Raw genomic sequence first — 57,671 nt, 5'->3', positions numbered from 1 at the left:
GCAATGCGGCGGCGCCGAACGGGTTGTCGGCTTCGCCGAAATTCCACGCCTTGGAGATGTCGGTCAAGAACGGCCCGGGCATCAAGGTGTTGACCCGCACCGTGGGGCCGAACGCCTGGGCCAGCGCTTCGGTCATGACGTTGAGGCCGGCCTTGGACGCGGCGTAGGGGATGAACGACGGGTGCGGGCGCAGCGAACCGTGGGTGCTGACATTGATGATCGATCCGCGGCCGGCAGCCATCATCCGTTCGCCGATCAACGCCGACAACCGAAATGGGCCTTTGAGGTTGAGGTTCACCACGGCGTCGAACATCTTCTCGGTGACGTCGGTCTGCTTGCCGTAAACCGGCGACATACCGGCGTTGTTGACCAGGACGTCCACCCGGCCGAACCGCTCGTAGGCCGCATCGACCAAGCCGTCGAGCTGATCCCAGCGCCCGACGTGCACCGCGTAGGGCAGGGCGAAGCGCCCCGTCTCGGCCTCGATCTCGGCGGCGGTGGCCTGGCAGGTCTCGAGTTTGCGGCTGGCGATCACCACGTCGGCGCCGCACCGGGCGGCCGCCAGGGCCATCTCACGCCCCAGGCCGCGGCTGCCGCCGGTGATCAGCACCACCCGGTCGGTCAGGTCGAAGAGTGAATCCGCGTAACCCATCTCAGGATCGCTTGGCGGGTAGGGAGCGGGCGAGTTCGGCTGCGGCGCCGATCAACTGTGGGATCATCGGGCCCATGGCGGCAGCGATCGTCGGGTCGACCCGGTTACCGGTGACCGAGGCGGCGTAGGTCTTCTCCAGCACGATTCCCAACTTCCAGTTGGCCAGTACCAGGTAGTAGTCGATGTTCTCGGTGGACAGGCCGCTGACCTGCTCGTAGCGCTCCAGCAACTCCGATCGGGTCGGCATACCCGCGAGGTCGGCGTAATAGCCTTGGGTACGCGGGTTTTCGCCGTCATAGCCCAGCAGCGCCCAGGCCAGGTCGAGCAGCGGATCGCCGATGGTCGTCATCTCCCAGTCGATGATCGCGACCAGTTTCGCGGGGGCGCCGTGGGCGTACATCACGTTGGCGAATTGGTAGTCGCCGTGCATGATGCCCGGCGAATAGTGCGCCGGCCGGTTGCGGCGCAGCCAGTCCGCGGCCTCGTCCAGGCCCGGCAGATCGCGTACTCGGTAGCTGTCCAAGAAGGCCAGCCAGCGGTCCACCTGACGCTCATGGAAACCGTCCGGGCGGCCGAACCCGTCGAGCCCCTGCGCCCGCCAGTCCACTCGTCCGAGGCGGGCGGCGCCCTCGACCAGTTCGAAGGCTAGGCCGCGGCGCGCACTCAGATCCGCGTCGTACGGCGGCGGCCAGGCGTTGCCGGTCGAATTCCACCCGTCCACCTCGGCCATCACGTAGAACGGTGTGCCGAGCAGCTCGCCGCTGTCGTCGGCGGCGATCAACCGGGCGTGTGGGACGTCGGTTCCCGACAGCGCCCGCACCAGGCGGATCTCGCGCCGTAACCCGTCGATGCGGGCGGCGTCGGCCCGCGCTCCCGGCATTCGCAGCACCATCGTGGCCTCGCCGCGACGAACCCGGTACAAGGTGTTCTGCGAGCCGCCGCTGAGCGGTTCCAGCTGCGGCAGCTCGCCCTGGCCCGGTGAGTCGGGGGCACCATGGGCATCGAGCCATCGCCCCAACGCGCCGCTGTCGTGCCGTGCCGCCTGTCCATCGGCCATCGTATGCACCTCGCAATCTCGTGACAGAGAATAGCGTTCTCCACGGAGAGGTTGGCCGGATTCAGCGGATTCTCTACGGGATCGGCGACAGGAGCCCAGCAATGTAGAGCGCGTGAGCGTGCATGGTTGTACGCGCAACGCGGCGTGTTGGTGTACAAACACGCGCGCCCGCGCGACGGAAAGGAGCTACTAGCCCAGCACGTCGGAGATCGGGGCACCCGCGGCGATCTTGGCGCGCGCACCCATCACCTTGCCGGGCCGCCCCGCTCCCACCACACCGGCGAGCACGCCGTCGCGCTCGTAGTAGGCCAGGAACTTGTGGCCGTCGTCCTCGACCAGGTGCACGGTGTCGGTGGCCTCCGGCTCGCCCAGGCACTGGATCTTCACGTCGTACTGGTCGCTCCAGAAGTACGCCGGCACCGCCACGTCATGCAGCGACTCCCGGCCGAGCATCGTCGGCACCATCGCCCGCACCTGGGTGACGACATTGCTCCAGTGCTCGACGCGCACCTGATGCCCGTCGCGCCCCCGCCAGAACGCCACGTCGCCGACGGCCCACACATTCGGCGCACTGGTGCGCCCGGTCGCGTCGCACACCACGCCGTTGTCGACATCAACCCCGCAGCCGTCCAGCCACTCGGTCGCCGGCCGCGAACCCACACCCAGCACCACCACGTCGGCAGCCAGCTCGGTGCCGTCGGTGAGCACCACGGTCTCGACGCGGCCCGCGCCGCGAACCTCGGCGACGCCGACGCCGCTGCGGACATCGACGCCGTTGGCCCGGTGCAGCCGTGCCACCAGTTCGCCGATCTGCTCACCGAGGACGGCGGCCAGCGGGGTGGGCTGCGGTTCGACCAGCACGACGTCCACACCCAGCTTGCGCAGGCTGGCCGCCGCCTCACAGCCGATGAATCCAGCGCCGATCACCACCGCGCGACTGGCGCCGGCCGCGTCGTCGCGCAGCGCCAGGCTGTCCTCGAAGGACCGGACCACGCGGATGCCGTCCAGGTCACCAAAGCTCGGGATACGCCGCGGCACCAGTCCGGTGGCGATCACGAGTTGGTCGTAGCCCAGCACGCTGCCGTCTGCCAGCGTCACCGATTGCGCCGCGGTGTCGACACTGCGGGCACCGCAACCCAGCCGCAGGCTGATGTCGTGGGAGGCGTAGAACTCCGGGGGCTCGAGCGTGGTGTCGTCGCGTTCGCCGCGCAGCACCTCTTTGGTCAGCGGCGGCCGGTCATAGGGCGGGCGAGTCTCATCAGAGACGATCGTGATCGGCCCCGCGTATTCCTCGCGCCGCAATTCCTCGGCCGTGCGGACAGCCGCCAAGCCGCCGCCGACGATAACGATCCCGTTGTCGGGCACCACGATCCCCCTGTTTCTCCCGGCCAGGGACGATCAGTACTTGAGCGCGCCCTTGTCGACCTGGATCTGGACTCCCGTCAGGATTCCAGAGCCATCACCGGCCAACCAAACCACCACGTCGGAGACCTGGTCAGGGGTCATGAACGACTGCGGGTGCAGCGGCATCGGGGGGAAGGCGTGCAGGTAGTCGGGGCGCTCGGTGAAGATCTGGGCCATCACCTGCGGCTCGATCATCGGGGTGTCCACCGAGTAAGGGTGAATGGAGTTGACCCGGATCCGGTGTGCGCCGACCTCGAGAGCCAGCGTGTTGGTCAGACCCACCAGGGCATGCTTGCTCGCCGCGTAGTGACCGTTGCCCGGCGTGGCCTTCAGTCCGGCCGACGAGCTGACGATCACGATCGAACCGCCGTTGTCGGCCTCGATCATCGCCGGAACCGCAGCCCGGATGGTGCGCCAGGTCCCGGTCAGGTTCACGTCGATGACGGTGTTCCACTGCTCGTCGGTGAGCTCCCACAGCCGGCCCCAGCTCAGCACGCCGGCGTTGGCCACCACCACGTCGAGGCGTCCGAACTGCTCGACACCGTCGTCGACCAGCTTGCGCAGCCCGGCATCATCACGAACGTCGACCGTGCGGGCCAGCACCTTGCGCCCGTGGGCCTCGACCGCGCTGACCATCTCGGCGAATTCCTCGGGCGTGGCTGCGGGATAGGTGATGCAGTCCGACGCCGGGGCGCAGATGTCGGCGGCGATGATGTCGGCGCCGGCGGCCGCCAGCCGGATCGCATGCGAACGGCCCTGGCCGCGCGCCGCACCGGTAACAAAGGCCACCTTGCCCTGCAGATTGTGGTTCTGGCTCTCGCTCACTCGACGAGGCTAGCAGCTGCATATGGAACGTGTTCTAGTTCCGTGCCGTCAGAGGTCGGCGATGATCTGGGCCCGCTTCTGCGCGTACTCTTCGTCGGTCACCGTGCCCGCCGCGTGCAGTGCCGCCAGTGCCTGCAACCGCTCACCGACGGACGGCCGCTCTGCGGCAGGCACGGCTGCCGGCTCGGCTGCCGCCGACTGCTGGGTGACCGCTCGGCGCACCACCGCGCTGATCTGCTGTCGCAGTTTGGGATTCGACCGCACGTCCACCATCTGGTTGAGACCCACGCCGTGGGACTTGAGCAGCTGCAAGATCTCCATCAACGGGCCGGACTGGCCACTCAGGTCGTAGGTCTGGCCGTCTTCGGCAACGTTGAACTGCGCCGGCACCAGCCCGTTGACCACCGCGCTGCGTTCCCAGTCGATCAGGTGCTTACCGCTGACCGGGTCGACCTGAACCACCAGCTTGCGGGCGGTGATGTTGCCCAATCGGCTGACACTGGCGATGACCCGTTCCTCGGTGTCCATCGGCGTCAAACCCGGACCTGCGATGTGCAACTGCAGCTTGACCAGCGGTTGATCGTTGATCCGGGTACCGGTCTCGCTGATGCCGTTGATCTGCGCGAGCGCCAACACCCCGTCGCGTTCGAGCAGCGCGGCATCGCTGGCCGATCGCGCGCCGAAATAGGTCAGTGCCAGGGCCACCAGCACATCGACCACGGTGATCGCGATCCCGCTGTAGTACATCCACTGCGTCATCTCGTATTCGCCGATGGCGTAGTAGGCGATCAGGAAAATAGGGCCGACCATGCCCCCGCACAACAGGACGAGCAACTGCGCCTTGACGTATCGCCACAACATCACGTCACCAGCGTCTAACACTGCGTTGCCGGGCAAACGCAAAATCCCCCTTTTCCTCCGAGGAAAAGGGGGACTTTACGTCTGCTAGCGCAGGTACTACTTGATGATCTTGACGACCCGGCCGGCGCCGACGGTACGACCACCCTCACGGATGGCGAACCGCAGACCCTCGTCCATGGCGACAGGCTGGATCAGCTTGACGGTCATCTCGGTGTTGTCACCGGGCATAACCATCTCGGTGCCCTCCGGCAGGCTCACCACACCGGTCACGTCGGTGGTGCGGAAGTAGAACTGCGGACGGTAGTTGTTGAAGAACGGCGTGTGGCGACCGCCCTCGTCCTTGGACAGGATGTAGGCCTGGCCCTCGAACTCGGTGTGCGGGGTGGTGGTGCCGGGCTTGACCACAACCTGGCCACGCTCGACGTCCTCACGCTTGATACCACGGATCAGCAGACCGACGTTGTCACCGGCCTGACCCTGGTCCAGCAGCTTCCGGAACATCTCGACACCGGTGACGGTGGTCTTGGTGGTCTCCGGACGGATGCCGACGATCTCGACTTCCTCGTTCACGTTGATCACGCCACGCTCGACACGACCGGTGACCACGGTGCCACGACCGGTGATGGTGAAGACGTCCTCAACCGGCATCAGGAACGGCTTGTCGGTCTCGCGGACCGGGTCCGGGATGGACTCGTCGACAGCCTCCATCAGGTCCTGGACGGACTTGACCCACTTCTCGTCGCCCTCGAGCGCCTTCAGAGCCGACACCCGGACCACCGGGGCCTCCTCGTCGAACTCCTGGGCGGCCAGCAGTTCGCGGACCTCCATCTCGACGAGCTCGAGGAGCTCCTCGTCGTCGACCATGTCCGACTTGTTCAGCGCCACCAGGATGTAGGGCACACCGACCTGACGGGCCAGCAGCACGTGCTCGCGGGTCTGCGGCATCGGGCCGTCGGTGGCCGCGACCACCAGGATCGCGCCGTCCATCTGGGCGGCACCGGTGATCATGTTCTTGATGTAGTCGGCGTGGCCCGGCGCGTCGACGTGGGCGTAGTGCCGCTTCTCGGTCTGGTACTCCACGTGGGAGATGTTGATCGTGATACCGCGCTGACGCTCTTCGGGAGCGTTGTCGATCTGGTCGAACGCACGCGACTCGTTCAGGTCCGGGTACTTGTCGTGCAGAACCTTGGTGATAGCCGCGGTCAGCGTGGTCTTGCCGTGGTCAACGTGACCGATGGTCCCGATGTTGACGTGCGGCTTCGTCCGCTCGAACTTCGCCTTCGCCACTTCTTGTCCTCCTGGACTTGTTGGTGCTGGGTTACAGCAGGATTGATCTTTTTTGGTTTGTGCCACCGTAGCGGCACGGGCGGGAAGCTAGTTACTCGCCCGTTGCCTTCGCGATAATCTCCTTCGCCACCTGCGCCGGCACTTCGGCGTAGGAGTCGAACACCATGGAGTAGTTCGCCCGGCCCTGGGTCTTCGACCGCAAGTCTCCGACGTAGCCGAACATCTCCGACAGCGGCACCTGCGCCTTGACGACGCGCGCACCGCTGCGCTCCTCCATGGCCTGAATCTGGCCACGGCGGGAGTTCAGGTCGCCGATCACATCGCCCATGTAGTCCTCGGGCGTGGTGACCTCAACGGCCATGATCGGTTCCAGGATCACCGGCTGCGCGGCAGCGGCAGCCTTCTTCAGCGCCTGCGAGCCGGCCACCTTGAAGGCCATCTCGGAGGAGTCGACGTCGTGGTACTGACCGTCGGTCAGGGTGACCTTGATGTTGACCAGCGGGTAGCCGGCCAGCACGCCGTACTGCATGGCGTCCTGGGCTCCGGCGTCCACCGCGGGGATGTACTCGCGGGGCACGCGGCCGCCGGTGACCTTGTTCTCGAACTCGTAGGTGGCACCGTCTTCGCCGGTGAACGGTTCGATGTCGATGAGGACCTTCGCGAACTGACCCGAGCCACCCGTCTGCTTCTTGTGGGTGTATTCGACCTTCTCCACCTTGCGACGGATGGTCTCCTTGTAGGCCACCTGCGGCTTGCCGACGTTGGCCTCGACCTTGAACTCGCGGCGCATGCGGTCCACCAGGATGTCCAGGTGCAGCTCGCCCATGCCGCCGATCACGGTCTGACCGGTCTCCTGGTCGAGGTGGACCTTGAAGGTCGGGTCCTCTTCGGCCAGCTTCTGGATGGCCAGGCTCAGCTTCTCCTGGTCACTCTTGGTCTTGGGCTCGATGGCCACCTCGATGACCGGAGCCGGGAACGTCATCGACTCCAGCACGATCTGGTTGTTCGGGTCGCACAGGGTGTCGCCGGTGGTGGTGTCCTTCAGACCGATCATCGCGTAGATGTGGCCGGCGAACGCCGAGTCGACCGGGTTCTCCTTGTTGGAGTGCATCTGGAACAGCTTGCCCAGCCGCTCCTTCTTGCCCTTGGTCGAGTTGACCACCTGCGTGCCGGACTCCACCTTGCCCGAGTACACCCGGACGTAGGTGAGCTTGCCGAAGAACGGGTGCACCGCGATCTTGAACGCCAGCGCCGAGAACGGCTCGTCGATGCTGGGCTTGCGGCTGATGACCTCGTCTTCCTTGCCGGGCACGTGGCCCTGCACGGACTCGACGTCCAGCGGCGACGGCAGGTAGTCGATCACCGCGTCCAGCATCGGCTGGACACCCTTGTTCTTGAACGCGCTGCCGCACAGCACCGGGTAGAGCTCGGAGGAGACCGTCAGCTTGCGGATGCCGCCCTTGATCTCCTCGGTCGAGAGCTCCTCGCCGCCGAGGTACTTCTCCAGCAGAGCCTCGTCGGTCTCGGCGACTGCCTCCAGCAGAGCGGTCCGGTACTCGTCGGCCTTGTCGGCCAGGTCGGCCGGGATCTCGATGGTCTCGTAGGTCTCACCGAGCTTGGTCTCGCCGCGCCACACCTTGGCGTTCATCTCGACCAGGTCGACGATGCCCTCGAAGTCGTTCTCCGCGCCGATCGGCAGCTGGATCACCAGCGGGCGAGCACCGAGGCGCTCTTCGATGGTGCGCACGGTGAAGTAGAAGTCCGCACCGAGCTTGTCCATCTTGTTGACGAAGCAGATCCGGGGCACGTCGTACTTGTCGGCCTGCCGCCACACCTGCTCGGACTGCGGCTCCACGCCCTCCTTGCCGTCGAACACGGCGACGGCGCCATCCAGGACACGCAGGGAGCGCTCCACCTCGACGGTGAAGTCGACGTGGCCCGGGGTGTCGATGATGTTGATCTGGTTCTTGTTCCAGAAGCAGGTCACCGCGGCGGAGGTGATGGTGATGCCGCGCTCCTGCTCCTGCTCCATCCAGTCGGTCGTGGAGGCACCGTCGTGCGTCTCACCGATCTTGTAGTTGACGCCGGTGTAGTACAGGATCCGCTCGGTCGTCGTCGTCTTACCAGCATCGATGTGCGCCATGATGCCGATATTGCGGACCTTGTTCAGGTCAGTCAGCACATCCTGTGCCACAGCAGTCTTCCCACTCTTTCGGTTACTTCAATTGCTTGTTGTCGCAAGTGCGTCGGCTCCACTAATCGGGAGCCGACGTGATCACCAGCGGTAGTGCGCGAACGCCCGGTTGGCCTCGGCCATCTTGTGGGTGTCTTCACGACGCTTGACGGCAGCACCAAGGCCATTGCTGGCGTCCAGGATCTCGTTGGCCAGGCGCTCGATCATGGTCTTCTCCCGGCGAGCCCGCGAGAAGCTCACCAGCCAGCGCAGCGCCAGCGTGGTGGAGCGCTCGGCGCGCACCTCGACCGGAACCTGGTAGGTGGCACCACCGACGCGGCGGCTGCGAACCTCGAGGGCGGGCTTCACGTTGTCCATCGCACGCTTGAGCGTCACGACCGGGTCAGTACCGGTCTTGTCCCGAGCCTGCTCGAGAGCGCCGTAGACGATGCGCTCGGCCAGCGACTTCTTGCCGTCCAGCAGCACCTTGTTGACCAACTGGGTGACCAGCTGCGACCCGTAGACGGGGTCGTTGACCAGCGGACGCTTGGGAGCGGGACCCTTGCGCGGCATCAGCTCTTCTCCTTCTTCGCGCCGTAGCGGCTGCGGGCCTGCTTGCGGTTCTTGACTCCCTGGGTGTCCAGCGAGCCGCGGATGATCTTGTAGCGCACACCCGGCAGGTCCTTCACACGACCACCACGCACCAGCACCATCGAGTGCTCCTGCAGGTTGTGACCCTCACCCGGGATGTAGGCGGTCACCTCCACCTGGCTGGTCAGCTTGACGCGCGCCACCTTGCGAAGCGCCGAGTTCGGCTTCTTCGGGGTGGTGGTGTACACGCGGGTGCACACGCCCCGTCGCTGCGGGCTGCCCTTGAGGGCCGCGGTCTTCACCTTGGCGACCTTGTCGCGGCGGCCCTTACGGACCAGCTGCTGAATGGTTGGCATCTACCGGCTTCCTGTATCGCTGTTCAAACTCTGTAAATCCTGCGGTCTGTGCCCCACCGCTACCCCGCGGTCGGGCGTGTCGCATGGGCCGCCGCGGATCACTCCGCTGCATAATGGACATGCGAATTGGGCCAGGCGCGCGCGTTATGTCACCAAACGCGCCTCGGTGGCCAGGCACGAGCTACCACAATACCCGGCAGCACTCCGGCAGGTCAAAGCGCGTGCCCAGCCTCCCCTGCGGCCCCGCCCACAGCTGCGCGACTACTGGGTGCGGCTGTCCATCGCCGAGGCCAACCTGCGCACCATGTCGGAGAAGACGGCGTCGGTGTCCACGTCATCCATCACGCCTGTCATCTCCAACAGGACGAATCCGTGCATGGCCGCCCAGAACTCCAGAGCCGCGTGAAACGCCCGGTCCCCTTCGAGTCCGTAGGACGCCAACACCTCGATGACCGGGGCGGCGGCCCGGGTGGCCGCGGCGGTGTATTCCGGGTCGTCGCCACCCAGCGGCATGCGGGTGAACGCCGAATACCGGCCGGGGTGGTGATGGGCATAGCTGCGATAGGCGCCGGCCATCACCAGCACCGCATCGTCGCGGGCGCGGCCCTGCCCGACCTGGGTCAACATCTCCAGAATGTCGTCGATGACCCGCATCCGCATGGCGCGACGCAGGTCACCCAGGCTGTGCACGTGGTTGTACAGCGACGGGCCCTTGGTACCCAGCTGGGTGGCCAACGCGTTGATGGTCAGCGCGTCCCAGCCCTCGCGGTCCAGAAAATTCAAAGCCGCGTTGACGATGACATCGCGACTCAGCTTGACCGGGCGCGCCCCCGCTTTGCCGTTGGCGCGCGAGCGACCCCCCGCGGCAGGCGGGTCTGGTCGAGCTGACATGGCGTAGGCCCTTCGTAGGGTGCGGCAGGAGGAGATCAGCACAGAACTCTAATCGACCGATTAGTAGGGGAACCCGAGTACGCGCCAGCCGGTGCGACGTAAGCTTTGCCGAGATTGCGTCCGGTGAGAGGGGCTCGGAGATGAAATGGACCGCGCTGGCGAGTGCGTTGCTGGGTCTGGCCGCCGGTTCACTGGGGGCAGCCGCGAGCGCGCACGCCGTGCCCGGCGACATCCACATCTACGGGGTGCATGAGACCCACACCCTGGACTGCAACGGCGGGACGCTGTTCATCAACGGCGTCAACCTCACCATCCACGCGATGGGCACCTGCTGGGCGGTGACCACGCAGGGCTCGCAGAACACGGTGATCGCCGAGACCATCGTCAACGACGTCACCGTCTACGGCAACGACACCACCGTGTACTACCACAATGGTGACCCGCTGCTGTTCGACCGCGGACGAGAGCTGGGGATGACCAACCGGCTCCAACGCGTAGCGGCGTGACCCACGTTCTCCGGGTAAATCTCTGCTCGCTGCTGGCCGGCGGAATGACGCTGCTCGCAGTCGCGCTCACCGGCTGCGAGTCGGAGGCGCCACCCAAGTCCTCACGGATCTCGCAGAACTACGACGGTCGGTTCGCCAACACGATCAGATACGAGTCGTTCGGCGCGACATCGGCATTGGACTGCGCCGACGGCAAATCGCTGAACGTGGCCGGTTCGAACAACAAGCTGACGGTCCGCGGCCGCTGCGAGGCGGTGAACGTAGGCGGTGCCGACAACCGCATCACCATCGAGCGCATCGACAAGACGCTGACGATCACCGGGCTCAACAACTCCATCACCTATCGCGGCGGCGACCCCAAGGTCGACAACCGCGGGTCGGGCAACACCATCGCCGACAAACGCTGACGGAGTATCAAGCCTTAGCGCCGTGGCGGCCGGCCCCGCCTGCGAAGCGGCCCGCCCCGCGCAGCGCCTCGTCGGCCACTCGCTCGATGCTGTCGAATTCGGAGTCCATTGCGTGGGATTCGGTCATGCCCCACTGCCGCAGCGCCGACAACCGATCCGAGCGCAGGCAACCCTGCGGCAGCTCGGCGAGTTCGAGGGCCAGCTGCTCGGCTGCGCGCCGTGCCTCTCCGGTGGGGACAACACGATTGGCCAGTCCGATCGCCAGTGCTTCCTCGGCGTTCACCGCTCGGCCGGTGAGGATCATGTCCATGGCGCGACTGTGGCCGATCAGTCTGGGCAATCGCACGGTGCCACCGTCGATGAGCGGAACGCCCCAGCGCCGGCAGAAGACGCCGAAAGTCGCGTCGGCCTCGACCACCCGCATGTCGCACCACAGCGCCAACTCCAGGCCACCGGCCACCGCGTAACCGCTGACCGCGGCGATCACCGGTTTGGACAACATCATTCGGGTCGGTCCCATTGGCCCCGGCCCGCTGCGATGGGTCTGATTGGTGTTCGGTGTACCCAAGGCTTTGAGATCGGCTCCGGCGCAGAAGGTTCCGTGGTCTCCCCAGAGCACGGCCACCGATGCGCTCGCATCGCGGTCGAATTCATCGAAGGCCTGATAGAGCGCCGCGGCGGTCGGGCCGTCGACGGCGTTGCGGGCATGCGGCCGATCCAAGATCACCGTGGTGACCGGGCCACTGCGCTCCACGCGCACCGCGTTCATCGCAGCACCGCCTCTCGGTCCGCGTCGCGTCGCGCGACCAGTTCATTGGCGAACTCCGCGTAGCGACTGCGGATTTGCGCCCCCGGCCAGTCCGCCGGAAGCAGTTCGGGCGGCAGCACCGGGTCGCGGCGCAAATGGCGGACCATGGCCGCGGCGACGACGAAGCGGCTTGGTATGTCTTCGGCGTCGGCCATCGCGGCGAGCAGTTCGTGGCCCGTCTGCGCCCACCCCGCAAGATCCCACAGCGTGGTGGCCAATTCGGCGGGCTTCTCGTCACGCGCTGTGAGCAGCCGGGTATAGCCCACGAGACTCTCACCCAGCTCGACGTCGATGTTGTCCGGGCGCATCCAGAATCCCTCGCGCAGCTCGGCGAACCGCCGCTCTGCCAGCCCCGAGCGCAAGGCGGCCCGGGTTCGCGCGTCGCTGCCGATGGTGGTGATCACCACGGCCAGCCAGTCGCCGTCCCAGCTCCTGGTCTGCGGATTCAGCGCCGCGTCCTGTAGCCGCTGACGCTCCAGCAGACGCTCAGACAGTCCGTATCCTTCGACCGATCGGACCAGGTCTCCGGCAGCGACCAGCCGCGTCAGGGCCACCCGCAAGGCCGTTTCTTTAATCCCGAAATCTGTTGTCAATCGCAGTAATTCGGCGGCAGTGGCCGACGCGGGGTGGGCGCCCAGGAGCACCGACAGAACTACCGAGCGGGCCGTCATACGCACTGTTTCGGACATCGGGTGACCGCCTAAACCCCGGAGGTCTTTCGGCCGTAATCCCCGAACGGCTCGTCGCGGTGCCGCACCGCGTCACGGAATCCGTGCTGCACCGCGTCGGCGACGAAGGCGTGCCCCTCCGGCGTGTGTCGCGCCACCCCGTCGAACACTGTGCTGACCATGCGGCTGGTGGCCACGCCCTGTTGCAGCAGTGCGGTGTTGAGGGCGAGTTTGGCCATGATCAGTTGGTTGACCGGCATCGCGGCGATACGGGCCACCAGGCGTTCGGTGCGCTCGTCAAGATCAGCGGGATCGGGAGCCTCAATCGCCAGACCCCACTCGGCGGCCTGAGCTCCGGTGATGCAATCTCCGGTCAGCAGTAGGCGTTTGGCGCGCTGGTCGCCGAGCCGGTGCGCCCACAGCCCGGCCGCCGGCACCCCCCACACCCGCATCGGCGGGTAACCGATCTTGGCGTCAGACGCCGCGATCACCTGATCGGCGTGCAGTGCGATGTCGGTGCCGCCGGCCACGCAGTAGCCGTGGATCTTGACCACGGTGGGCTTGTCGGCGTGCATCAGCGAGGCGAAGCCGCGGACGAAACGGCTCATCATCTGATAGTCGATCATCGGATCCCAGGGCTGATCCGGACGGTGGTTGGTGGCCTGCGTCTTACCGTCGAGCACACTGCCGCGGTAGTTCTCCCCGCCCGCCGACGACGAGCCTTCGGCGTAGGCGCCCAGGTCGAAACCGGCGCAGAATCCCTCGCCGCGGCCCGACACCAGGATCACGTGCACGTTGGGATCCAGATCGGCACGTTCCACCAGCGCCGACAATTCCAGCGGGGTGTCAGCGGTGATCGCGTTGCCGTGTTCCGGGCGGTTGAAGGTGATCCGGGCGATGCGGTCGGTGACCTCGTAAGTCATCGTCCGCAGGTTGTCGAACTCGACCGGGGCGATGTGATGGCGCATGCCGGGTCAGCCCTTGACCAATGCGCGCTCGATGATCGGCCCGAGGTCGAGGCCGGCCGGCAAAGTGCCGAACGCACCACCCCATTGGCCGCCGAGCCGCGTCGCCAGGAACGCCTCGGCGACGGCCGGGTGGCCGTGGCGCACCAGCAACCCGCCCTGCAGCGCCAGGCAGATGTCCTCGGCGATCTTGCGCGCCTGGTACTGGGCGGCGACCACGTCAGCGCCCAGGCCCGCCAGTCGGCTCTTCAACGCGTCGACATGCGCGTCGAGCCGGCGATCCTGCCCGGCGGTCTCGGCCAGCTCATCGAAGAGCACCGCCACCGATTGGGGCTGGGTGGCCAGGGCACGCAGCGTGTCCAGGGCGCTGACGTTGCCCGACCCCTCCCAGATGCCCATCAATGGCGCCTCCCGGTACAGCCGCGGCATCAACGAATCCTCGATGTAGCCGTTGCCGCCCAGGCACTCCATCGCCTCGGCGGCGTGCGGGGTGGCGCGCTTGCAGACCCAGTACTTGGTGGCAGCCAGCCCGATGCGACGCAACAGGCCCTCTCGCTCGTCGCCCCGGACCGCCTTGTCGGTGGCACCGGCCATCCGCATCGACACCATCGTGGCGGCCTCGGCCTCCACGGCCAGATCGGCCAGCACGTTGCGCATCAGCGGTTGATCGATCAGGTAGGCGCCGAACGCCTTTCGGTGCTGGGCGTGGTAGATGGCGCGGGCCAGGCCCATCCGCATGCTGGTGGCACTGCCCAGCGCGCAGTCCAGGCGGGTGAGGTTGACCATCTCGATGATGACCGAGACCCCGCGGCCCTCCTCGCCGACCAGCCACGCGGTCGCGCCGTCGTACTCGATCTCGCTGGAGGCGTTGGCGTGATTGCCGAGCTTGTCCTTGAGCCGCTGCAACCGCATCCGGTTGCGGGTGCCGTCGGCCAGGACCCGGGGCAGGAAGAAACAACTCAAGCCGCCGGGCGCCTGCGCCAGCACCAGGAACACGTCGCACATCGGCGCGGACGTGAACCACTTGTGCCCGGTCAGGGTGTAGCTGCCGTCGGAGTTCGGGACCGCCTGGGTGGTTCCGGCGCGCACGTCGGAGCCGCCCTGCTTCTCGGTCATCGACATGCCCGCGGTGATACCGGCCTTGGCGGCGGGCACCTTCAGCTCGGGGTCGTAGACCCGGCTGGTCAGCAGCGGCTCGTAAGCCTTGGCGAGTTCGGCGTTGTTGCGCAGCGCGGGCACGATCGCGTACGTCATCGAGATCGGGCACATGTGGCCCGGCTCAGCGGTCCACACCCCGGTTTGAGCAGCGCGCACGACGTGCGCGCCGGGGCGCGGGTCGGCCCACGGGGCGGCGTGCAGGCCGTGAGCGATCGCGGTCCGCATCAGCTCGTGGTAGGCCGGGTCGTATTCCACTTCGTCGATCCGGTTACCGACGACGTCGTGGGTGTGCAGCACCGGCCGGTTGCGGTCGGCGAGCTCGCCCCAGCGTTGCACCTGCTTGGATCCGGACATTGCCCCGAGGTCGGTGACCTCGTCGACGCCCCATTGGCCGCCCTCGCGGATCAGCGATTCAATGAGGACCGGGGACGACGCCGGGTTATAGCCTTCCAGCGGAAGGACCTGGTTGGTGACGATATGCGTGTCGGCCATAGCCGAATATTACAGTTTTTGCACGCACGCACAATAGGTGTAATCAAATTGGTAGTCGGCAAACAAAAAACGGCGGTCACGGCCCGGAGTCGGGAGGTTCCTGGCTGTGACCGCCGTCGTTTTGGGGCGCCGGACTAGGGACTACACACTCCCCCCACACCATGCTGGTGTCGCTCAGGCATTTGGACCCCCTCCAGACCTGAGTCGTGTGTGCAGTTGCCGCGGTCACGGCGCCTAGCAAAGTTGTAGCACATTACCGACCCAATGTCGCCTGCAACGCGATAAATGAGTCAAAACGGATGTTTTCTAGGGGGGTCGCATGTCAGCTCAGCCGATCCCGCCGCCGGGGTAGAACTCGTGGTCTACCCGGGCGTGCCGGCTTCGCCGGGGGTGCCGTCGGCGCCGCCGGCCCCGCCTGCCTCGCCCGGCGTGCCGGCGGGGCCGGGGCCGGGGCCGGCCGGGCCGGGACCAGTTCCGCCGTCACCGCCGCGGCCGCCGGCGCCGTCGCCGTTGGGACCGACCAGCCCGCCCTGCCCGCCGGCGCCGCCTTGGCCACCCGGGCTGGGTCCGAACGCACTGCCGCCGGTGCCCCCGGCCCCGCCGACGCCGCCGACCGTCCCGGCACCCTCGGCGTCCCCGCCGGCGCCGCCGACGCCGCCCAAGCCGCCACTGGCCCAGCTTTGCCCCCAATCGGCGTATTGCAGGTAATCCGCGCCCCGGCCGCCGCCACCGCCACCACCGCCACCGCGACCGCCATCGGTGCCGACGCCCCCGGTGCCGCCGGCCCCCTGGGGTAGGTTGCTCAGCCGCCCGCCACCGTTGCCGCCGTGGCCGCCCTGGCCGTTGATCCCGCCGGTACCACCGTTCCCGCCGGTACCGCCGCGGCCACCCGGGCCGGTGTTGTGGTCGCCCGGCTGCCCGGCTGCGCCACCCGAGCCGCCTGCCCCGCCGTCGCCGCCGCGGGCACCTTCTCCGCTGCCGCTGCCGCCGTCGCCGCCGAGTCCGCCGTCGCCGCCGGGTCTGCCGTTGCCGCCCGCAGCGCCATTACCGCCGGCCCCACCCGCGCCCCCGGACTGCACACCGTCGGCACTGGCGGGCGCCCCGTCGCCGCCCTTCCCCCCGTTGCCACCGCCGCCCCCGGCCCCGGCGTTGCCGGCCTGACCGTCGGGAGCCCGGGTTCCGTTTTGACCTATGCCGCCGTGGCCGGCGCTGCCGGCGGCCCCACGGACCTGACTGCCGGCTCCGCCGTTGCCGCCGTGACCGGCGGTTGCACCATTGCCGCCGCCGGCCCCATTACCGCCGTCGCCACCGTTGCCGGCATCTCCGCCGTCGCCGGCGTTACCGCCGCGCCCGCCGGAGCCGTGGCTGGCGTTGCCGCCCTGCCCGCCGTTGCCGCCGACGCCGCCGTTGCCGCCGACGCCGCCGTCGGTGCCGTCGCCGCCGGAGCCGGCCTGGGCGTCGGTGCCGTCCATGCCGTTGACGGTTCCACCCGTCCCGCCGGTCCCACCGGCTCCGCCGTTGCCGGCCTGGCTGCCTCCGGCCCCGCCATTTCCGCCGGTGCCTCCGGCCCCGCCGTGCAGGCCGTCCCCGGTGCCGGAGCCGCCGGTACCACCGGCTCCGCCGGTGCCGCCGTTGCCGATCGCCGCGGCGTCGCCGCCGTTGCCCCCGGTCCCGCCGGTCTGAACGATCGTGTTGCCGGCGGAGTCGGTGATGATCTGGCCGTCGCCACCTTTCCCGCCGGTGCCACTTACACCGTCCTGGCCCACCGCGCCGGTACTGCCGGCCGGGGCCTGACCACCGTTGCCGTAGCCGCCGGGCGCCCCGGCACCGCCGTCGCCGCGAATCCCACCGGTCCCGCCGACGCCGCCACTTCCGGCGCTGGCACCGTCACCGCCGCCGGCGCCGGCCCCGCCGTTCCCGCCGACGCCGCCGGCACCGCCTTGGCCACCGGTCCCGCCGATGCCGCCTGCGCCGTCCGCGGCCTGAGTACCGCCGATCTGACCGCCGGCCCCGCCGCTGCCGCCGGCGCTGGCCGCGCCACCGACACCGCCGTTGCCGGCCGTACCGCCGTGGCCGCCGTCGCCGCCGCTGCCAGTTGCGGCATCGGCACCGTTGACGCCTGCGCCGCCGGCACCGCCTTGCCCACCGACGCCGCCACTGCCGCCGACACCGCCCACACCGGCCATCGGAATGCCGAGGATGTATTGGCTGGTGCCGCCGGTCCCGCCGTCACCGGCGGCACCGGCCTGACCGCCCGCGCCGCCGTCACCGCTGACGCCCGCGGTGCCGTTGGTGGCGCCGCCGCCCTGGCCTCCGGTACCGCCCTGGCCTCCGGTACCGCCGGCGCCACCGGCTCCGCCGGCGGCGCCGGGGGCGAGGATGACCGAGTTCACGTTGTTGAAGCCGTCACCGCCGCGGCCACCGCTGCCCCCGGCACCACCGACGCCCCCGGTGCCGCCCGCCCCGCCGTTGCCGGAGATGGAACCGCCTGCGCCGCCGGCACCCCCGGCACCACCGATACCGCCGGTGCCGCCGTGCCCGCCGTCAGCCCCCTCTAGGTTCAGCATGGTTCCGTCGGGACCGCGCTGGCCGGCCGTGCCGGTGCCGCCGCTGCCACCGGTGCCGCCCGCCCCGCCGTTGCCGAACGACCCCGCCGCCCCGCCGGCGCCGCCGGCTCCGCCGTTCTGCGGGCGGCTAGGCAGCAACTGCCCGTCCCCGCCCCGGCCCCCGGCCCCGCCGTCGCCGCCGGTACCGGCATGTCCTGCGGCACCATTCTCGGCTGCGCCGGTGGCACCGGCGCCGCCGCGCCCGGCCAGTCCGGCCTGCCCGAAATCGGCGCCGTTGCCGCCGGTCCCACCGGAACCGGCGGTGGGACCGGTACCGCCGCCGGCCCCGGCACCCCCGGTGCCGGCCACCCCGGCATTGCCCCCGTCACCGGCGTTGCCGCCTCGGCCGCCGACGCCACCAGTCGAGGCGCCGCCGGTACCACCGGAACCACCGGCACCGCCGGAGCCGGCGTCACCCCCGGCACCACCGGCCGCCCCCGACCCCTGCGCCGCGTCCCGGCCGGCACCGCCGTCGCCGCCACGGCCGCCCGACCCGGCGTGACCGCCGGCACCACCATTACCGGCGGTCGCCGCACCGCCGGCACCACCGTCGCCGCCGCGTCCGGCGTCAATACCGGCACCACCGTTGCCGTCGGTACCGGTCACCCCGTTCGCCCCGTCGGCGCCGGCTCCACCAGCACCACCGGCACCACCGTTCGCGCCACCACCGGCGGAACCCCCGGCACCACCGGCACCACCGTTCTGGGCGATCACTGCACCGCCGACGTCGGTGATCACCGCGCCGTCAGCGCCCCGCCCGCCGGCCCCGCCATCGGAATCCGCACCGGCCGACCCCGCGGCACCGCCGTCGCCGGCCGTGCCCGCCGCACCACCGGCGGCACCAGCACCGCCCTTGCCACCGGCCCCGGCGGTGTCACCGGCACCTCCGGCGGCACCGGCACCACCGGAGCCCGCAACACCGGCATCTCCCCCAGCACCGGCGTTACCGCCCTGGCCGCCGACACCCTCAGTCGAAACTCCGCCGGCACCACCATGACCGCCGGTACCACCGGACCCGGCGTCACCGCCAGCACCACCAGCCGCCCCCGAACCCTGCGCCGCATTCCGGCCGAGACCACCGTCGCCACCACGACCACCTGCCCCGGCGTGACCGCCCGCACCGCCGTTACCGGCGACACTGCCGCCGGCCCCGCCGGCACCACCGTCGCCGCCGTGCCCGCCGGCCCGGCCCGCGGTGCCGTTGCCATCGGAACCCGTCGTCCCGTTCAGCCCGTCAACTCCGGCGCCACCGGCACCACCGGCACCACCGTTGCCGTGATCCCCTCCGGCACCGCCGACACCACCGGCCCCGCCGTCGGCCGGAGTGCCGTCGGACAGCAGGCTGGTCCCGGCGATACCGGCGCCACCGGCACCACCGGCACCACCGTGGCCGCTCAGGACGGCGCCCGGCTGCGCGAAGCCGGCGGCGCCGATGTCACCGCCGCGGCCACCGGCCCCGCCATTGCCGCCACCCAACAACCCGTCGCCCCCGGCACCGCCGGCGCCGCCGTCGCCAGCCAGGCCGGAATAGTTGCCACCTTGGGCGAACATCGCCGGGCTGGCGCCTAGGTGCAATCCAAAATGTCCGCTGCGCCCACCCACGCCCGCGTCACCGCCAGCGCCGCCGGCCCCACCGTTGCCGCCCGGACCATCAGGGGGCGACGCGCCCGCACCGCCGGCGCCACCGACACCACCGTTGCCGCCCAGCCCGCCGGTGCCGATGATCCATCCGGCGCGACCACCGTCGCCGCCATTGCCGGCGTCGCCGCCTGCGGCACCGCTGGTCCCGGCCAGGCCCGCGCCTCCGGTGCCGCCGGTGCCTCCGAACCCGAACAACGCCCCGGCGTCGCCGCCAGCACCACCGGCACCACCGGACAGCGCATTGGTGCCGACGCCGCCAGCACCGCCGATACCACCGTCACCGAACAGCCACCCGCCGGCGCCCCCCGCACCGCCAGCCGCTGCAGCGGCCCCGATACCGCCGGCACCGCCGTTGCCGAACATTCCGGCCATCCCGCCGACGCTGCCGGCGGCGCCGTCGACTCCGGCCGCCCCGGTTCCGCCGTCGCCGAACAGGAATCCGCCGTCACCCAGGTCGCCGAACAGCCCCGAACGGCCCAGGATCGACTCGTTGGCTCCGGTGAACCCGTCGATGCCGTCGCCGATCAGGCTGCGCCCGAACAGCTCGATGAACGGCATGTTGATCAGGCTGAGCAGTTGCTCGTTCTGGTCGATGAAGTCGGCGACGAGGTCGTGCAGCGGCAGGTAGAAGACATCGTGGTACCAGTTGGCAACCGCCACGTCGAACGCACCGAGCGGATCCGACCAGTCGATGTCGGCCGCGCCGAATCCGGGCGCCGCGGACGGCTCTGCGGCGGCGACGATTCCGTCGAGAACATCATCGGCGATATCGGCGTGCGCCATCGGCGTCATCCCGAACGCCAGGAACGCGGCAACCGCCGAGCCCGCGCCTACCCCACCACGCAGCCTGCGCAACTGCCCCTGACGACCGCGACCACCCGAGAACCGACCTACCGGACGTGACATTCCGAGCCTCCCGTCAGGGCTGTGAACAGGCGGGGCCTCGACACAGCAAACTGTCAGTATTTTTACCTAGTTACATAACCTCACTTATATAGTTTGCACAACAGATTGCTTGAAATCGTCGTAAAACATGCGATGACCTGGACAATCAGTCGCGTTACACAATGGTTCACCCAAGCTCCCGCCGCGACGACTTGCTGAACGAAAACTGAGTGCATTTACGGGTTTTGAGCCCCGCAGGCCCCATCAGGTTGATTTGCGTCCACCTACGCGGAACCGCCCGCGGCCGGCTCACCGGCGTCCACCACGCGCCCAGGGCGCGGTTAACGCAGTCGGTCTTTGAGGAACGCGATGTCGGCCTTGCGGCCCTCTTCGGCGGTCTCGCAGATCACCGGGGCGTCGGCGGCCTTGACCACCGCGACCAACAGATCCGGGTCGATCTGGCCCTCACCGAAATTGGCGTGCCGGTCCCGTCCGGAGCCGGGCGCGTCCTTGGAGTCGTTGCAGTGCACCAGGTCGATGCGTCCGGTGATGGCCTTAATGCGCTCCGCGGCGTCGGGCAGCGATTCCCCGGCCGCCCAGGTGTGACAGGTGTCCAGGCAGAACCCGACGCCGGTGTCGCCAATGTGGTCCCACAGTTTGGCGATGGTGTCGAAGTGCCGGGCCATCGCATAGTCACCACCGGCGGTGTTCTCCAGGTACACCGGGACGGTCGTCTCCAGGCGGTCCAGCGCCTTGCGCCAGCGCGCGAACCCGGCCTGCGGGTCGTCGTCATCGGCGGTCACGTGACCGCCGTGCACGATCACCGCGGCCGCGCCGATGTCAGCGGCGGCGTCGCAGGTCTGCTGCAAGATGGTGCGCGACGGAATCCGCACGCGGTTGTTCGGGGAGGCGACGTTAATCAGGTACGGCGCGTGCACGTAAATCGGCAGCGCCGCCGCGCGAAGCTGCTCGGCGTCCTCGCGCGGTTTGGGAGGCTTCCAGCTCTGCGGGTTGCCGAGGAAGATCTGCACCACGTCGGCGCCGTCGGCTTCGGCGGCAGCTAGCGGATTCTGCGGGCGCACATGGGATCCGATCAACACGGCGGCCAGCCTAGTCCGGTGACGATGCGGGCGAGGGACGAGCCGGCTGAGGAGCCGGACAGTCAACCCAGTTCGGTCGGCCAGGTGTGCACCGGCTCGTTGGTGTGCATGTGTGCGCAATAGCGGCTCAGCATCTCCGCCAGCGCGGCCGGCCGGCTCAGGCCCTGCGCCTGCAACGCTCGGACCATCGACACCTGCCAGGTGGCGCCGTTGCGTCCCGTTGTCACCCGGTCGGCGATGATGCCGAGGAAGCGGTCGATCACCTCTGCGGCCACGCCCCACTCCTCGAGTCCTTGACGGGCGAGCGGTAACAACTCGCGCCGGGTCAGTTCCGCCACGCTCACCTCGCCCAGCTCCGGCCAGAACAGCCGGGCATCCAGACCGAGGCGCGCGGCCCGGCGAAAGTTGTCGTGTGCCACCGCAAAACTCATCTGGGTCCACAGCGGGCGCTGGTCGCGGGCCAGTCTGCGCAGCAACCCGTAGTAGAACACCGCATTGGCCACCATGTCCGCCACCGTGGGACCCGAAGGCAGCACCCGGTTCTCCACCCGTAGGTGGGGCCTTCCGTCGACGACGTCGTATACCGGGCGATTCCAGCGGTACACGGTGCCGTTGTGCAGCCGTAGCTCGGCAAGTTGTGGGGTGCGTCCCTGGGCGAGCTCGTCCGCTGGGTCTTCCTCGGAGACCTCGGGCAGCAGCGACGGGAAGTAGCGCACGTTCTCCTCGAACAGGTCGAAGATCGAGGTGATCCACCGCTCGCCGAACCACACCCGGGGCCGCACCCCCTGGTTCTTCAGTTCGTCGGGCCGCGTGTCGGTGGATTGCGCGAACAACTCCACCCGGGTCTCGGCCCATAGCCGGTGCCCGAAGAAGTAGGGCGAGTTGGCGCCGATCGCCAGCTGCGGGCCGGCCAGCACCTGGGCGGCATTCCAGTGGTTGGCGAAGTCAGCCGGCGAGACCTGCAGGTGCAACTGCATGCTGGTGCACGCCGATTCCGGTGCGATGTTCTCTGCATGCAGATTCAGCGGCTCGGGGCCGTCGATGTCGATGTCGATGTCTTCGCCCCGGGCGGCGAAGATCGAGTCGTTGAGTGCCGCGTACCGCGCCGAATCACTCATCCAGTCACCGGCCAGATGCTCGGGCATCAGGGTCGGCAAGATACCGATCATCACGATGCCTGCGTCGTTTGCCCGGGCTTTGGCCTGCGCGTCATTGAGGCTGGCACGCACCTCGGCTTCCAGATCCAGCGCCGCACGCGCGGTGAACTGACGGGGCGGCACGTTGAATTCGATGTTGTAGGAACCCAATTCGCGTTGGAACGCCGGATCGTCGATCGCGGACAACACACCGGCGTTCGACATGGCCGGGTGATAGTCGTCGCCGATCAGGTTGCCCTCGATCTCCATACCGGTCAGCGGCGGCTCACACTCGAAGCTGGCCTGCGCCAGCATCGTCTCGAAAACATCCAGGCACTGCTGAATCTTGTGCCGATATTGGCGGCGCTGGGTGCGGGAGTAGGCGGTGCGGTTGACTTCGTCCCCCATCTCAACGATGCAACCCGCTCTGCTGGCGGGCCGCAACCCGGCGGGCCTGCCTCCCCCAACCCGCGAACAGACATGAAAGCCCCCGATTCCAGCGGCCAAAGGGGGCCTATATGTCTGCTCAGCCGAAGAAATCACCCGGCCAGACGCTGGTCCAAGTGCATATTGATGCGCGCCACCAGCCCCCACGGATCGCCGCGAACATCGCCTACCGTCATGGGAACCGATAGCCAACCGCATTCCTGTAATCGCGCGATCTTCAAGCGGTCGTGCAATAGGGCCTTCGGCCCCATATGCCAGTCGATACTGTCGTACTCGGCGGCTAATCGCGCCTCCGGCCAAGCGAAATCGACACGCCAGACGTCACCGCAGCGGTCGGCGATCTCGTACTGCAACTCGGCCTTGGGCAGGCCACCATCAATGAACACCAGCCGGGCCTCGCTTTCCATCGCGGACTCGGACCGTCCGTCGATGTATGCGGACAATTCCCGGACTTGGACGATGCCCCGACGGCCCTTCTGCTCCGCGAGCGCGTACGTCAACTCCGATGGCGTGCATGCCCCGATGCGCACCGCGGTGTCCAAGGTCGCAAGAGCGCGCGGCCGCCTTAACGTCCGCGCCACTTCGATCGCCGTCCACGCCGGAGCGGTGGCGAGCCGCCCCCCAATCCTCCGCAACGGGGCGCCCAGGCGCTGATGGACCATGATGTCGGCCGTGGGTCGTAGACGAATGCCCGGGTCGAGGACGTGCAACCGAGGATCGGCTTCGGTGTCAAAACCGTAAAGCGCCGCTGCGGTGCCCAGACAAGCGACGATCCGCGTCCCGGTGGCCAGGTCCAAGGCGGCGAGCTGACCGAACACGTCGGGTTGGGCAGCCGCGTAGACGCCGCGGCGCGCCCGCACTACCCGGCCCGCCCGCACGTGGCACTCAAGGGTTTTGCGGCTGACCACCTCGAGGAGCTGGCGGGTGGTGGCCAGACCGCCATGGGCTGCGAAGACGTCGTCAATTGCCATCCGCCGAGGTTGGCCCGATCGCGACCAACGAGAAAGTCACCCCTGTGGATAACTGCCGCACCCCGCCGAGCAGACACAAAAGCCCCTCATTCCGGCACGGAATGGGGGCTTTTGTGTCTGCTCGCGCTACAAAAAACTAGCGGTAGTCGCTGTACCCGTAGTCGTCCAGCGGAACCGCGGCACCGGTGGCGGCGCCGAAGTCCGGGCTGTAGTACTGATCCTCGTAGGACGGGATCGTGTACGCGGCGGCCCGGGCCTCTTCGGTGGGCTGCACGGCGATGTTGCGGTACCGGTTGATGCCGGTGCCGGCCGGGATCAGCTTGCCGATGATCACGTTCTCCTTCAGGCCCTGCAGCTTGTCGCTGCGGCAGTTGATCGCCGCATCGGTCAGCACGCGGGTGGTCTCCTGGAAGGAGGCCGCCGACAGCCACGAATCCGTGGCCAGCGACGCCTTGGTGATACCCATCAGCACCGGACGTCCCGCCGCGGGCTCCAGGCCCTCGGCCACCACACGACGGTTCGCGGTCTCGAACTCGGCCCGCTCGGTCAGCGAACCGGGCAGGAACTCCGTGGCGCCCGAGTCGATGATGGTCACCCGGCGCAGCATCTGCCGGACGATCACCTCGATGTGCTTGTCGTGGATCGACACACCCTGGGCCCGGTAGACCTGCTGGACCTCGTTGACCAGGTGGATCTGCACCTCGCGCGGGCCCTGCACACGCAGCACCTCGTGCGGGTCGGCCGAGCCCTCCATGAGCTGCTGGCCGACCTCGACGTGGTCGCCGTCGGACAGCAACCGCTCCGAGCCGTCCTCGTGCTTGAACACACGCAACCGCTGACGCTTGGGCAGCTTGTCGTAGACCACTTCCTCGCCACCGTCATCCGGCACGATCGTGATCTTGTAGAACTTCTCGCCCTCTTCGAGCTGCACCCGTCCAGCGACGTCGGCGATCGGCGCCTTGCCGCGCGGAATCCGGGCCTCGAACAGCTCCTGCACACGCGGCAGACCACCGGTGATGTCGTCACCGACACCACCCTGGTGGAAGGTACGCATGGTCAGCTGAGTACCGGGCTCACCGATGGACTGGGCGGCGACGATGCCGACCGCCTCACCGATGTCGACCAGCTTGCCGGTGGCCATCGATCGGCCGTAGCAGGTGGCACAAACCCCGGTTCCGGTGGCGCAGGTCAGCACCGAACGCACCTTGACGCCTGTGATGCCGGCAGCCAACAGAGCCTCGATCGACGGGTCGCCGAGGTCGTGACCGCGCTCGATGACGACCTTGCCCTTCTCGTCGACCGCGTCAACGGCCAACGTGCGGGCGTAGGCAGACGTCTCGATGAACGCGTTGCGGATCAGCGACCCGTCAGCCTGGGCCTCGGCCAAGTCGACGATGATGCCGCGCTCGGTGCCGCAGTCGTGCTCGCGCACGATCACGTCCTGCGAAACATCGACCAGACGACGCGTCAGGTAACCCGAGTCGGCGGTACGCAACGCGGTGTCCGCCAAGCCCTTTCGGGCGCCGTGGGTGTTGATGAAGTACTCCAACACCGTCAGGCCCTCACGGAAGGAGGACTTGATCGGGCGCGGGATGAACTCACCCTTCGGGTTGGTCACCAGACCCTTCATGCCCGCCAGCGTCCGGGTCTGGGTGAAGTTACCCGTAGCACCGGAGTCGACGATCGTGATGATCGGGTTGTCGGCCGGGTAGTGGTCACGCAGCGCCTGACCCACTTCCTCGGTGGCTTCCTTCCAGATCTCCACCAGCGCCTCGTTGCGCTCCTCACGGTTGAGAGCACCACGCTGGAACTGCTTCTCCAGCTTGTCGGCACGCTCCTCGTAGGAGTCGAGGATCTCCTTCTTGCGCGGCGGCACCAGCACGTCGGCCATCGAGACCGTGACTCCCGAACGGGTGGCCCAGTGGAAGCCGGCGTCCTTGAGCTTGTCGACGGTCTGGGCGACCACGATCATCGGGTAGCGCTCGGCCAGGTCGTTGATGATGACGGCCTGAACCTTCTTGTGCATCTGCTTGTTCACGAACGGGTAGCCGGTCGGCAGCAGCTCGTTGAACAGCACCCGGCCCAGCGTGGTCTCGGCGATCCAAGACCCGCCCGGACGCCAGCCGTTCTCGCCGAACAGCTCGGTCTCCACCTCGGCCGGCGGCCGCAGCTGGTCCAGACGCACCTTGATCTTGGCCCGCACGGACAGCGCACCGCGGTCGACGGCCATGATCGCCTCGGCCGGCGAGGAGTACACGCCGGTCTCCGGGCGGTCCTTGGCAGCCGGGGTGTATTCGCCTGTGTCACCCTCGATCTCGGTGGTCAGGTAGTACAGACCGGTAACCATGTCCAGTCGGGGCATGGCCAGCGGACGACCCGAGGCCGGCGACAGGATGTTGTTGCTCGACAGCATCAGGATGCGGGCCTCGGCCTGCGCCTCGGCGCTCAGCGGCAGGTGCACGGCCATCTGGTCACCGTCGAAGTCGGCGTTGAAGGCCTCACACACCAGCGGGTGCAGCTGAATGGCCTTGCCTTCCACCAGCTGCGGCTCGAAGGCCTGAATACCCAGGCGGTGCAGCGTAGGTGCACGGTTGAGCAGCACCGGGTGCTCGGCGATGACCTCTTCGAGGACGTCCCACACCTGGGGGCGCTGCCGCTCCACCATCCGCTTGGCGCTCTTGATGTTCTGCGCGTGGTTGAGGTCAACCAGTCGCTTCATCACGAACGGCTTGAACAGTTCCAGCGCCATCAGCTTGGGCAGGCCGCACTGGTGCAGCTTGAGCTGCGGACCGACCACGATCACCGAACGGCCCGAGTAGTCGACACGCTTACCGAGCAGGTTCTGACGGAACCGGCCCTGCTTGCCCTTGAGCAGGTCGCTCAACGACTTCAGCGGACGGTTGCCCGGTCCGGTGACCGGCCGGCCGCGACGGCCGTTGTCGAACAGCGCGTCGACGGACTCCTGCAGCATTCGCTTCTCGTTGTTGACGATGATCTCGGGGGCGCCGAGGTCGATCAGTCGCTTGAGGCGGTTGTTGCGGTTGATAACCCGGCGGTACAGGTCGTTGAGGTCGGAGGTCGCGAAGCGACCACCGTCGAGCTGCACCATCGGACGCAGCTCCGGCGGGATCACCGGCACCGCGTCGAGCACCATGCCCATCGGGGAGTTACCCGACTGCTGGAATGCGGCGACCACCTTGAGGCGCTTGAGAGCACGAAGCTTCTTCTGCCCCTTGCCGTTCTTGATGATGTCGCGCAGCAGCTCGGCCTCGGCATCGATGTCGAAGGTCTCGATGAGCTTCTGGATCGACTCGGCACCCATGGCACCGGTGAAGTACTCGCCGTAACGGTCCACCAGCTCGCGGTAGACGGTCTCGTCGACGATCAGCTGCTTGGGAGCCAGCTTGACGAAGGTGTCCCAGATGTTGTCGAGGCGGTCCAGCTCACGCTGGGCACGGTCGCGCAGCTGACGCATCTCGCGCTCGCCGCCGTCGCGAACCTTACGGCGCACATCGGCTTTCGCACCCTCGGCCTCCAGCTCGGCCAGGTCGGCCTCGAGCTTCTGGGCGCGGGCTTCCAGGTCGGCGTCGCGCTGGTCCTCGACAGCCTTCTTCTCGACGACCATCTCGGCTTCCAGCGTGGACAGCTCGTTGTGGCGCATGTCGGTGTCGACGCTGGTGATCACGTAGGCCGCGAAGTAGATGATCTTCTCGAGGTCCTTGGGCGCCAGGTCCAGCAGGTAGCCCAAGCGCGACGGCACGCCCTTGAAGTACCAGATGTGGGTGACCGGAGCGGCCAGTTCGATGTGGCCCATCCGCTCACGACGCACCTTGGCGCGAGTCACCTCGACGCCACAGCGCTCACAGATGATGCCCTTGAAGCGCACGCGCTTGTACTTGCCGCAGTAGCACTCCCAGTCGCGAGTCGGTCCGAAGATCTTCTCGCAGAACAGGCCGTCCTTCTCGGGCTTGAGCGTGCGGTAGTTGATCGTTTCCGGCTTCTTGACCTCACCGTAGGACCATTGCCGGATGTCCTCCGCGGTCGCCAGGCCGATGCGGAGCTCATCGAAGAAGTTGACGTCGAGCACGTAACTCCCTTTCCCCTTGCGGGTTTAGTAGCTAATAACTAAGCGAGGTCTTCCACCGAAGCGGATTCGTTGCGGGACAGGTTGATTCCCAGGTTGGCGGCTGCCCGCTCCAGGTCCTCGTCCTCGCCTTCGCGCAATTCGATCGCCGCACCGTCCTTCGCCAGCACCTCAACGTTGAGGCACAGCGACTGCAGCTCTTTGAGCAGCACCTTGAAGGACTCCGGGATACCCGGCTCGGGGATGTTCTCGCCCTTGACGATCGCCTCGTAGACCTTGACACGGCCGACCGTGTCGTCGGACTTGATCGTCAGCAACTCCTGCAGCGTGTACGCCGCACCGTAGGCCTGCATGGCCCAGCACTCCATCTCACCGAACCGCTGGCCACCGAACTGCGCCTTACCGCCCAGCGGCTGCTGGGTGATCATCGAGTACGGACCGGTGGAACGCGCGTGGATCTTGTCGTCCACCAGGTGGTGCAGCTTCATGATGTACATGTAGCCAACGGTCACCGGGTACGGGAACGGCTCACCGGAGCGACCGTCGAACAGCATCGCCTTGCCGTCACCGTTGACCATGACCTCGCCGTCGCGGTTGGCCAGCGTCGAGGACAGCAGGCCCTGCAGCTCGGCCTCGCGCGCACCGTCGAACACCGGGGTCGCGGTGCGCGTGTCGGGCCCAGCGGAGTACAGCTCCTCGGGGAGCTTGTCCGCCCAGTCCGGCACACCGGCCGCCACATCGATGTTCCAACCGGTCTTGGCGATCCAGCCCAGGTGGGTCTCCAGGATCTGACCGATGTTCATACGACGGGGCACACCGTGGGTGTTCAGGATGATGTCGACCGGGGTGCCGTCCGGCAGGAACGGCATGTCCTCGGCCGGCAGGATCTTGCCGATGACGCCCTTGTTGCCGTGACGACCGGCCAGCTTGTCACCGTCGGAGATCTTGCGCTTCTGCGCGACGTAGACGCGCACCAGCTCGTTGACCCCGGCGGGCAGCTCGTCGTCGTCCTCGCGGGAGAACACCCGGATGCCGATGACCTTGCCGGACTCACCGTGCGGCACCTTCAGCGAGGTGTCGCGGACTTCGCGGGCCTTCTCGCCGAAGATCGCGCGCAGCAGCCGCTCCTCGGGCGTCAGCTCGGTCTCACCCTTGGGGGTGACCTTGCCGACCAGGATGTCGCCGTCGCGGACCTCGGCGCCGATGCGGACGATGCCGCGCTCGTCGAGGTCAGCCAGCACCTCGTCGGAGACGTTCGGGATGTCCCGGGTGATCTCCTCGGCGCCCAGCTTGGTGTCGCGGGCGTCGATCTCGTGCTCCTCGATGTGGATCGAGGTCAGCGTGTCCTCCTCGACCAGCCTGTTGGACAGGATGATCGCGTCCTCGTAGTTGTGCCCTTCCCACGGCATGATCGCCACGAGCAGGTTCTTGCCCAGGGCCATCTCGCCGTTGTCGGTACACGGACCGTCCGCAATCACCTGGCCGGCCTCGACACGCTGGCCGGCGTCGACGATCGGACGCTGGTTGGCGCAGGTGCCGTGGTTGGACCGGTTGAACTTGCGCATCCGGTAGGTCTGCCGGGTGCCGTCATCGGCCATCACCGTGACGTAGTCGGCGGACACCTCCTCGATGACACCGGTCTTGTCGGCGACGATCACATCGCCGGCGTCGATCGCGGCACGCAGCTCCATGCCGGTACCCACCAGCGGTGCCTCGCTGCGCACCAGCGGAACCGCCTGACGCTGCATGTTGGCACCCATCAGGGCACGGTTGGCGTCGTCGTGCTCGAGGAACGGAATCATGGCCGTGGCCACCGACACCATCTGGCGCGGCGAGACGTCCATGTAGTCGACCTCGGACGACGACACGTACTCGACTTCGCCGCCCTTACGACGGACCAGAACGCGGTCCTCGGTGAAGCGGCCGTCGTCCTCCAGCGGCGAGTTGGCCTGCGCCACAACGTGGCGGTCCTCCTCGTCGGCGGTCAGGTACTCGATGTCGTCGCTGACCACACCGTCGTTGACCTTGCGGTACGGGGTCTCGATGAAGCCGAACGGGTTGACCCGTGCGTACACCGACAGCGATCCGATCAGACCGATGTTGGGGCCTTCCGGGGTCTCGATCGGACACATCCGGCCGTAGTGGGACGGGTGCACGTCACGAACTTCCAGGCCGGCCCGCTCACGCGACAGACCACCCGGTCCCAGCGCCGACAGACGGCGCTTGTGGGTCAGACCCGACAGCGGGTTGTTCTGGTCCATGAACTGGGAGAGCTGGCTGGTGCCGAAGAACTCCTTGATCGCGGCGACCACCGGGCGGATGTTGATCAGGGTCTGCGGCGTGATGGCCTCGACGTCCTGAGTGGTCATCCGCTCGCGGACCACGCGCTCCATCCGGGACAGACCAACCCGGATCTGGTTCTGGATCAGCTCACCCACGGTGCGCAGACGCCGGTTGCCGAAGTGGTCGATGTCGTCGACCTCGACGGGAACCTCGACGCCGCCCGGCACGGTCATGGTGGCCGATACGCCATCCTGAGCGGCCTGGTGCAGACGCACCAGGTACTCGATGGTGGCCACGATGTCCTCTTCGGTCAGCGTGGTCGGCTGCGACTCGCCCGGGTTGGCGGTCAGGCCCAGCTTCTTGTTGATCTTGTAGCGACCCACCCGCGCCAGGTCGTAGCGCTTCTCCTTGAAGAACAGGTTCTCCAGCAAAGTCTGCGCGGATTCCTTGGTGGGGGGCTCGCCCGGACGCAGCTTGCGGTAGATGTCCAGCAGCGCCTCGTCGGGGCTGGCGGCGTTGTCCTTCTCCAGCGTCGACATCATGATCTCGGAGAAGCCGAAGCGCTCCCGAATCTGCTCGGAGGTCCAACCCAGCGCCTTGAGCAGGATGGTGACCGGCTGGCGGCGCTTGCGGTCGATACGAACGCCGACCAGGTCGCGCTTGTCGACGTCGAACTCCAGCCAGGCGCCACGGCCCGGGATCACCTTCACCGAGTGCAGCGTCTTCTCGGTGGACTTGTCGATGTTGGCGTCGAAGTACACACCAGGCGAACGCACCAGCTGGGAGACCACCACCCGCTCGGTGCCGTTGATGATGAAGGTGCCCTTCTCGGTCATCATCGGGAAATCACCCATGAACACCGTCTGGCTCTTGATCTCGCCGGTGTTGTTGTTGATGAACTCCGCGGTGACGAACAGCGGGGCCGCGTAGGTCATGTCCTTGTCGCGGCACTCCTCGACCGGGGCCTTGACCTCGTCGAACCGCGGGTCGGAGAACGACAGCGACATCGAGCCGGAGAAGTCCTCAATCGGAGACAGCTCTTCGAGAACCTCTTCGAGGCCACCCTTGGGCGCAGAACCGGTCTGCGCGGTCATCTTCTCGCGCCACTCCGACGCCCCGATCAGCCACTGGAACGAGTCGGTCTGTACATCGAGCAGACCCGGAACCTCGAGAGGTTCACGCAGCTTGGCGAAGGAGACCCGGTTCGGGGCTCCGGGCACAGAACTATTGGGAGAATTCTGGGTGGTAGTACCTGAAGCGTTCTTTTTGCTCTGGCGGGAGACTGCCAAGATGCATCCTTCCAGCACCTAATGCGGCCAGCGGATTCCGGCTCTCACCGGGCCCCGTTCGCTGCGAATATTCGACCGTTGGTTCGGCTGGCGAACGTTCTGTCCGGTCTCACGCACAGCCAAACCACGAGGTGACAAGCCAAAGCGAGCCAATGAACGTGACTCAGGCTGGTACTGCGGTGTTCGGGTGCGGGTAAGGGATGGGCAGGAGGAAGCCAGCGCAACGTCCAACAATAGCGCAGGCTGACGCAATCCTCAACTGCGATATCCCGGGGCCCTATCGGTGCTGGCTGATCTCCGCCGGGCTCTCCGCACGTGTGCTGGTGACCAGATTGGACCGTTTAGGTCCGTCCGTCAAGAGCTGACACGGCGCAGGACCGGCAGGGACGGCAAAGTCTCAGCCAGGCGGGGTCGGGATTGACGCGGTGGGGGCCTCTTCGTCTGCCGGGAACTCGTGGACGGCGTACTTGTGAGTGCCCTCCAGCTCGTCCCGGATGGCGGCCTGGGCGTTCGGCGGCAGGGTGTGCAGGATCTCGCGCACCCGCGCCTTGCGTCGTGCCACGCCCTTGCGCTCCGGCAGGCCGGGGGTCGCGCTGAGCTGGGGCGGCACGCCCTCGATCTCTTCGACGCCGCCGTCGCTCTGGCCGGCGGCCAGCATGGCCTCCTCGGCTGCCGCGGTCGCCTGGTCCTTCTCCTCGGACATACCGATCGGGCCGATACGCCGGCCGTTGAGGAACTGGCGCACCACCGGCTCGTCGGAGGTCAGCAACACCTCGCGCGGCCCGAACATCACCAGCTCCTTGCGGAACAGCATGCCCATGTTGTCCGGCACGGTGCGCGCGATGTTGATGTTGTGCGTAACGATGAGGATGGTGGCGTCGATCTGGGCGTTGATGTCGATCAACAGCTGGCTCAGGTACGCCGTACGGACCGGGTCCAGACCGGAGTCCGGCTCGTCACAGAGGATGATCTGCGGGTCGAGCACCAGGGCGCGGGCCAGGCCGGCACGCTTGCGCATACCGCCGGAGATCTCGCCCGGGAACTTGTAGCCGTCGTTGGGCATACCGACCATCTCGAGCTTCTCCATGACGATGTCACGGATTTCCTTCTCGGACTTCTTGGTGTGCTCACGCAGCGGGAAGGCGGTGTTGTCGTAGATGTTCATCGACCCGAACAGCGCGCCGTCCTGGAACAGCACGCCGAACAGCGTGCGGATCTCGTAGAGCTCCTTGGCCGAGCACTGCAGGATGTCGGTGCCGTCGATGACGATCGAACCGCGCTCGGGGCGCAAGAGGCCGATCAGCGACTTCAAGAACACGGACTTGCCGGTACCGGAGGGCCCGAGCAGAACGCTGACCTCTCCCTCGGGAATCGTCATGGAGACGTCTTCCCAGATCCGGGCCGATCCGAAGGACTTGGTAAGCCCCTGTACCTCGATGGCGACGCCCATTAGTGAGGTCCTTCCGCAACGTCTGTTCGTGCCACGACTGGCTTGTGGCTTGGGCCACTGTAGCGCACAGGTGCGACCCTTATCGGCGGTCCGCCTCAGTCGGTGGGTGTCCAATTGCCATGGAAGCCCATCGGAACCCGTTGCGGCAGGTGCACCGTGGCCAGCGACTCACAGGTCGCGGCGTCGAGGATCACCAGTTGCCCCTCCTCATCACCTCTGTGGTGACCCATTCCCATCAGGATGCCATCGTCCTCGTCGCGACCGCCAGGTCTCGGCACGAACGACATCTCGCCGAGCACCAGCTGCGGGTCGATCGGGGCGGTGATACTCGAGCCGGTCAGGTAATCGTGCTTGTAGAGCGTGGTCGACATCTCCGCCTGGACATCCCCGATGAACCCGCCGTTGATCCCGACGGCGTACCCGAAGCGGTGCTTGGACCCCAGCAGAGAGTCGTTGATCCGGGGGAATTCCTGCGGCCGATCGTCGCGCGCCTCGGTGTGTACCGCGCCGGTGTCGAGGTTGATCGTCCAGCGGTCCAGGGTGGGCGGGGCGTCACCGGGGCCGCGCCGGTCGACGTCGAAGACCTTCGCGTAGCGCACCACGTCGAGCACCAGCAGTTCCTGCCCGGTCGGCGAGACCTCGGTGTAGGCGTTGAGCGGGTGAAAGACATAGCAGGGTTCGACGTCGAACCACCGCACCTGCGCTTCCCCCGCCCGGACCCATCCCTGGGCGCCACCTTCACGCGGCATCACCCCGATGCGCGCCGGGTAGTCGGCATTCCATGAGTACGGCAGCCCGCCCGGCGGCCGGCTGTCGCGATTGACCATCGCGGTGATCGGACTGGGCATCCGCACCCTGCCGACCAGGCTGCTCAGCATCATCCGCGCAGGCGCCTTGAGCCAGCGCGGCATGCTTACCGGCAGCACCTGCGCCGAGTCGAACGTGACCGGCAGGTCGTAGACCACGACGTATTTCTCGGTGAGCGAGAAGTCGTGCATCATCGGCGACCCGGTCACCTCGATATCGACGGTGCGCCGCGCCCGCCCGGCGGTGTCGATCACCGAGTACTGCACGGTCTTGCCCCGCGCAAACGAATAGGACACGGCGTGCAACTCACCGGTGACCGGGTCACGGTGCGGGTGCGCCGTGTAACCCCCGGCCAGGGTGCCGTCGAAGTCGCAGGTGCCCACCGTGTCGAGTTCCTCGGTGAGCTCGTAGTTGGCGACGCCGCCTTCCACCAGCGCCAGCGTCTTGCCGGCATGGCCGAGCACGTTGGTGTTGGGGCCGACGGACTGCATCCCGGCCCGCACGTTCAACCGGACCGGCCGCGGTTCGCCCAGCGCAGCACAGACCGCCGGCGTGCGCACCCAGCGGTTGCGGTACCAGCGGGCCTGGCCGTCGCGGAGCGCCACGCCGTGCACCATGGGATCGCCGGTGAACCAGTGGTAGGCGGCCGGATCGACTTCGGCCACCGGGTTCGGACCATTGCGCAGGTAGCGGCCGTCGAGATAGTCCGGGATCTCGCCCGTGACGCGGAGGTCGGTGGCGGTCAGCTCGGTCTGCACCGGCCCCATGACGCCCTCCAGATAGGGATTCGCGGCGGGTGTTTCCTGGCTGGTAGTCATACCAACTCCTATAACATTGTTATTTCAACGTTATGGGTACCGTACGCGGACTGTGAAACGATGGCAACCGTGACTTCGCAGCCCGAGCGGACCGTACGCGGGGATCTGCTTACCGCGGCCCTCGGGCTGCTCGACGAGCACGGACCCGACGCGCTGCAGACCCGCAGAGTTGCCAGCACCGCTGGGACTTCAACGATGGCGGTCTACACCCACTTCGGCGGAATGCCGCAGCTGATCGCCGCGATCGCCGAGGAGGGTCTCCGCCAGTTCGATGTGGCGCTGACGATCCCCGCCACCGACGATCCGGTCGCCGACCTGCTGGCCACCGGGATCGTGTACCGCAATTTCGCGATCGAACGGCCACACCTCTACCGGCTGATGTTCGGCAGCACCAGCGCGCACGGCATCAACGCGCCGGCTCACAACATGCTCACGCTCGGCACCGCCCAGATCGATGTCGAGGTGCCCAGCTTCGCGCACCTGGTCCGGGGCGTCCACCGATCGATACAGGCGGGCCGGCTCACGGTGGCGCAAGACGATACCGCCGTGGTGGCGGCCGCCGCGCAGTTCTGGACGGTGATGCACGGCTTCATGATGTTGGAGCTGGCCGGATTCTTCGGCGACGTGAACGACGGGCTGGCCGCGGCGATACAGGTGCTGAGCCCGATGACGCTCAGCCTGCTGGTCGCCCTGGGCGACACCCCCGAGCGGGCGGCACAGTCGCTCGCCGCGGCGGGCGCCCGGGCCGGGCTGAACAGCGCCGAATAGCAGAAGCCCCCGGAACCTCGCGGGTTCCGGGGGCTTCCCCTGTTCAGTGCCGTAGTCGAAGCTACTTGACGGTGACGGTGGCGCCGGCCGCCTCGAGCTTGGCCTTGGCGTCCTCGGCAGCCTCCTTGGCGACCTTCTCCAGCAGCGGCTTGGGAGCGCTGTCGACCAGGTCCTTGGCTTCCTTCAGACCCAGGCCGGACACGACCTCGCGGACAACCTTGATGACGCCGATCTTCTTCTCGCCAGCCGACTCCAGGATGACGTCGAACTCGCTCTGCTCCTCGCCAGCCTCAGCGGCGGGGGCAGCGCCCGCGACGGCGGCCACGGCGACCGGAGCCGCAGCGGTGACGTCGAAGGTCTCCTCGAACTGCTTCACGAACTCCGACAGCTCCAGCAGGGTCATCTCTTTGAAGACGTCGAGCAGCTCTTCGGTGGAAATTTTGGCCATGATTTCGGTCCTTTCTGATTCCGGTTAGGGAAGTTGGGTTGGGGTTGTGCCTAGTTATTCGGCGGCGTCGGCCGGAGCCTCGGCGGTCTCCGCCGGAGCCTCGGTCTCGGCCGGGGCCTCGGCCTCCGCGGGAGCCTCGACAGCAGGTGCTGCAGGGGCGGCTTCCGAGGCGGGCTTCTTCTCCTGCAGTGCGGCTGCCAGGCGGGCCATCTGCGACGCCGGGGCGGCGAACAGACCGGCGGCCTTGGACAGGTTGGCCTTCATGGCGCCAGCCATCTTGGCCAGCAGCACCTCGCGCGACTCCAGGTCGGCGATGCGCTCCACCTCGGCGACGGTCAGCGCGCGACCGTCCATGTAGCCGCCCTTGATGACCAGCGCCTTGTGGTCCTTGGCGAACTTCTTGATCGCCTTGGCGGCGTCAACCGGCTCGCCCTGAACGAACGCGATGGCCGTCGGGCCCGCGAACAGCTCGTCGAGCCCTTCGACTCCGGCCTCGGCCGCGGCCAGTTTGACCAGGGTGTTCTTCGCCACCGCGTAGGTTGCCGCACCGCTGAGCGAACGCCGCAGCTCCGCCAGGTTCGCAACCGTCAGACCGCGGTACTCGGTGATCACGGTGGCGGTCGAGCCGTTGAACTGCTCGACGATCTCCGCGACGGCGGCGGTCTTGTCAGCCCGCGCCATGCATACCTCCTCGGTGTCGCTGTTGTTGTCTCAAGTTTTGCTCCACCCGGGAAATAACGAACGCCCCGACGCAGGATGCGGTCGGGGCGTCACACTGTGTGCCGGCGGTGCCGGTGCCTCGTCCTCCTGCGTGGGCCGCCGGGATGTTCCCGGACCTTCAACCGATTGCTCGGTGACCGACGGTCTGTGGTGGATCGCCACACACCATAGCGTGACGAGGGCCGATCAGCCAAAACGGCGTCCACCGGCCCGGCTGCCGCTAGGCATTCACGACGCCGATCGCGAGCAACACGAAGATCACCGCCAGCATCGCCACCCGCAACCAGTGCAACCGATCCCAGCGCGCGGCCAGCCCTCGGGACACCTCGTCGGCGGTGCGCCACGCCGCGATCTTGTTGTTGATCGGCACCAGCACCAGCACTGACAGCAGCACGACCGCCACCATCAGGCCTGCGCCGGCACCGATGAGCCAGCGCTGCGAGCCCGCGACGACGGCGACCCCCACCAACAGCGCGAATGAGGCCAGGTACCAGAACGGCATCACCTTCCCCAGCAACCCCGCGCCGTCACCGCGGGCGGCCCAGAAGGCGTCATCGGGCAGGCGCCCAAGGATCGGGCGCAAGAACGCCGCCACCGCGAACTCCGAACCCACCAAGGTCCCGACCACCAGCAGCGCAAGTGTCTCCAGAATCTCCTTCACAACAATCGACTGTGATATCTATGCTGACAAAAAACAAGGTACTGACAAATTAGTCAGCATAAGGAGCGCTGGTGGCGGCATCGAAGACAATCGTCAGTGACTGCCCGATCGACGCCGCACTGTCGGTCATCAACGGCCGTTGGAAGGGCACCATCCTGTGGCGGCTGGCCGACGGGCCCCTGCGCACCGCGGAGCTACGTCGCAGCATCCCGGGCATCACCGAACGAATGCTCATCCGCCATCTGCACGAGCTCGTCGCCGACGGGATCATCGAACGCCACGACGCCGGCACCGTGCCGCCCTGTGTGCACTATTCGATCTCTGAGTACGGGAAGACATTGGCCCCTGTGCTGGGCCAGCTGTTCGACTGGGGCCGCATCCACCTTTCGCGTTGACTCGGGGCTCGACGTGACCAACCAATCGCTTGCTAGGCTCCTGTGATGAGCGACACTATCCCCACCCTCGTCTGGGGCACCGGGAACGTCGGACGGCTGGCCATCCGCGCCGTCGACGCCCACCCCGCACTCGAACTCGCCCACGTCATCGTCCACGATCCGGCCAAGGTGGGCCGCGACGCGGGCGACCTCGGCGGGCTCGGGCGCACGGTCGGCGTCGCCGCCACCGACGACATCGAAGCCGCTCTCGCAGCGGGCCCGCGCGCCGTCGTCTACGCCGCCTCCGGCGACATCCGCCCCGACGACGCCCTCGCCGACATCTGCCGCGCGATCCGCGCCGGTGCCGCCGTCGTCACACCGTCCCTCTACGCCCTGTACGACCACCGAAACGCGCCGCCCGAAGTACGCGAACCCGTCGAGAAGGCCATCGCCGACGGCGGCGGATCGCTGTTCGTGTCCGGCATCGACCCCGGCTGGGGCAACGACATTCTGCCGCTGCTCGTCAGCGGGCTCGCCGCCCGCGTCGACGGGATCCGCTGCCAGGAGATCTTCGACTACACGACCTACGACCAGCCGGACTCCGTCCGCCACCTCGTCGGTATGGGGCACCCGCTCGACTACGAGCCGCCGATGCTGATGGCGACCGTCCCGTCCATGGTGTGGGGCGGGCAGATCCGGCTGATGGCCCGCGCGCTGGGCATCAAGCTGGACGAGGTACGCGAGCACGTTGAACGCCGCGCCCTCGACGCCACCGTCACGACCGCCGCGATGGGCGACTTCGAGGCGGGCACCCAGGGCGCCGTGCGGTTCGAGGTCCAGGGCATCGTCGACGGCGAGGCCCGCATCGTGATCGAACACGTCACCCGCATTGACCCAGCCTGCGCGCCCGATTGGCCGCAGCCGCCGGACGGCGACGACGGCGCGCACCGCGTCATCATCGAAGGCCGCCCCCGGATAGAGGTGACCGTCGAGGCCACCGAGAACGGCAACCGCTCCGAAGGCGGCAACGCCACCGCGGTGGGTCGCATCGTCGGCGCCCTCGACTGGCTGGTTGCCGCCGACCCCGGGCTGTACGACGCCCTCGACGTCCCGCTGCGCTGGATCCCCGGCCGAACCTTTGGAGGCACGAAATGAACATCGACATCCCCGAGGGCCAGGACGCCATCGAGTACGTCTGGGGCTCCTTGGTCCCCGGGATCGGCCCGGCGGCGGCGAACTTCTCCCTGGCTGTCTACGCCCACTCGACGCTGGGCCTGCGCGAGTTCGAGGCCGCCCGACTGCGCATAGCCCAGTTGAACGGCTGCCTGTTCTGCCAGGACTGGAGGACAGAACGCGACGGCCTCAAAGTGGAAGAAGAGTTCGCCGAGGCAGTCGAACAGTGGCGCACCACAGACCGCCTGGACGACAGGGCACGTCTGGCCGCGGAGTACGCCGAACGCTACGTCCTGGACCATCACGGCCTGGACGACGAGTTCTGGACCCGCTTCCAGGGCCACTACGACCAGCGTGAGGCCGTGGAACTGACGATGTCCCTGGGTGCCTGGCTGGCCTTCGGCCGACTGAACAGGGTCTTCGGCCTGGACGCGATCTGCTCTCTCCCCAGCCACGCGACAACCCAAGCCCCCTAAGCCCGAGTCAGCCCAGGGTGGCCAGCACGGCCGCCCCCACCAACCCGGCGTCGCCGCCGAGTTCGGCGGGCACCACCTGGAGGCCGACCAGGAAGTCCAACCCGGCACGCTGCGCCAGCGCGGCCCGCAGCGGGTCGAACAACAAGGCACCGGAGCGGGCGACTCCCCCTCCGATCACCACCAGATCCAGGTCGCACACCGCCGCCACCGAGGTGATCATCACCGCCAGCGCGTCGGTGCCGCGCCGAAAAGCCCGTAGCGCCACCGGGTCACCGGCCTCGGCGGCTGCGGCGAGCGCTTTTGCGTCTGCTGACGATGCTTCGGGCGTCCAACCGTTGGCCAGCGCCCAGCGCACCATCGCCGGGCCCGAGGCGATGGTTTCCACGCAGCCGCGGCCACCGCAGCGGCACCGCTCCCCGTCGGGATCGACGATGACGTGCCCGACGTGGCCCGCGTTGCCGGTACGGCCGTGCAACGGCGCACCGTCGACCACCAGACCACCGCCCACGCCGGTGGAGACCACCATGCCCAGCATGGATCGGGTGCCGCGCCCGGCGCCGTGCCGGTATTCGCCGAGCGCCATGCAGACGCCGTCGCCGCCCAATCGGACCGGAACCCCGGGCACCGCGGCGGCCACCCGGTCACGCAGCGCGAACCCGCGCCAGCCCGCGATGTTGACCGGGCTGACCGTTCCGGCGTTGACGTCGATGGGTCCGGCCGAGCCGATGCCCACGGCGGCCACCCGCCCACCGGCCCGTTCCAGGGCGTTCTCAATCAGCTCGGCCACCACCGCCCACACCACCTCGGTGCCCTGATCCGCCCGGGTGGGCAGGGTGGCGGCGTAAGTCAGGGATCCGTCGGGTTCGACGAGGCCGGCGGCGATCTTGGTGCCACCGACATCCAGCGCGAGGATCGCGGCCATCAGTCGACACCCACCGTGACGGGTGCCAGCACCGCCAGTGGCACCGCGGAAGAGTAGGCCAGCGCACCCGCTCCGCCCACCCGGACCAGCGCCCACCAGGTTCCTGGTGTCGCCCACACCGGCGGGGCGACCTCGAAGCTCAGCTCCACCTGGCCACCAGCCGGCACCACCGCACCCCGCGCCGGCGGCCCCGCCCACTCCCAGGTGCCCCAGGGGCTGACCAGGTGCGCCTCGACCGCCAGGTCGGCGTGCGCGTCGGTGCCCACCAGGACGGTCAGCCGGGCGGAGCGTCCCGCGGTGACTTCAATGGCGGACGGGTCGCCCACATACAGCAGCCGGTCGGAGCCCGGATCGCCGACGCGCACCACCGCCACGTCTTCGACCGGCTGGCGCCAAGCCCGCGGCACGTCACCGGAGAGGTCGAGTCGAGCGCGCAGCGGATAGAGCCCCGGATCAGCGTCGGCGGGAACCGTCACCCGCACCGGGATGCGCACGTGGTCCCCGGCCGCCAATCGCACCGGTTGTTCGGCCGGCGTCACCGCCCAGCCGGCCGGACACTGCCACGTCACCGCGCCGGACAGGGCCGCGTCGACGCAGTCACTGGCCACGGTCAGCTCCAGGTTCAGCGGTGCGCCCGCATCCGCGTCGACTCGGTGCGGGTGCAGCGCCGGGGTCACCGGCAGGCCGCCCAGCGGTGCCGGCCCGCGGTTGTGCAGCCAATAGCGGGCGTAGAGCGGTTGGGCTGCCTCGGATTCGGTCCCCAAAGATCCAGCGGCTCCCACGTTTTCGACATCGAGGCGGGCGGTGACGGTGGCGATCTCGTAGCCGTGCAGCCGGTCCGGCGCGGGGTGCTCACGCGGCTGCTCCAGTAGGTCGGCCCGGCCCAGCACGGTCACCGGGCCCAGGTCGCTGCGCAGTGTGACAGCGGCGTCGCCGCCGCGGGTCTCGACCAAACGCAGCGTGACGGTGTTCGGGTCGACGGGCTGCACGCTGCCACGCGCCATCGGGTTGCCGGCCGCCTTGAGCGCCCCGAGACCGACCCCCTCGGCGGGGTCGATGCGCAGCAGCGAGCCGCTGGCCGGGAGCCGACCTTCGCCCCCGGTCACCGCCACGGCCTGCAGCGGGTCGGCGAATTCGGCACTGCGCTCGGGCATCGCCACCTGCCGCCAGTCGCCGTCACCGGCCACCAGCGCGTAGTCGAAGGTGTGCGTCCAGTGCTGCAGTTGAAAGGCGCTGCCGTCGGGCGCGGTGCGGCGCGGGTCGTCTTCCCAGGCCGCCGACGGCCAGCTGGTGCAGGATCGCAGCAGGGCGGTATGCAACGTGCCCGCGGAGTCCACCGCGAAACTGGGCGCGCCGCGGTTGATCAGGGCGACGGTACGCGCCTCGAAGGGCTCCATCTCGGCGCGGACTTCCTGCTCCACCACGATCTCGGCGTCGGCCAGGTCGTCGGCCACCCGGGCGATCTCGGCCATCAAGGCTTCGTCGTCGCGGCCGGCGATCACCAGCACCGGCAGGGCACGCGGGCCGGTGAGGTCCGCCCCGGGCACCCAGACCTCGGGCAGGGGCTTTTCGGCCGGCACCCACACCCGGGCCCGGCCGCGCCGATCGAGCTGGCGGTGCAGCTCGGCGGTGTAGGCCGGATCGGCGACGTCCAGTACGGCTCGGGTGAAGGCGTTGCGGTCCGGCCCACCCAGCGCGATACGGGTGTCGGGCAGGTTGGAGTCGACGTCGAGGTTGCCGTAGCGCGGTCCGTCGGCCGCCGAACAGGTGGCGGTGACCCCGGCACGCACCAGCGCGACCATCAGCTCCCGCGTCCGCGAGCCAGCGGTGACTACTTCGGCTACCGCGACCGCCCGGCTGCCGTCGCCGACGCTGATCCGCGCGGTTGCCGACAGGCCGAACCAGCGGTTGGCGGGGGTGTCGAGGGTCCGCGGGTGTTGCGCGGTGTCCACCGAGCGCCCGCTGGGCTCGTGCAGCAGCCCGAAGCCGCGGCCGATGACGGCGTCGGCCACCTCAGCGACCGGCAGGGCGCCGGGCACCGGGCACGGCCAGCGCAGCCGCAACAGGTGGTCGGCGCCGGTGAACTCATCGATGGTGGTGGAGCAGTCCACCCGATCCACGCCCTGCCACAGCGTCAGGGTCTGGGTGTAGGCCAGCACGTTGCGGATCCGCCCGGACACCACCAGCCGCTCCCCCAGCGGCCCGCGGAAGGCCTGCACCGTCACCTCGCGCGCGACCGCGGAGGTGAACAGGTTGCCGCTGGGCACCAGGTGCCATGGGCCCTCACCGGACTGCGGGTGTTTGGGGTATTCGTCGTAGACGGCGAGCTGGTTGCCGAGGCCCCCCTCGATGATCATTTCGCGGCCGTGGTGGCGCCACGAGGTGATACCGCCGCCGCGATCCCGGTCCGCGGTCAGCTGATGGTGGTCGTTGCTGATGCGGGTGCCTATCACCGGTTGCCAGCCGTCGGCGTCGGTGGTGGGCGTGAGCCGGTAGGCCTGCCAGCCCAGCGACGGCACGTCGCGGGCCAGCCAGCTGACGGTGCTGCCGCCGTGTTCGACGTGGGTCGGACATTCGGTGCCGTCGGGAGCAACCACGCGGGCCCCGGCCGACAGCGGTGTCTGCAGGTGCACGGTGACGATGTCGGTGCGGTCGCGGGCCATCGGATTCCACACCACTGCACTGTCGCCTTGGCCGGTATCGACCAGACCCGACAGCACGGTCAGTGCGCTGTCGCGGGCGTCGGCGCCCAGTTGCCAAGCATCGCGCCAGCCGGTCAGCAGGTCCAGGTAGACCTGGTCGGCTTCCGAGCCGGTGATGGCGTCGTGGTGGGCGCCGTAGGACAGTTGCGCCCAGGCCTTGGCCAGTGCCGCCTCCGGGTAGTCCACCCCGGTCAGCGCCGCGGCGAACACCGCAAAGCGCTCGGCGCCCAGGACCGCCCGCTCGGCGGCCCGGTTGGCCTGCTTGGTGTCGATATAGGAGACGTGGCAGCCGGTGTAGATCGGGTTCATGTCCCGGGTCTGCGGAGACGGGGACACCCCGCGTTGGTCCAGTTCGGCGCGCACCGCGGCGAAGAACTCGCTCGGCACGGCGCAGACGAACTTCGGCCAGGTGTAGCGGGCGTTCCAGTCCCGGTGGATCTTGGTGATCCAGCGGTTCGGCGGGGTGAAGTCGGTGCCCACCGGCAGCAGCACGTTGCGGGTGGCGGCGACCTTCTTCATCTCGGTGAACAACCGGTAGACGTCGTCCTCGGCGGCGGCCAGGGTCGTATTCGCGTCCATCCACCAGCCGGCCGCGTAGTGCGCGGGCATGTAGTGGGTCAGCAGGCCGCGCCCGGACGGCGCGATCCATTCGAACTCGGATGCGAACTGCATGCGGCGCGGATCGCCCCGATCGGCCATCGGCCCCCACTGATGAAACGGCCCGCGCGCCCAGGCGCTGGAGGACAGTCCGGCGTCGGCGACCAGCCCGGGGAACTGCGGGTCATGCCCGAACACGTCGAGCTGCCAGGCCGTGGCCGGTGCGGCGCCCATGATGTCGCGCTGAAAGCCGATCCCGGCCACCAGGTTGCGGATCGTGGTCTCGGCGTCGGTGAGGTTGGTCGACGGCTCGTTGTAGGTGCCGCCCATCACCTCGACCCGGCCTTGGGCGATCAGCCGGCGGAGCTCGGCCCGGTCCTGCGGGTGGGTGTCCCAATACGGCTTGAGGTAGTCGACTTCGGCCAGGACGAACTTGTACTCGGGGTTGTCCCGGGCCCAGTCCAGGTGCCCGCGCACCAGATCGAAGCCGTTGGTCTGCCGGCACGCGCCGAGCGGGCTCTCGGTCCACACGCTGGTGTAGTGGGCCTGGGTGTTCCACCACACCGGGTCGTAGTGGAAGTGACCGATCATGAACATGGTCCAGCCGGGTTCGGCGACGGTGAACGTGAAACGGCTGCCGTTGACCTGGGCGGCCCGCTGTTGACCCGGCACCGGATTGTCGACGATCACCGGCACCTCGACGACACCGTTTCCGGGCTCGGCTAGGGCCTCCCCGGCCAGCCCCTCGCCGTCGATCCGCAGCGGGGTCGCCACGTCGGCATCGCGGTAGTCGACCCGGACCAGCTGCACGGGCGCGTCGGCCGGCCCCACGAACTTCTCGGTCGATTCGACGTCGAGGATCCGCATGACACAAACCTACGGATGCGCGCCCGCCGAGCGGAGCCTTTCGGTGACCGACCGCAATCGGTGTGCGTGGCTAAATGTCGTACCCGACTGGCAGGCTCGGGTCATGCCCGCCTGGAGCGAGTTGCTGGCCGACCAGCTCGACTGGCACTGGAAGAACCTGCTGCGCCCGCGGCTGGACGGCCTCACCGACGAGGAGTACTTGTGGGAGCCGGTGGCCGGCTGCTGGTCCGTACGCCGCGACGGCATCGACTTTGCCTTCCCGGCGCCCGAGCCGGCGCCGTTCACCACCATCGCCTGGCGGATGGCGCACCTGATCGTCGGGGTGTTCGCCATGCGCAACCACCACCACTTCGGTGGGCCGCCGGCCGATTACCAGAGCTGGCCGTACGCCCTCGACGCCGCCACCGCGCTGCGCCAACTCGATGACGCCTACGCAGGCTGGATTGCCGGGGTGCATGGCCTCGATGAGTCCGTGTTGGCCCGGCCCGTCGGCCCGGCGGAGGGACCGTGGGCCGAGCGCACCATGGCCGAGCTGGTCTTGCACATCCACCGGGAAGCCATCCATCACGGCGCCGAAATCGCCTGCCTGCGAGATCTGTACGCGCACCGACCCGATCGAAAGGACTGACCATGCCCGGACTTGCCCCGCCGGTGGCCGACGAACGCCACGCGCTGCGCGAATTCGTGTCCTACCACCAAAGCGCCTACTTCGCGGTGGCGTACGGCCTGACCGATGAGCAGGCCCGGGCCACCCCGACGGCCAGCGCCTTGTCGATCGGCGCGCTGGTCAAACATGCCACCGGGATGCAACACACCTGGATGTCCCGGGTCGCCGCCGCACCGGACGCGCCGCCCGCGGACAACCGGCCGGGCGAGCAGAGGGCCCGCGAATATCAGGACCAGTACGTGCTGCGTCCGGATGAGACCCTGGCCGGGGCGTTGGAGGCGTTCGCGGCGCAGAACGCCGAGACGCTGCGCCTGTTGGAGTCCGCCGACCTCGACGCCGCGGTGCCGGTGCCGCGCGACGCACCATGGTTTCCCACCGATGTCGACGCGTGGACGGTGCGCTGGGTGTTCCATCACCTGATCAACGAGCTCGCCCGGCATGCCGGGCACGCCGACATCATCCGGGAGAGCATCGACGGCGCCACCATGTACGAACTGATCGCCGGGTTCGAGGGCGCCGAACCGACCGCCTGGCTGCCCCCCTGGCGACCGGGCGCCACGGCGTAAGGCGGTGCGCTGGCGGAGAACTTCCGCCGGTGATTTGGCAGACTGCAGCAATGAGTTCGACCCCACCCCGCCAGGTGGCCCAGCTGGACCGGGTGCCGTTGCCGGTTGAGGCGGCCCGCATCGGCGCAACGGGCTGGCAGCTCACCCGCGCCGCCGCCCGCGTCTTCACCCGGTTGCTCGGGCCCGGGCCGATCCAGCAGAAGGTGATCCGCGAGCTGCCGCAGACGTTCGCCGACTTGGGCCCCACCTACGTCAAGTTCGGGCAGATCATCGCCTCGAGCCCCGGCGCGTTCGGCGAACCGCTGTCTCGGGAGTTCCGCGGACTGCTGGACTCCGTGCCGCCCGCCGACCCGGCCGAGATACATGCCCTCTTTGTCGAGGAACTGGGCGCCGAACCGCAGGAGCTGTTCGCGAAGTTCGACGAGACCCCGATCGCGTCGGCCTCGATCGCCCAGGTGCACTTCGCCACCCTGCACAGCGGCGAGGAGGTCGTGGTCAAGATCCAGCGGCCCGGCATCCGCCGACGGGTCGCGGCCGACCTGCAGATCCTCAAACGCTTCGCCCAGCTGGTGGAGCTGGCCAAGCTGGGCCGGCGACTGTCGGCCGGCGATGTGGTCGCCGACTTCGCCGACAACCTCGCCGAGGAGCTGGACTTCCGTATCGAGGGCCAGTCGATGCAGACCTGGGTGTCGCACCTGCACGCCTCCCCGCTCGGCAAGAACATCAAGGTGCCCGACGTGCACTGGGACTTCACCAGCGAGCGGGTGCTGACGATGGAGCGCGTGGCGGGCATCCGCATCGACGACGCCCCCGCCATCCGCAAGGCCGGTTTCGACGGCGTGGAGCTGGTCAAGGCGCTGCTGTTCTCCACCTTCGAGGGCGGGCTGCGGCACGGGTTGTTCCACGGCGACCTGCACGCCGGCAATCTGCTGGTGGACGACGAGGGCCGGGTGGTGTTCCTGGACTTCGGGATCATGGGCCGTATCGACCCCCGCACCCGGTGGCTGCTGCGCGAGCTGGTCTACGCGCTGCTGGTCAAGAAGGACCACGCCGCGGCCGGCAAGATCGTGGTGTTGATGGGCGCGGTGGGCACCGTCAAACCCGAGGGCCAAGCCGCCAAGGATCTCGAGGCGTTCGCCACCCCGCTGACGATGAAATCGCTGGGCGACATGTCCTACGCCGACATCGGCAAGCAGCTCGGGGCGCTGGCCGATGCCTACGACGTCAAGCTGCCGCGCGAGCTGGTGCTCATCGGCAAACAGTTCCTCTATGTCGAGCGCTACATGAAACTGCTGGCGCCGCGCTGGCAGATGATGTCCGACCCGCAGCTGACCGGTTACTTCGCCAACTTCATGGTCGACGTCAGCCGCGAGCACAAAGACAACGACGACCCGGGAGTCTGACCGTGGTGGAGATGCGCAGCGGCACGGCCCGCTCGGGCGATCTGGAGATCTTCTACGAAGACCTGGGAAACCCCGAGGACCCGCCGGTGCTGCTGGTGATGGGCCTGGGCGCTCAGCTACTGCTGTGGCGCACCGGGTTCTGCGAGAAGCTGGTCGCCCACGGCCTGCGGGTGATCCGCTACGACAACCGCGACGTCGGCTTGTCCAGCAAGCTGGGCCGCGAGCGCGCCCGTGGCGCACTGGTTCCCCGGATGGCGCGATTCTGGCTGGGTAAGCCCAGCCCGGCCGTCTACACCCTCGAAGACATGGCCGACGACGCCGCCGCCCTGCTGGATCACCTGGGGATCGAGCAGGCGCACGTCGTCGGCGCATCCATGGGCGGCATGATCGCGCAGGTGTTCGCCGCACGGTTCGCGCCCCGGACCCGTTCGCTGGCCGTCATCTTCTCCAGCAACAACCGGCGTTTCCTTCCCCCTCCGGCACCGCGCGCACTGATGGCGCTGCTGACCGGTCCGTCACCGGACTCCCCCCGCGACGTCATCATCGACAACGCGGTGCGGGCCAGCCGGATCATCGGCAGTCCGCGCTACCCGGCACCGGAAGAACAACTTCGGGCCAACATCATCGAGGCCTACGAACGCAGCTACTACCCGTGGGGCATCGCCCGGCAGTTCGGCGCCATCCTGGCCAGCGGCAGCCTGGCTGCCTATGACCGCTTGATCACGGCGCCGACTGTGGTCATCCACGGCCTGGCCGACAAGCTGATGCGGCCCTCAGGAGGCAAGGCGGTCGCCGACGCCATCGATCGCGCCCGGCTGGTGCTGTTCGAGGGCATGGGTCACGACCTGCCCGAAGAGTTGTGGGACCCGGTGATCAGCGAGCTGACCACGACATTTGCCGCCGCGAGATAATCTCGCTCAATGGCCACTCAGTGGTCAAGACCACACCGAAGTGCTCGTAACAGATGAGCAACGGTAGTCTGTGCACACTCTCCCCCCAATTTTGAGAAGATCGCGAGTGAACTGAGCCATGCCCAAACTGGAACCGAAGTACGAGGAACTGCAGTCGATCTACGACATCTCTAATGAGTTCTACGAGTTGTTCCTAGGTCCGACGATGGGCTACACCTGCGGGTTCTACCCGGACAAGGACACCACCTGCGACGAGGCGCAGATCGCCAAGTTCGACCTGGCGCTGGGCAAGCTGGGTCTGGAGCCCGGCATGACGCTCCTCGACATCGGCTGCGGTTGGGGGGCCTGCATGCAGCGTGCCCTGGAGAAGTACGACGTCAACGTCATCGGGCTCACTCTCAGCGGCGAGCAGCGCCAGTACGCCATCGACAAGCTGGCCAAGGTGGAGACCAGCCGCAACGTCGAGGTGCGACTGCAGGGCTGGGAGGAGTTCACCGACAAGGTGGACCGGATCGTGTCGATCGGCGCGTTCGAGCACTTCGGCCGCGACCGCTGGCCGGCCTTCTTCGACATCACCTACAACGCACTGCCCGACGACGGCCGGATGCTGCTGCACACCATCACCGCGATCAGCGGGCAGGACGAAGCGCAGGCCAAGGGCATCCCGATGACGATGAACCTGGCCAAGTTCACCCTGTTCATCATGCGGGAGATCTTCCCCGGCGGACAGCTTCCGTCGGCGTGGCTGCCCCGCAAGTACGCCGCCGACGCCGGTTTCACCGTGACCCGGGACGACGAGATCGGGCCGCACTACGCACGCACCCTTCAGGACTGGGCGGCGATGCTGGCGGCCAACAAGGAGCGGGCGATCGAGGTGCAGGGCCAGGAGGCCTACGACCGCTTCGACAAGTACCTCAACGGGTGCGTGGAACTGTTCCGCAACGGAAACACCAGCGTCCACCAGTACACGCTGCAGAAATAGTCGGGATCGGCCTGCCGCGGGTTCCGGCTTGGCTACATTTCACGTCAACCGATTCACCCCCGACCCGCTAAGCTGCAACAGTTGACCGGCACGGAACGACAAGGCGGTTATCACGGCCGGTCACAGCGGGTTTCATCAGGAAGGCAACCAGTCACAGATGGTGGACAAATCGACCCGGACCGCAGACATGCGCCCGAAATTCGAAAACATCCAGGCCCACTACGACCTGTCCGATGACTTCTTCGCGCTGTTCCAGGACCCGACCCGGATGTACAGCTGTGCGTACTTCGAGCCGCCGGACGCCAGCTTGGAAGAAGCCCAAATCGCCAAGCTCGACCTGAACCTGGACAAGCTGGACCTGCGCCCGGGGATGACGCTGCTCGACATCGGTTGCGGCTGGGGTGCGACCATGAAGCGTGCCGTCGAGAAGTACGACGTCAATGTCATCGGCCTGACCCTGTCGAAGAATCAGCACGCCTACTCGCAGAGTCTGCTGGATGACATCGACACGGACCGGTCACGGCGGGTCCTGCTGCAGGGCTGGGAGCAGTTCGACGAGCCCGTGGACCGAATCGTCTCGATCGAGGCGTTCGAGCACTTCGGTTTCGAGAACTACGACAACTTCTTCAAGAACAGCTACGACATCATGCCGGCCGACGGCCGGATGACGATCCAGAGCAGCGTGAGCTTTCACCCCTATGAGCTCAACGCGCGCGGCAAGAAGCTGACGTTCGAGACCGCGCGGTTCATCAAGTTCATCCTGACCGAGATCTTCCCGGGCGGCAGGCTGCCCACCACCAACATGATGGTGGAGCACGGCGAGAAGGCCGGTTTCACTGTGCCCGAGGCGCTTTCGCTGCGACCGCACTACATCAAGACGCTCAAGATCTGGGGCGACGCACTGGAGGCCCACCACGCCGAAGCGGTGGCCATCCAGTCCGAAGAGGTCTACGAGCGCTACATGAAGTACCTGCGCGGCTGCGAGTACTACTTCACCGATGAGTCGCTGGACGTCAGCCTGGTGACCTACGCCAAGCAAGCGCCCTAGCCGGTTCCACCGGCGCCAGAAGCCACACGAAAAAGCCCCCGCCACGCCGAAGCGTGCGGGGGCTTTTTCGTGGAGTCTTACTCAGCCGCGAAGTTGCGGGTGACGGCCGGGTCCACCGGGATGCCGGGGCCGGTGGTCGTCGAGATGGTGACCTTCTTGAGGTAGCGGCCCTTGGACGACGACGGCTTGAGCCGCAGCACCTCGTCGAGGGCCGCGCCGTAGTTCTCCGCCAGCTTTGCCTCTTCGAACGACGCCTTGCCGATGACGAAGTGCAGGTTGGCCTGCTTGTCGACACGGAAGTTGATCTTGCCGCCCTTGATGTCGGAGACGGCCTTGGCGACGTCGGGAGTGACGGTGCCGGTCTTCGGGTTGGGCATCAGACCACGCGGGCCCAGCACGCGGGCGATGCGGCCGACCTTGGCCATCTGGTCCGGGGTGGCGATCGCGGCGTCGAAGTCTAGAAAACCACCTTGTATCCGCTCGATCAGGTCGTCGCTGCCGACCACGTCGGCGCCGGCGGCGATGGCCTGCTCCGCCTTCTCACCCACCGCGAACACCGCCACGCGGGCGGTCTTACCGGTGCCGTGCGGCAGGTTGACGGTGCCGCGGACCATCTGGTCGGCCTTACGCGGGTCAACACCGAGCCGGATGGCGACCTCGACGGTGGCGTCCTGCTTGGTCGAGGACGTCTCCTTGGCGAGTTTGGCCGCCTGCAACGGGGTGTAGAGGTTGTCGCGGTCCACCTTCTCGGCGGCGGCGCGGTAGGCCTTACTGGTCTTGCTCATTGGTTATCCAATCTCAGGTGGTTGGTTGTGGTTGGCGGGCCGAAGCTGGCCCTCCCACGTTTCCGTTTCTCTCCGAATACTCCTTCGCACTCCTGCGCTGGGCCTCGTTCCTCGGCCCGCTTCGTCGTGCTCAGGACATTCGTCGAGTGGGGGGGTACTACTCGACGGTGATGCCCATGGAGCGGGCGGTACCGGCGATGATCTTGGCGCCGGCCTCGATGTCATTGGCGTTGAGGTCGGCCTTCTTGGTCTCGGCGATCTCGCGCACCTGGTCCCAGGTCACCTTGGCGACCTTGGTCTTATGCGGTTCGGCCGAGCCCTTGGCGATACCGGCGGCCTTGAGCAGCATCCGTGCCGCGGGCGGGGTCTTGAGCGCAAAGGTGAAGCTGCGGTCCTCGTAGACGGTGATCTCCACGGGGATGACGTTGCCGCGCTGGCCTTCCGTCGCGGCGTTGTACGCCTTGCAGAACTCCATGATGTTCACGCCGTGCTGACCAAGTGCGGGTCCGACCGGCGGCGCGGGGTTGGCCTCGCCAGCCTTGATCTGAAGCTTGATCAGCCCGGCGACCTTCTTCTTCGGGGCCATGAGAGGGTGTTTCCTTTCCTACGTACTAAATCTTGGAGACCTGGTTAAAGGCCAGTTCCACTGGTGTCTCGCGACCGAAGATGGACACCAGCACCTTGAGCTTCTGCTGCTCGGCGTTGACCTCGCTGATCGAGGCGGGCAGCGTGGCGAACGGACCGTCCATGACGGTGACCGACTCGCCGACCTCGTAGTCGACCTCGATGACCGGCCGCTCCAGACCGCCTTCAACGGCGCCGCCGGCGGCCGCGCCGGCCGCCGTGCCACGCGCCTGCTTCTTGGCCGCACCCTGCGGCAGCAGGAACTTGACCACGTCGTCCAGCGGCAGTGAGGTCGGTCGCGAGGTGGCGCCGACGAATCCGGTAACGCCTGGGGTGTTGCGCACCGCGGACCAGGAGTCGTCGGTCAGGTCCATCCGAACCAGGATGTAGCCCGGCAGCACCTTGCGGTTGACCTGCTTGCGCTGGCCGTTCTTGATCTCGGTGACCTCTTCGGTGGGCACTTCCACCTGGAAGATGTAGTCGCCGACGTCGAGGTTCTGCACGCGGGTCTCGAGGTTGGCTTTCACCTTGTTCTCGTACCCAGCGTAGGAGTGGATGACGTACCAGTCGCCCGGCTTGGAGCGCAGCTCGGCTTTCAGCGCCACCGCGGGGTCGAGTTCCTCGGCCGGCTCGTCCTGGGCCGCCTCGGCAACCTCGGGGGCGCCGGAGTCCTCGGAGTCCTCAGTGGCCTCAGCCTCGGCGGACTCGGTGGCCTCCACCGCGGAGTCCTCAGCGGGAACCTCAGCGGCCTCCGCCACGTCGACCGGCTCGCCCGCGGGCGTGTCGCCGTCGAAGGTAGTCACGGTTGTCAGTCCTTCCTATAACTTCACTCGCCGAACACCAGCAGCACCAGCCGAGCGAATCCGAAGTCTGCCCCGGCGACCAATGCCACCATGAAGACCAGGAACGCCAGCACCACCGCGGTGTAGGTGACCATCTGCTTGCGGTTCGGCCAGATCACCTTGCGAAGTTCGCCGACGACCTGCTTGAGGAAGTTCAATACGAAGACGAACGGGTTGCGGGAAGGCCCTTCGGCCTTCTTCTTCGCCTTCTTCTTGGCCTTCTCGGCATCCGCGGCGTCTTCCGCGTCCAATTCGGTAGCCGTGGACTCCACGTCGGCGCCGTCACCGGCACCACGACGCCGCGAACGCTTGCCGGTGGGCCGCAGCGGGTCGCCGACCTGCCTGCTCACCACGGCCGTGCGACTGCTGCTGCCGGATTCGGCATCGCTATCGCCGTCGGCTGCGGCGTCGGGACGGTCGAGCTCGTCGGTCACCGCATGCTCCTTCGTTGTTCGCGCTTACCTCATTGCCGTACCGCGCATGGTGTCCAGTGTCCACCATGGCACGTCAGCAGGGGCGACAGGACTTGAACCTGCAACCTGCGGTTTTGGAGACCGCTGCTCTGCCAGTTGAGCTACGCCCCTTCGCGGTTGGCGTACCAACCTCTGGGTTCGGAAGCCTTACCCGTGCGCCGTCTCCGGCTCACACAATTCGCGCGCCCCCCGTTCGCCTCACGGAAAGCGCGCTAATGCTGGGAAAACCCCGAAGTCCGAGTGTACCTCGCCGCCTGGGCCAGTTACTAATCAGGCTGTTCGGACGACCTGACCGGATTCGGCATCCCACCGGAGGTTGACCGAATCGTCGCCGTCGTGGCCCATCATCGTGGTGAACGCCTCCAGCACGGTGTCGCCGTCCTGGTTGGTCACGATGTTGCGGGTCGTGACGATGTCAGCGCCGAAACGCTCGTTGACCGAGGCGATCTCCATCCGGGCGTAAAGCTTGTCGCCAGCCTTGATCGGCTTGAGGAACCTGAAGCCCTGATCGACCTGGACCATCTGCATGGTCGTGTAGCCGGTGTCGACGTGGCGGAAAAAGTCGGACTGCACCAGCTTCGCCAGGATGGCCACGAAGGTCGGCGGCGCCACCAGTGCGTCATAGCCCAGTTTGGCCGCTTCGGCCTCGTCGAAACAGGCCGGGTCCTCAGCCTTGACCGATCGCGCGAACTCGCGGATCTTTTCGCGGCCCACCACAAACGACTCCGGGTACCGCCAGATCATCCCCCTGATGTCAGTTTTGATCGCCATCGCTGCGCTTTCCCCTAAGCCAGCTTGGCCGAAGCGACCGCCCGCCCGAAGATCTTCTTGCCACCGGTGGTGGCGGTGAGCGCAATGGTCACCGTCTTCGTTTCGGGATCCACCGATTTCACCCGGCCGCTGAAGGTGATCTCAGCACCCTTGCCGTCGTTGGGCACCGGCACCACGGAGGTGAAACGCACGTTGTACTCGGTCACCGCGCCCGGGTCCCCCACCCACGACGTGACGTAGCCGCCGCCGAGGCCCATGGTGAGCATGCCGTGAGCGATAGCGGTGTCCAGACCCACCTGCTGGGCGATCTCGTCGTCCCAGTGGATCGGGTTCAGGTCGCCGGACACGCCGGCATAGTTGACCAGGTCCTGTCGCGACAGCGGGATGGCCCGCTCGGGCAGCTGATCGCCGACCTTGACCGAACTGAACTCACGCAACGCCATCGGTGAAACCCTTATCTCCATCGCCGGCGCGACCCGCCAGCGTCGTAAACGTCTTTTGCACGATCTCACCGGCGTGATTGGTGACGACCTGCTTGGTCATGATGATGTCCGTACCGTGCGCACGGCGGATCGACTCCACCGATATGTCGCAGTAGAGCCGGTCGCCCTCTTTGATCGGCTGGTGAAATTCCAGCTTCTGGTCGACCTGGACGATCTGGGCGTCCGAGACCTCGACACCGCAGTGTTCGAAGAAACCCGAAATCGCCATGTGCCCGAAAACCGAGATATAGGTCAGCGGGGCAACCAGGCCGTCATAGCCAAGATCGGCGGCCGCCCGCAGGTCGAAACTAGCCGGATCCGCCGCCTTGACCGCGCGCGCGTACTCGCGGATCTTCTCCCGGTCCACTTCGTAGAAGTCGGGATAGCGGTACTGCGCCCCGGCGAGACGGTCTGCCAACGACACGGCTCGGCCTACTTAGCGAGATTCGCGGTGCGACTCGTGCTTGCCGCAGTTGGGGCAGAATTTCTTCAGCTCCAGCCGGTCGGGGTCGTTACGGCGGTTCTTCTTGGTGATGTAGTTGCGGTGCTTGCACACCTCACAGGCCAAGGTGATCTTCGGCCGCACATCAGTACTGGAGGCCACGTCTGTCGTCCTTCTTCACATGTCGTATTGCTTGCAGTAGCGGTGGGGAGGCTCGATCTCCCGACCTCACGATTATGAGTCGTGCGCTCTAACCAGCTGAGCTACACCGCCCCGATCGGCGCTAGTCGGCGCACCGACTGGCGTCCACCGAGCCCCCTAACGGAATCGAACCGTTGACCTTTTCCTTACCATGGAAACGCTCTGCCGACTGAGCTAAGGGGGCCTTCGCCTACAGCGACCCTTTCCGGTGCTGCAAGCCTGTAGAAGGTTACAACCTCGGCCACGAGGTCACCAAACCGCGACGACAGGCGCTGGCCAGAGCCCGTTTGGCTTGGTGGTCGCCCGGCTCCGCCGCGCTTGCAATCGACTCCCGCAAATAGCGGCGACCTGCGTCGCCCGGCTCCGCCGCGCTTGCAATCGACTCCCGCAAATAGCGGCGACCTGCGTCGCCCGGCTCCGCCGCGCTTGCAATCGCCGCTGCCTTAGGCTGGAGGGCGTGCCCGAATCCGACCGGCTGTATTTCCGCCAGCTGCTCTCCGGACGCGATTTCGCGGCCGGCGACCCGATGGCCGCCCAGATGCGCAACTTCGCCTACCTGATCGGCGACCGGCAGACCGGCGACGCCGTCGTGGTCGACCCGGCTTACGCCGCCGGCGATCTGCTCGACACGCTCGAGGCCGACGGTATGCACCTGTCCGGCGTCCTGGTCACCCATCACCACCCCGATCACGTCGGCGGCAAGATGATGGGCTTCGAACTCAAGGGCCTGGCCGAACTGCTGGAACGGGTCAGCGTTCCGGTACACGTGAATACCCATGAAGCACAGTGGGTTTCGCGGGTGACCGAGATTCCGATGTCGGATCTGACCGCGCACGAGCATGGCGACAAGGTGAGCATCGGCGCCATCGAGATCGAGCTGCTGCACACGCCCGGACACACGCCGGGCAGCCAGTGTTTCCTGCTGGACGGTCGGCTGGTTGCCGGCGACACCTTGTTCCTGGAAGGCTGCGGCCGAACCGACTTCCCGGGCGGCGACTCCGACGAAATGTATCGCAGCCTGCAGCAGTTGGCGGCCCTGCCGGGCGACCCGACGGTGTTCCCCGGCCACTGGTATTCGGCCGACCCGAGCGCGGCACTTTCCGAGGTGAAGCGATCCAACTACGTATTCAGCGCCGGAAGCCTGGACCGGTGGCGCATGCTGATGGGCGGATGAGGGGATAGCTGATGGGATCAGTTGAGGACCGCTTGTACGACGTCGCGCACGTGGGCGCGGATACCTGGCTGGCCTGGGCCGCCTGGCTGGCCATCGTCATCACCGTGCTGGCGCTGTTCTATTTGAACCGGCAACTGCAGCGCAACCGCCGGTTGGCCGCCGAACAGACCCGCCCCCACGTGGCGATGTTCATGGAGCCGCACGCCGCCGATTGGCACGTCATCGAGCTGGTGGTCCGTAACTTCGGCAAGACCGCCGCCTACGACATCCGGTTCGCGTTCGACCAGCCACCGACGGTGGCCCGCTACGAAACCGCCTCGGACGGCTATGCCGATGTCGTCGCGCTGCAGCTGCCCGAAGAACTGACGGTGCTGGCGCCGAACCAGGAATGGCGCACGGTGTGGGACTCGGCGATCGACCGGGCCGAGCTCGGTGAGGGCATCGAGTCCCGGTTCACCGGGACGGTCAGCTACGCCGACAGCCCCGACGAGCCCAAGGGCTGGTTCGGGCGGCGGGGCAAGCAGCCTCGGTACGAGAACAAGGTGGTCCTCGACTGGGGTGACCTGCCCCCGGTGCGGCGTGTCGAGTTGATGACGACACACGACCTGGCCAAGCGCGAGAAGCAGAAGTTGGAGCTGCTGCGCAGTCTGCTCAGCTACTTCCACTACGCCAGCAAGGAGACCCGCCCGGACGTGTTCCGCGGCGAGATCGAACGGATCAACGGCGCAGCCCGCGAGATCCAGGACCGGTTGCGCGGTCGCGAGCAGCTGGAGGCGGCCGGCAACACCGACATCACGGTGCGGCTCGGCGACCCCAGCGCGGAGTTGGGCAAACACCGCAGCTGAGCCCGAAGCATCAGTCGCTGTTAGCTGAACCCTTGCTTGGGTAGTGCGATGCCCTAAAACGCCGCAGGTAGGCCGGCCAGTCCCAGCTCGACAGAAACTCACTCGCCGCGGCGTAGCCGTTCTCGTAGAGCTTCTCCAACCGGTCTCGGGAGATGTCGAAGTCCAGCACGCTGACATCGGTGGAGTTGACCTTGATGGCCCGCACGCTGACCCACGGCTGGTTCAGGTAGGTCTGGTCGTGGCCGACCAGCATGGTGCTGATCAGGTTCTCCAGCAGCAGTGACTGCCCGAACAGCCGCAGCGGCCGCAGCACCGGAACCATGGCACCGATGCCGTCGGACACCTCCGGGACCACGGTGACCCCGAACGTGGGCCACAGCGGTGCGCGGCCGTCGAGCCGATCGAAGGTGTAGATCGGGAAGTTCGACAGCACCCCGCCGTCGACCAGGGTGGAGCGCAGCCCGGCGGCGCTGGTCAGCGTGACCGGCCGGTAGAAGAACGGGACAGCCATCGAGGCGCGCACTGCGTCGGCGACGGACTGCTCGTCGGGATCGAGCCCGTACACCCGCCGGTAGTCCCACGGCAGCCGAACCAGCTGCCCGGTCGTCACGTCGGTCACGGTGACCACCGCACGGTAGCGCCGCTCGGGCATCAGGTTCTCCGCGTGGTAGCCCAGATCTCCCCAGGTGCGCACCCCGAGATTCGCCAGCTCACCGCGGATCCAATCGTGGGCGACGTCGCCGCGGTACAGGGCGCTGTCGCGCAGGAACCCCCACACCGGCCCGACCAGCGGGAGCGGCCCCGCGTCGCGCCAGGTATGCAGTGGCACCGACAGCGCGAGGTCTTTGACCTGCGCCGCGGTCAGCTGGTCGCCCTGGGCGGCGGCAGCCAGAATCGTGCCCACCACCGAGCCGCCGGACACCCCGGAGATGCGCTGCACCGAGTAGCCGGCGTCCATCAGGGCGACCACCGCTCCCACCAGCCCGACGAAGCGCACTCCCCCGCCCGACAGCACCAGGTCGGCGGTCAGCGGGTGGGTGTCGCGGGCTCGACGGGTGGCCATCGACCGGCGCTCAGTCCGCTGAATTCCATTCGTAGGGAAGGAATTTACCGTCGAAGGTGATCACCA

At 67.6% G+C, this 57,671-nt stretch carries 51 protein-coding genes and 3 tRNA genes (2 of these 54 running past the window's edge); 14 read left to right on the top strand and 40 right to left on the bottom strand.

Annotated elements, in window-relative coordinates:
* From ACKY0X_RS03510 to ACKY0X_RS03465, 10 genes are all read right to left on the bottom strand, one after another.
* Window positions 1–652 carry the 5' portion of an SDR family NAD(P)-dependent oxidoreductase gene (locus tag ACKY0X_RS03510; protein WP_065039945.1) on the bottom strand. 110 nt of this gene lie to the left of the window's left edge, so 652 of the gene's 762 nt are visible here — the first part of the coding sequence; its start codon is at window positions 650–652; its stop codon lies beyond the left edge, outside the window.
* Window position 653: 1 nt separating this feature from the next.
* Window positions 654–1,709 (bottom strand): phosphotransferase family protein, encoded by a 1,056-nt coding sequence (locus ACKY0X_RS03505; protein WP_409428323.1) that lies wholly within the window; start codon window positions 1,707–1,709, stop codon window positions 654–656.
* A 189-nt stretch (window positions 1,710–1,898) separates the two neighbouring features.
* Entirely contained in the window at window positions 1,899–3,077 is a 1,179-nt protein-coding gene (locus ACKY0X_RS03500; protein ID WP_409428322.1) for an NAD(P)/FAD-dependent oxidoreductase, read from the bottom strand.
* 30 nt (window positions 3,078–3,107) lie between these two features.
* Complete coding sequence (locus ACKY0X_RS03495) at window positions 3,108–3,938, bottom strand: mycofactocin-coupled SDR family oxidoreductase (protein ID WP_082108026.1); 831 nt, start codon at window positions 3,936–3,938, stop codon at window positions 3,108–3,110.
* Window positions 3,939–3,986: 48 nt separating this feature from the next.
* On the bottom strand, window positions 3,987–4,799 hold the full coding sequence (locus tag ACKY0X_RS03490; RefSeq protein ID WP_409429488.1) for an SHOCT domain-containing protein: 813 nt from the start codon (window positions 4,797–4,799) through the stop codon (window positions 3,987–3,989).
* Window positions 4,800–4,895: 96 nt separating this feature from the next.
* Window positions 4,896–6,086, bottom strand: coding sequence for an elongation factor Tu (gene tuf, locus ACKY0X_RS03485; protein WP_065040613.1), 1,191 nt, complete (start codon window positions 6,084–6,086; stop codon window positions 4,896–4,898).
* Between the two features lie 91 nt (window positions 6,087–6,177).
* Entirely contained in the window at window positions 6,178–8,280 is a 2,103-nt protein-coding gene (fusA, locus tag ACKY0X_RS03480; protein WP_046282638.1) for an elongation factor G, read from the bottom strand.
* 81 nt (window positions 8,281–8,361) lie between these two features.
* Complete coding sequence (rpsG, locus tag ACKY0X_RS03475) at window positions 8,362–8,832, bottom strand: 30S ribosomal protein S7 (protein ID WP_024441009.1); 471 nt, start codon at window positions 8,830–8,832, stop codon at window positions 8,362–8,364.
* Entirely contained in the window at window positions 8,832–9,206 is a 375-nt protein-coding gene (gene rpsL / locus ACKY0X_RS03470; RefSeq protein ID WP_007767794.1) for a 30S ribosomal protein S12, read from the bottom strand. Before rpsL ends, rpsG begins: the two co-directional genes overlap by 1 nt.
* Before the next feature lie 261 nt (window positions 9,207–9,467).
* Window positions 9,468–10,097, bottom strand: coding sequence for a TetR/AcrR family transcriptional regulator (locus ACKY0X_RS03465; protein WP_409428321.1), 630 nt, complete (start codon window positions 10,095–10,097; stop codon window positions 9,468–9,470).
* A gap of 140 nt (window positions 10,098–10,237) precedes the next feature.
* On the opposite strand from ACKY0X_RS03465, the gene ACKY0X_RS03460 reads away from it, so the two are divergent.
* Together ACKY0X_RS03460 and ACKY0X_RS03455 are read left to right on the top strand one after the other, a co-directional pair.
* Entirely contained in the window at window positions 10,238–10,603 is a 366-nt protein-coding gene (locus ACKY0X_RS03460; protein ID WP_409428320.1) for a DUF3060 domain-containing protein, read from the top strand.
* Entirely contained in the window at window positions 10,600–11,010 is a 411-nt protein-coding gene (locus tag ACKY0X_RS03455) for a DUF3060 domain-containing protein (RefSeq protein ID WP_409428319.1), read from the top strand. The genes ACKY0X_RS03460 and ACKY0X_RS03455 overlap by 4 nt, the downstream gene beginning before the upstream one ends.
* A gap of 7 nt (window positions 11,011–11,017) precedes the next feature.
* On the opposite strand, the gene ACKY0X_RS03450 is transcribed toward ACKY0X_RS03455, so the two are convergent.
* The 12 genes from ACKY0X_RS03450 to ACKY0X_RS03395 all read right to left on the bottom strand — a co-directional run bounded on the left by ACKY0X_RS03450 (window position 11,018) and on the right by ACKY0X_RS03395 (window position 34,618).
* On the bottom strand, window positions 11,018–11,779 hold the full coding sequence (locus ACKY0X_RS03450; protein WP_409428318.1) for a crotonase/enoyl-CoA hydratase family protein: 762 nt from the start codon (window positions 11,777–11,779) through the stop codon (window positions 11,018–11,020).
* Window positions 11,776–12,489: a PaaX family transcriptional regulator C-terminal domain-containing protein gene (locus ACKY0X_RS03445; protein ID WP_409429487.1), complete on the bottom strand. Its 714-nt coding sequence runs from the start codon at window positions 12,487–12,489 to the stop codon at window positions 11,776–11,778. The genes ACKY0X_RS03450 and ACKY0X_RS03445 overlap by 4 nt, the downstream gene beginning before the upstream one ends.
* A 29-nt stretch (window positions 12,490–12,518) precedes the next feature.
* Complete coding sequence (locus ACKY0X_RS03440; protein ID WP_065040619.1) at window positions 12,519–13,454, bottom strand: crotonase/enoyl-CoA hydratase family protein; 936 nt, start codon at window positions 13,452–13,454, stop codon at window positions 12,519–12,521.
* Window positions 13,455–13,460: 6 nt separating this feature from the next.
* Window positions 13,461–15,101 carry an acyl-CoA dehydrogenase family protein gene (locus ACKY0X_RS03435; protein WP_409428317.1) on the bottom strand — a complete coding sequence of 547 codons (1,641 nt, stop codon included), beginning with the start codon at window positions 15,099–15,101 and terminating at the stop codon, window positions 13,461–13,463.
* Between the two features lie 362 nt (window positions 15,102–15,463).
* The gene (locus ACKY0X_RS03430) at window positions 15,464–20,254 is read right to left on the bottom strand and encodes a PGRS repeat-containing protein (RefSeq protein ID WP_409428316.1); all 4,791 of its coding nucleotides are present in this window, start codon (window positions 20,252–20,254) and stop codon (window positions 15,464–15,466) included.
* A gap of 320 nt (window positions 20,255–20,574) precedes the next feature.
* A complete protein-coding gene (locus ACKY0X_RS03425) occupies window positions 20,575–21,333 on the bottom strand; it encodes a deoxyribonuclease IV (RefSeq protein WP_409428315.1) in 759 nt (252 codons plus the stop codon).
* Window positions 21,334–21,395: 62 nt separating this feature from the next.
* Window positions 21,396–22,877 (bottom strand): glutamate--cysteine ligase, encoded by a 1,482-nt coding sequence (locus tag ACKY0X_RS03420; protein WP_409428314.1) that lies wholly within the window; start codon window positions 22,875–22,877, stop codon window positions 21,396–21,398.
* Between the two features lie 131 nt (window positions 22,878–23,008).
* Complete coding sequence (locus tag ACKY0X_RS03415; protein WP_409428313.1) at window positions 23,009–23,887, bottom strand: type IV toxin-antitoxin system AbiEi family antitoxin domain-containing protein; 879 nt, start codon at window positions 23,885–23,887, stop codon at window positions 23,009–23,011.
* A gap of 136 nt (window positions 23,888–24,023) precedes the next feature.
* The gene (locus tag ACKY0X_RS03410) at window positions 24,024–27,974 is read right to left on the bottom strand and encodes a DNA-directed RNA polymerase subunit beta' (RefSeq protein ID WP_065042316.1); all 3,951 of its coding nucleotides are present in this window, start codon (window positions 27,972–27,974) and stop codon (window positions 24,024–24,026) included.
* Window positions 27,975–28,012: 38 nt separating this feature from the next.
* Window positions 28,013–31,543 carry a DNA-directed RNA polymerase subunit beta gene (locus ACKY0X_RS03405; RefSeq protein WP_192830526.1) on the bottom strand — a complete coding sequence of 1,177 codons (3,531 nt, stop codon included), beginning with the start codon at window positions 31,541–31,543 and terminating at the stop codon, window positions 28,013–28,015.
* 397 nt (window positions 31,544–31,940) lie between these two features.
* Entirely contained in the window at window positions 31,941–32,993 is a 1,053-nt protein-coding gene (locus ACKY0X_RS03400) for an ABC transporter ATP-binding protein (protein ID WP_046282649.1), read from the bottom strand.
* Window positions 32,994–33,088: 95 nt separating this feature from the next.
* Window positions 33,089–34,618 carry a carotenoid oxygenase family protein gene (locus ACKY0X_RS03395; RefSeq protein WP_409428312.1) on the bottom strand — a complete coding sequence of 510 codons (1,530 nt, stop codon included), beginning with the start codon at window positions 34,616–34,618 and terminating at the stop codon, window positions 33,089–33,091.
* A 69-nt stretch (window positions 34,619–34,687) separates the two neighbouring features.
* Between ACKY0X_RS03395 and ACKY0X_RS03390 the strand changes: the two genes are divergently transcribed.
* Entirely contained in the window at window positions 34,688–35,386 is a 699-nt protein-coding gene (locus ACKY0X_RS03390) for a TetR/AcrR family transcriptional regulator (protein ID WP_409429486.1), read from the top strand.
* Window positions 35,387–35,447: 61 nt separating this feature from the next.
* On the opposite strand, the gene rplL is transcribed toward ACKY0X_RS03390, so the two are convergent.
* The 3 genes from rplL to ACKY0X_RS03375 all read right to left on the bottom strand — a co-directional run bounded on the left by rplL (window position 35,448) and on the right by ACKY0X_RS03375 (window position 37,215).
* Window positions 35,448–35,834 (bottom strand): 50S ribosomal protein L7/L12, encoded by a 387-nt coding sequence (gene rplL, locus ACKY0X_RS03385; RefSeq protein ID WP_308485633.1) that lies wholly within the window; start codon window positions 35,832–35,834, stop codon window positions 35,448–35,450.
* A gap of 54 nt (window positions 35,835–35,888) precedes the next feature.
* A complete protein-coding gene (gene rplJ, locus ACKY0X_RS03380) occupies window positions 35,889–36,515 on the bottom strand; it encodes a 50S ribosomal protein L10 (RefSeq protein ID WP_409428311.1) in 627 nt (208 codons plus the stop codon).
* Window positions 36,516–36,774: 259 nt separating this feature from the next.
* The gene (locus ACKY0X_RS03375) at window positions 36,775–37,215 is read right to left on the bottom strand and encodes an anthrone oxygenase family protein (RefSeq protein ID WP_409428310.1); all 441 of its coding nucleotides are present in this window, start codon (window positions 37,213–37,215) and stop codon (window positions 36,775–36,777) included.
* Window positions 37,216–37,286: 71 nt separating this feature from the next.
* Between ACKY0X_RS03375 and ACKY0X_RS03370 the strand changes: the two genes are divergently transcribed.
* Genes ACKY0X_RS03370 through ACKY0X_RS03360 form a run of 3 tightly spaced genes read left to right on the top strand, consistent with a single transcriptional unit; the run spans window position 37,287 to window position 39,238 of the window.
* Entirely contained in the window at window positions 37,287–37,610 is a 324-nt protein-coding gene (locus tag ACKY0X_RS03370) for a winged helix-turn-helix transcriptional regulator (RefSeq protein ID WP_409428309.1), read from the top strand.
* 45 nt (window positions 37,611–37,655) lie between these two features.
* Window positions 37,656–38,744 (top strand): dihydrodipicolinate reductase, encoded by a 1,089-nt coding sequence (locus ACKY0X_RS03365; protein ID WP_409428308.1) that lies wholly within the window; start codon window positions 37,656–37,658, stop codon window positions 38,742–38,744.
* The gene (locus ACKY0X_RS03360) at window positions 38,741–39,238 is read left to right on the top strand and encodes a carboxymuconolactone decarboxylase family protein (RefSeq protein ID WP_409428307.1); all 498 of its coding nucleotides are present in this window, start codon (window positions 38,741–38,743) and stop codon (window positions 39,236–39,238) included. Before ACKY0X_RS03365 ends, ACKY0X_RS03360 begins: the two co-directional genes overlap by 4 nt.
* A 7-nt stretch (window positions 39,239–39,245) precedes the next feature.
* Here ACKY0X_RS03360 and ACKY0X_RS03355 read toward each other — a convergent pair whose 3' ends face one another.
* Both ACKY0X_RS03355 and ACKY0X_RS03350 read right to left on the bottom strand, forming a co-directional pair.
* Window positions 39,246–40,160 (bottom strand): ROK family protein, encoded by a 915-nt coding sequence (locus ACKY0X_RS03355; RefSeq protein WP_409428306.1) that lies wholly within the window; start codon window positions 40,158–40,160, stop codon window positions 39,246–39,248.
* On the bottom strand, window positions 40,160–44,326 hold the full coding sequence (locus tag ACKY0X_RS03350) for an NEW3 domain-containing protein (protein ID WP_409428305.1): 4,167 nt from the start codon (window positions 44,324–44,326) through the stop codon (window positions 40,160–40,162). Before ACKY0X_RS03350 ends, ACKY0X_RS03355 begins: the two co-directional genes overlap by 1 nt.
* A 103-nt stretch (window positions 44,327–44,429) precedes the next feature.
* Here ACKY0X_RS03350 and ACKY0X_RS03345 point away from each other — a divergent pair, with 103 nt between their 5' ends.
* From ACKY0X_RS03345 to ACKY0X_RS03320, 6 genes are all read left to right on the top strand, one after another.
* Window positions 44,430–44,954 carry a DinB family protein gene (locus ACKY0X_RS03345; RefSeq protein WP_409428304.1) on the top strand — a complete coding sequence of 175 codons (525 nt, stop codon included), beginning with the start codon at window positions 44,430–44,432 and terminating at the stop codon, window positions 44,952–44,954.
* Window positions 44,955–44,956: 2 nt separating this feature from the next.
* Window positions 44,957–45,559 (top strand): DinB family protein, encoded by a 603-nt coding sequence (locus tag ACKY0X_RS03340; RefSeq protein WP_409428303.1) that lies wholly within the window; start codon window positions 44,957–44,959, stop codon window positions 45,557–45,559.
* Window positions 45,560–45,609: 50 nt separating this feature from the next.
* Window positions 45,610–46,962, top strand: a complete 1,353-nt coding sequence (locus tag ACKY0X_RS03335) for an ABC1 kinase family protein (RefSeq protein ID WP_409428302.1) — start codon at window positions 45,610–45,612, stop codon at window positions 46,960–46,962.
* A 2-nt stretch (window positions 46,963–46,964) separates the two neighbouring features.
* A complete protein-coding gene (locus ACKY0X_RS03330) occupies window positions 46,965–47,873 on the top strand; it encodes an alpha/beta fold hydrolase (RefSeq protein ID WP_409428301.1) in 909 nt (302 codons plus the stop codon).
* A 118-nt stretch (window positions 47,874–47,991) separates the two neighbouring features.
* On the top strand, window positions 47,992–48,855 hold the full coding sequence (locus ACKY0X_RS03325) for a cyclopropane mycolic acid synthase family methyltransferase (protein ID WP_409428300.1): 864 nt from the start codon (window positions 47,992–47,994) through the stop codon (window positions 48,853–48,855).
* A 157-nt stretch (window positions 48,856–49,012) separates the two neighbouring features.
* A complete protein-coding gene (locus ACKY0X_RS03320; protein WP_409428299.1) occupies window positions 49,013–49,903 on the top strand; it encodes a cyclopropane mycolic acid synthase family methyltransferase in 891 nt (296 codons plus the stop codon).
* Between the two features lie 77 nt (window positions 49,904–49,980).
* On the opposite strand, the gene rplA is transcribed toward ACKY0X_RS03320, so the two are convergent.
* From rplA to ACKY0X_RS03265, 11 genes are all read right to left on the bottom strand, one after another.
* Window positions 49,981–50,688, bottom strand: coding sequence for a 50S ribosomal protein L1 (gene rplA, locus ACKY0X_RS03315; RefSeq protein WP_409428298.1), 708 nt, complete (start codon window positions 50,686–50,688; stop codon window positions 49,981–49,983).
* A 157-nt stretch (window positions 50,689–50,845) separates the two neighbouring features.
* Window positions 50,846–51,274 carry a 50S ribosomal protein L11 gene (gene rplK, locus ACKY0X_RS03310; RefSeq protein WP_046285412.1) on the bottom strand — a complete coding sequence of 143 codons (429 nt, stop codon included), beginning with the start codon at window positions 51,272–51,274 and terminating at the stop codon, window positions 50,846–50,848.
* Between the two features lie 25 nt (window positions 51,275–51,299).
* Window positions 51,300–52,115, bottom strand: a complete 816-nt coding sequence (gene nusG, locus ACKY0X_RS03305; RefSeq protein WP_409428297.1) for a transcription termination/antitermination protein NusG — start codon at window positions 52,113–52,115, stop codon at window positions 51,300–51,302.
* Window positions 52,116–52,138: 23 nt separating this feature from the next.
* Window positions 52,139–52,588: a preprotein translocase subunit SecE gene (secE, locus tag ACKY0X_RS03300; RefSeq protein WP_065042334.1), complete on the bottom strand. Its 450-nt coding sequence runs from the start codon at window positions 52,586–52,588 to the stop codon at window positions 52,139–52,141.
* A gap of 77 nt (window positions 52,589–52,665) precedes the next feature.
* Window positions 52,666–52,738, bottom strand: a tRNA-Trp gene (locus ACKY0X_RS03295).
* 159 nt (window positions 52,739–52,897) lie between these two features.
* Window positions 52,898–53,398: a (3R)-hydroxyacyl-ACP dehydratase subunit HadC gene (gene hadC, locus ACKY0X_RS03290; protein ID WP_065042335.1), complete on the bottom strand. Its 501-nt coding sequence runs from the start codon at window positions 53,396–53,398 to the stop codon at window positions 52,898–52,900.
* Between the two features lie 14 nt (window positions 53,399–53,412).
* Complete coding sequence (hadB, locus tag ACKY0X_RS03285) at window positions 53,413–53,841, bottom strand: (3R)-hydroxyacyl-ACP dehydratase subunit HadB (RefSeq protein WP_409428296.1); 429 nt, start codon at window positions 53,839–53,841, stop codon at window positions 53,413–53,415.
* The gene (hadA, locus tag ACKY0X_RS03280) at window positions 53,828–54,304 is read right to left on the bottom strand and encodes a (3R)-hydroxyacyl-ACP dehydratase subunit HadA (protein WP_409428295.1); all 477 of its coding nucleotides are present in this window, start codon (window positions 54,302–54,304) and stop codon (window positions 53,828–53,830) included. Before hadA ends, hadB begins: the two co-directional genes overlap by 14 nt.
* A 12-nt stretch (window positions 54,305–54,316) precedes the next feature.
* Window positions 54,317–54,484, bottom strand: a complete 168-nt coding sequence (gene rpmG / locus ACKY0X_RS03275; RefSeq protein WP_024440978.1) for a 50S ribosomal protein L33 — start codon at window positions 54,482–54,484, stop codon at window positions 54,317–54,319.
* Between the two features lie 37 nt (window positions 54,485–54,521).
* Window positions 54,522–54,595, bottom strand: a tRNA-Met gene (locus tag ACKY0X_RS03270).
* Window positions 54,596–54,634: 39 nt separating this feature from the next.
* Window positions 54,635–54,707: transfer RNA gene (locus ACKY0X_RS03265), tRNA-Thr, on the bottom strand.
* A 273-nt stretch (window positions 54,708–54,980) separates the two neighbouring features.
* Here ACKY0X_RS03265 and ACKY0X_RS03260 point away from each other — a divergent pair.
* On the top strand, window positions 54,981–55,697 hold the full coding sequence (locus ACKY0X_RS03260; RefSeq protein ID WP_409428294.1) for an MBL fold metallo-hydrolase: 717 nt from the start codon (window positions 54,981–54,983) through the stop codon (window positions 55,695–55,697).
* Between the two features lie 11 nt (window positions 55,698–55,708).
* Window positions 55,709–56,542, top strand: a complete 834-nt coding sequence (locus tag ACKY0X_RS03255) for a hypothetical protein (RefSeq protein ID WP_065042339.1) — start codon at window positions 55,709–55,711, stop codon at window positions 56,540–56,542.
* A gap of 10 nt (window positions 56,543–56,552) precedes the next feature.
* On the opposite strand, the gene ACKY0X_RS03250 is transcribed toward ACKY0X_RS03255, so the two are convergent.
* Together ACKY0X_RS03250 and cynS are read right to left on the bottom strand one after the other, a co-directional pair.
* Window positions 56,553–57,605 (bottom strand): patatin-like phospholipase family protein, encoded by a 1,053-nt coding sequence (locus ACKY0X_RS03250; protein WP_409428293.1) that lies wholly within the window; start codon window positions 57,603–57,605, stop codon window positions 56,553–56,555.
* A 10-nt stretch (window positions 57,606–57,615) separates the two neighbouring features.
* Window positions 57,616–57,671, bottom strand: the final stretch of a protein-coding gene (cynS, locus tag ACKY0X_RS03245; protein ID WP_065042350.1) for a cyanase. Its footprint extends 406 nt past the window's final position; the window shows 56 of its 462 coding nt (coding positions 407–462); its start codon lies off the right edge, out of view; it ends in the stop codon at window positions 57,616–57,618.

Source organism: Mycobacterium sp. SMC-11, from assembly GCF_046250095.1.
GTDB lineage: Bacteria > Actinomycetota > Actinomycetes > Mycobacteriales > Mycobacteriaceae > Mycobacterium > Mycobacterium heraklionense_A.
Note: the sequence above shows the minus strand (reverse complement) of the source record. Positions and strands in the feature narration are given on the sequence as shown.

What these genes read in the sequence shown, in the direction of transcription:
- ACKY0X_RS03505 (WP_409428323.1), bottom strand. Translation starts at nt 1,709, where the DNA reads ATGGCCGATGGACAGGCGGCACGGCACGACAGCGGCGCGTTGGGGCGA.
- ACKY0X_RS03490 (WP_409429488.1), bottom strand. Translation starts at nt 4,799, where the DNA reads ATGTTGTGGCGATACGTCAAGGCGCAGTTGCTCGTCCTGTTGTGCGGG.
- rpsG (WP_024441009.1), bottom strand. Translation starts at nt 8,832, where the DNA reads ATGCCGCGCAAGGGTCCCGCTCCCAAGCGTCCGCTGGTCAACGACCCC.
- rpsL (WP_007767794.1), bottom strand. Translation starts at nt 9,206, where the DNA reads ATGCCAACCATTCAGCAGCTGGTCCGTAAGGGCCGCCGCGACAAGGTC.
- ACKY0X_RS03465 (WP_409428321.1), bottom strand. Translation starts at nt 10,097, where the DNA reads ATGTCAGCTCGACCAGACCCGCCTGCCGCGGGGGGTCGCTCGCGCGCC.
- ACKY0X_RS03460 (WP_409428320.1), top strand. Translation starts at nt 10,238, where the DNA reads ATGAAATGGACCGCGCTGGCGAGTGCGTTGCTGGGTCTGGCCGCCGGT.
- ACKY0X_RS03450 (WP_409428318.1), bottom strand. Translation starts at nt 11,779, where the DNA reads ATGAACGCGGTGCGCGTGGAGCGCAGTGGCCCGGTCACCACGGTGATC.
- ACKY0X_RS03445 (WP_409429487.1), bottom strand. Translation starts at nt 12,489, where the DNA reads ATGACGGCCCGCTCGGTAGTTCTGTCGGTGCTCCTGGGCGCCCACCCC.
- ACKY0X_RS03440 (WP_065040619.1), bottom strand. Translation starts at nt 13,454, where the DNA reads ATGCGCCATCACATCGCCCCGGTCGAGTTCGACAACCTGCGGACGATG.
- ACKY0X_RS03435 (WP_409428317.1), bottom strand. Translation starts at nt 15,101, where the DNA reads ATGGCCGACACGCATATCGTCACCAACCAGGTCCTTCCGCTGGAAGGC.
- ACKY0X_RS03430 (WP_409428316.1), bottom strand. Translation starts at nt 20,254, where the DNA reads ATGTCACGTCCGGTAGGTCGGTTCTCGGGTGGTCGCGGTCGTCAGGGG.
- ACKY0X_RS03420 (WP_409428314.1), bottom strand. Translation starts at nt 22,877, where the DNA reads ATGGGGGACGAAGTCAACCGCACCGCCTACTCCCGCACCCAGCGCCGC.
- ACKY0X_RS03415 (WP_409428313.1), bottom strand. Translation starts at nt 23,887, where the DNA reads ATGGCAATTGACGACGTCTTCGCAGCCCATGGCGGTCTGGCCACCACC.
- ACKY0X_RS03400 (WP_046282649.1), bottom strand. Translation starts at nt 32,993, where the DNA reads ATGGGCGTCGCCATCGAGGTACAGGGGCTTACCAAGTCCTTCGGATCG.
- ACKY0X_RS03395 (WP_409428312.1), bottom strand. Translation starts at nt 34,618, where the DNA reads ATGACTACCAGCCAGGAAACACCCGCCGCGAATCCCTATCTGGAGGGC.
- rplL (WP_308485633.1), bottom strand. Translation starts at nt 35,834, where the DNA reads ATGGCCAAAATTTCCACCGAAGAGCTGCTCGACGTCTTCAAAGAGATG.
- rplJ (WP_409428311.1), bottom strand. Translation starts at nt 36,515, where the DNA reads ATGGCGCGGGCTGACAAGACCGCCGCCGTCGCGGAGATCGTCGAGCAG.
- ACKY0X_RS03365 (WP_409428308.1), top strand. Translation starts at nt 37,656, where the DNA reads ATGAGCGACACTATCCCCACCCTCGTCTGGGGCACCGGGAACGTCGGA.
- ACKY0X_RS03360 (WP_409428307.1), top strand. Translation starts at nt 38,741, where the DNA reads ATGAACATCGACATCCCCGAGGGCCAGGACGCCATCGAGTACGTCTGG.
- ACKY0X_RS03355 (WP_409428306.1), bottom strand. Translation starts at nt 40,160, where the DNA reads ATGGCCGCGATCCTCGCGCTGGATGTCGGTGGCACCAAGATCGCCGCC.
- ACKY0X_RS03350 (WP_409428305.1), bottom strand. Translation starts at nt 44,326, where the DNA reads ATGCGGATCCTCGACGTCGAATCGACCGAGAAGTTCGTGGGGCCGGCC.
- ACKY0X_RS03345 (WP_409428304.1), top strand. Translation starts at nt 44,430, where the DNA reads ATGCCCGCCTGGAGCGAGTTGCTGGCCGACCAGCTCGACTGGCACTGG.
- ACKY0X_RS03340 (WP_409428303.1), top strand. Translation starts at nt 44,957, where the DNA reads ATGCCCGGACTTGCCCCGCCGGTGGCCGACGAACGCCACGCGCTGCGC.
- ACKY0X_RS03335 (WP_409428302.1), top strand. Translation starts at nt 45,610, where the DNA reads ATGAGTTCGACCCCACCCCGCCAGGTGGCCCAGCTGGACCGGGTGCCG.
- ACKY0X_RS03325 (WP_409428300.1), top strand. Translation starts at nt 47,992, where the DNA reads ATGCCCAAACTGGAACCGAAGTACGAGGAACTGCAGTCGATCTACGAC.
- ACKY0X_RS03320 (WP_409428299.1), top strand. Translation starts at nt 49,013, where the DNA reads ATGGTGGACAAATCGACCCGGACCGCAGACATGCGCCCGAAATTCGAA.
- rplA (WP_409428298.1), bottom strand. Translation starts at nt 50,688, where the DNA reads ATGAGCAAGACCAGTAAGGCCTACCGCGCCGCCGCCGAGAAGGTGGAC.
- rplK (WP_046285412.1), bottom strand. Translation starts at nt 51,274, where the DNA reads ATGGCCCCGAAGAAGAAGGTCGCCGGGCTGATCAAGCTTCAGATCAAG.
- hadC (WP_065042335.1), bottom strand. Translation starts at nt 53,398, where the DNA reads ATGGCGATCAAAACTGACATCAGGGGGATGATCTGGCGGTACCCGGAG.
- hadB (WP_409428296.1), bottom strand. Translation starts at nt 53,841, where the DNA reads ATGGCGTTGCGTGAGTTCAGTTCGGTCAAGGTCGGCGATCAGCTGCCC.
- ACKY0X_RS03255 (WP_065042339.1), top strand. Translation starts at nt 55,709, where the DNA reads ATGGGATCAGTTGAGGACCGCTTGTACGACGTCGCGCACGTGGGCGCG.
- ACKY0X_RS03250 (WP_409428293.1), bottom strand. Translation starts at nt 57,605, where the DNA reads ATGGCCACCCGTCGAGCCCGCGACACCCACCCGCTGACCGCCGACCTG.